This is a genomic window from Burkholderia sp. IMCC1007 (assembly GCF_027257875.1).
Taxonomy (GTDB): domain Bacteria; phylum Pseudomonadota; class Gammaproteobacteria; order Burkholderiales; family Burkholderiaceae; genus Burkholderia.
This window is the reverse complement of record NZ_JAPVQY010000014.1, coordinates 56,397-112,393: the sequence shown is the minus strand read 5'-3', so window position 1 is coordinate 112,393 and position 55,997 is coordinate 56,397. Positions and strand designations below refer to the sequence as shown.

Genomic DNA, 55,997 nt, shown 5'->3' with positions numbered 1-55,997 from the left:
GGCGCGCGCTTCGTGACGGGCCAGCTGCTGCCGGTGAACGGCGGCTTCGTAATGAATTGAACTGAATTGAAGTTTTCACTCGGAATGAAGGAGAGGACGATGGCGGACGCAGATCTCGAACGCAAGTCGTGGGACCAGCCGGAAGGCGCAAGCTTCGACGAATGGATGGAAGGGCGCGTCGCGCGCTACGCAACGCGGCGCTACGACTGGGACGCGCTGAAGTTCCAGGCCGACTACGACCCGAAGTACCGCCGTGCGCAGATGCGCTACGTCGGCACGGGCGGCACGGGCGTCGCGAAGGACGTCAACACGGTGCCGGCCGGCAACTTCACGTTCTCGACGATGGTCATCCCGGCCGGCAACATCGGCCCGAGCCACATCCACACCGACGTCGAGGAAATCTTCTTCGTGCTGCGCGGCAAGATGAAGGTGATCTGCGAGCGCGACGGCGAGACCTGGGAAGCGATCCTCGGCGAGCGCGACCTGATCTCGGTGCCGCCGGGCGTGTATCGCACGGAAATCAACATCGGCGAGGAAGATGCGCTGATGTGCGTGATGCTCGGTTCGCCGAAGCCCATCACGCCGACGTATCCGCCGGATTCGCCGCTCGCGAAGATCAAGCGCTGAGACGGAGCGGAGCCAGCAATGAGTGTCATCGACAAACGTGAACGCGACCGCACCGCGGCGTTCGCCGCGCTGCTCGGGCAGTTTCCCGAACAGCGCTGCGAAGCCGGCGCGGCGGGCACGATCGGCTACCGTGAGGCCGGCGCGCAGCATGCGGGCCACGCGTTGCCCGTCGTGCTGCTGCACGGGATCGGCTCGGGCGCCGCATCGTGGGTGCGTCAGCTCGACACGCTCGGCGCGTCGCGGCGCGTGCTTGCGTGGGATGCGCCGGGCTACGGCGTGTCGACGCCCGTGCACCGCGCATCGCCGGCGGCCGCCGATTACGCGGCGTCGCTGAACGCGTGGCTCGAGGCACTCGGCATCGAACGCTGCGTGCTGGTCGGGCATTCGCTCGGCGCGATCATCGCGGGCGGTCTCGCCCGCGTGATGCCCGCGCGGATCGCCGGCCTGCTGCTGATTTCGCCCGCGGGCGGCTACGGCAGTGCGCCTGCGGAAACGCGCGACACGCGCCGCGACGCGCGGCTCGCGATGCTCGACGAACTCGGCCCGGCCGGGCTCGCCGAGCAGCGCAGCGGCAACATGCTGTCGGGCAACGCGCCCGAGGAGGCACGCGCGTGGGTGCGCTGGAACATGGCGCGCATCGTGCCGGCCGGTTACGCACAGGCCACGCATCTGCTCGCGAACGCGGATCTCGCGTCCGATCTCGCCGGCTTTCGCGGCCGCACGGCGGTGGCGGTCGGCGCGAACGACGCGATCACGCCGCCGGCTGCATGCGAGCGGATCGCCGCGGCCGCGCACGTCGAGCTGCAGGTGATTCCGCAGGCCGGTCATGCCGGTTATGTGGAAGCACCGGCCGTGTACTCGGCCTTGATCGACGGCTTCTGCCGCCAATGCGATCGTCAACGGGGGCTGGAATGAGCGAACCGTTGCAACAACAACAGGATGCAGACAGCGCGAAGTCCGACGCCAACTACGTGGTGCCGGGCCTCGAACGCGGGCTGCGGATCCTCGCCGAATTCTCGCCGCGCGAGCCGGTGCTCGGTGCGCCGGAACTCTCGAAGCGCCTCGGCATTCCGCGCACGACGGTGTTCCGTCTGCTGCAGACGCTCGAATCGCTCGGCTTCCTCGAGCGCGCGGACAAGGATCGCAATTACAAGCTCGGCATCGCCGTGCTGCGGCTCGGCTTCGAATACCTGAGCTCGCTGGAGCTGACCGATCTCGGCCTGCCGGTGATCGAGAGCCTGCGCGATGCGACCGGCTTCACGACGCACATCGTGATCCGCGACGGCCGCGACGTGGTGTTCGTCGCGAAGGCGCAGAGCCAGTCGCCGGTGTTCAGCTCGATTCGCGTGAACGTCGGCACGCGGCTGCCCGCGCATGCGACGACGCACGGCCACGTGCTGATGGGCGACCTGTCGCTGAAGGAACTGCGTGCGCTGTATCCGGAAGGCATGCTGAACCGGATGACGAGCGCGACGCCGGAAACGGTCGACGCGCTGTACGAAGTGATCCGCGAGGATGCGCTGCGCGGCTACGGCGTCAGCAATTCGTCGTTCGAGCGCGGGATCTCGGTGGTCACGGCGCCCGTGCGCAACGACACGCAGAAGATCGTCGCGTGCATCACGGTGACGGTGCCGCGGCCGGAGATCGACGCGGCGCTGATCGCCGACGGGCTGATCGACAAGGTGCAGCGCGCGGCGGCGGAATTGTCGCGGCGGCTCAATTACCGCTCGGATGACGAGCACACGTTTCTAAAGGCTTTAGGACTCCGATGATTGAGATCGACTTGACCGGGCAGGTAGCGGTGGTGACGGGCGGTTCGTCCGGCATCGGCCTCGCGACAGCCGAACGGTTCCTGGAGGCCGGCGCGTCGGTCGCGATTTGCGGCCGTGACGACGAACGCCTCGCACGCGCCGAAGCGATGTTGCGCGGCAAGTACGCAGATGCACAACTGCTCGCCGTGCGCTGCAACGTGCTCGACGAAGCCGACGTGGCCGCGTTCGCGCAGGCCGTGTCCGACCGCTTCGGCCGCGCCGACATGCTGGTCAACAACGCCGGCCAGGGCCGCGTATCGACCTTCGCCGACACGACCGACGACGCATGGCGCGAAGAGCTCGAGCTGAAGTACTTCAGCATCATCCGCCCGACGCGTGCGTTCCTGCCGCTGCTGCGCGATGCGGCCGCGCCGTCGATCACCTGCGTGAACTCGCTGCTCGCGCTGCAGCCCGAGCCGCACATGGTCGCGACGTCGTCGGCGCGCGCCGGCGTGCTGAGCCTCGTGAAGTCGCTCGCGACCGAACTCGCGCCGCAGCGCATCCGCGTGAACTCGATCCTGATCGGCATCGTCGAGTCGGGCCAGTGGCGCCGTCGCTACGAAGCGCAGGCGCAGGCCGGCGAAAGCTGGGAAGACTGGACGCGCGCACTCGCCCGCAAGAAGAACATTCCGCTGAACCGCTTCGGCAAGCCCGACGAGGCTGCCTGGGCCCTTTTCTATCTCGCAACGCATCTGTCGTCCTATACGACGGGCAGCCATATCGACGTTTCTGGAGGTTTTGCACGCCATGTCTAAAAAAACCACGGTGGGCGAGCTGATTGCCGCCTTTCTCGAGCAGTGCGACGTCAAAACCGCATTCGGTGTCATCTCGATCCACAACATGCCGATCCTCGACGCGATCAACTCGCGCGGCAACATCCGGTATGTCGGCGCGCGCGGTGAAGCGGGCGCGGTGAACATGGCCGACGGCCTGGCCCGCGTGTCGGGCGGCCTCGGCGTCGCGTTCACGAGCACGGGCACGGCGGCGGGCAACGCGGCCGGTGCAATGGTCGAGGCGCTGACGGCCGGCACCGCGCTGCTGCACATCACCGGGCAGATCGAGACGCCGTACCTCGACCAGGACCTGGCCTACATCCACGAAGCGCCGGATCAGTTGTCGATGCTCGACGCGATCTCGAAGGCCGCGTTCCGCGTGCGCACGGTCGAAACCGTGCTGCCGACGATCCGCGAAGCCGTGCGCATCGCGCAGACCGCACCGACGGGCCCCGTGTCGGTGGAGATCCCGATCGACATCCAGGCTGCCGAAATCGAATGGCCGGACGACCTCGCACCGGCGCACGTCGCCGTGCGCGAGCACGACGACGCCCGCGTCGCGAAGCTCGCCGACGCGCTGGCGGCCAAGCGCCGCCCGCTGCTGTGGCTCGGCGGCGGCGCGCGTCATGCACGCGAGGAAGTCGAACGCCTGGTGAAGCTGGGCTTCGGCGTCGTGACGAGCGTGCAGGGCCGCGGCGTGCTGCCGGAAGATCACCCGGCGACGCTCGGCGCGTTCAACGTGCATGCGTCGGTCGAAGCGTTCTACAAGACCTGCGACGCACTCGTCGTGGTCGGCTCGCGCCTGCGCGGCAACGAGACGCTGAAGTACAAGCTCGCGCTGCCGCAGCCGCTGTTCCGCGTCGACGCCGATGCGCTCGCCGACAACCGCGGCTATCGCAACGCGCTGTTCGTGCACGGCGATTCGAAGCGCGTGCTGGCCGAGCTGGCCGACCGCCTCGAAGGCCGCCTGTCCGTCGACCCGGAATTCGCCGCCGATCTGGCCGCTGCGCGCGAGCAGGCCGTCGCGGACGTGTCGAAGGGTCTCGGGCCGTACAAGACGCTCGTCGACACGCTGCAGGCCGCAGTGGGCCGCGACTACAACTGGGTGCGCGACGTGACGATCTCGAACAGCACGTGGGGCAACCGCCTGCTGAAGATCTTCGAGCCGCGCGCGGGCGTGCATGCGCTCGGCGGCGGCATCGGCCAGGGTATCCAGATGGGCATCGGCGCGGCGCTCGCGGGGGCGGCCGCGAAGACGGTGTGCCTCGTCGGCGACGGCGGCCTGATGGTCAACGTCGGCGAACTGGTCACGGCCGTGCAGGAAAACGCGAACGTGATGATCGTGCTGATGAACGACCAGTGCTACGGCGTGATCCGCAACATCCAGGACGCGCACTACGGCGGCCGCCGCTGTTTCGTGCAGCTGCACCAGCCCGATTTCGCGCAGTTCTGCGCGAGCTTCGGCCTCACGCACTACCGGATCACGTCGCTCGACCAGGCGGAAGCGATCGTGCGCGAAGGGATCGCGAAGGAAGGGCCGGTGATGGTCGAGGTCGACATGCTGTCGGTCGGCTCGTTCGCATCGGCATTCGCGGGCCCGCCGGTCAAGAAGGAAGAAACGCCGTCGGAGCGGCAATATGCTTAACGGACGCCATCCAGGCCACGGACACGGGCACGCGCCCGTCGACGTCGCGATGATCGGCTTCGGCGCGATCGGCGCCGCGGTGTATCACGCGGTCGAGCACGATGCGTCGTTGCGCGTCGCGCACGTGATCGTGCCGGAGCATCAGCGCGACGCGGTGCAGCGCGAGCTCGGCAGTGCGGTGGAAGTCGTGTCGTCGGTCGACGCGCTGGCCCGCCGCCCCGAGTTCGCACTCGAATGCGCGGGTCACAGCGCGCTCGTCGATCACGTCGTGCCGCTGCTGAAGGCCGGCACCGATTGCGCGGTCGCATCGATCGGCGCGCTGTCCGATCTCGCGCTGCTCGACGTGCTGTCGCAGGCCGCCGACGAAGGCGATGCGACGCTCACGCTGTTGTCCGGTGCGATCGGCGGGATCGACGCGCTGGCGTCGGCGAAGCAGGGCGGCCTGGACGAGGTGCTGTACGTCGGCCGCAAGCCGCCGCTCGGCTGGCTCGGCACGCCGGCCGAGGAACTGTGCGACCTGCGCGCGATGACCGACGAGAAGGTGATCTTCGAAGGCACCGCGCGCGATGCCGCACGGCTGTATCCGAAGAACGCGAACGTCGCGGCGACGGTCGCGCTCGCGGGCCTCGGCCTCGACGCGACGCGCGTGCGCCTGATCGCCGATCCGGCCGTCGCGCGCAACGTGCACCGCATCACCGCGCGCGGCGCGTTCGGCGAGATGTCGCTCGAAATGAGCGGCAAGCCGTTGCCCGACAACCCGAAGACGTCCGCGTTGACCGCTTACAGCGCGATCCGCGCGCTGCGCAACCGCGCGGCCCGCTGCGTGATCTGAGCGGGGCGGCAGGCCAACCCGGCATCCGGGCCATTGAGCGCCCGCCTGCGCCACGGCGCGGGCGGCAGCGCACAGACAGATTTGTGGGACTTGTGACATGACTCCTTTCGATACGAGCCTCGTACCCAACGGCGACATCCTGATCGGCGGCGAGTGGCGGCGCGGCCGTGGCGCGCCTTACGCGAGCATCTATCCGGCCGACCAGTCGGTGAACATGGAAGTGTCGACGGCGAACGCGGAAGACGCGGCCGACGCCGTCGTGGCCGCCGACGCCGCGTGGCGCCGCGCCGACTGGGCCGGGCTCAAGCCGCATCAGCGCGCGCTGGTGCTGTACCGGATCGCCGACCTGATCATGCAGCGTCACGAGGCGCTCGCGAACCTGCAGCGTCGCGACAACGGCAAGCCGATCAGCGAGACGCGCGTGCTGGTCGCGAGCGCGGCCAACACGTTCCGCTATTTCGCGGCATGCCTTGAAACACTCGACGAAGAACTGACACCGTCGCGCGGCGACTACCTGACGATGAGCGTGCATGAGCCGATCGGCGTGATCGGGGCGATCACGCCGTGGAACTCGCCGATCGCATCCGACGCGCAGAAGCTCGCGCCGGCGCTCGCCGGCGGCAACGCGGTGGTGCTGAAGCCGGCCGAGGTCACGCCGCTCGTGTCGCTCGCGCTGGCTCGTATCTGCGAGGAAGCCGGCGTGCCGAAGGGCGTGCTGAGCGTGCTGCCGGGCAAGGGCTCGGTGATCGGCGACGTGCTGGTGCGTCATCCGCTCGTGAAGAAGGTGTCGTTCACCGGCGGCACCGAAGTGGGCCGCGGGATCGCGCGCATCGCGGCGGAGAAGCTGATGCCGGTGTCGCTGGAACTCGGCGGCAAGTCGCCGACGATCGTGTTCGACGACGCCGATCTCGACCACGCGGTCAACGGCGTGCTGTACGGGATCTTCAGCTCGTCGGGCGAGGCGTGCATCGCCGGTTCGCGGCTGTTCGTGCAACGTTCGGTGTACGACGCATTCATGCAGCGGCTGGTGGCCGGCGCACGCAAGCTGCGCGTGGGCGACCCGACGCGTCCCGACACGCAGATGGGCCCGCTGATCACCGCGAAGCATCGCGAATCGGTGGAGCGCTACGTCGCGCTCGGGCTGGAAGAGGGCGGCCGCCTGCTGTGCGGCGGCGAGCGGCCGTCGGGCGACGGGCGCGAGGACGGCTTCTTCTATCAGCCGACGATTCTCGAAGGCTTGCCGAACAGCGCGCGCATCTGCCAGGAGGAAATCTTCGGGCCGGTGCTGGTCGCGATGCCGTTCGACGACGAGGCATCGCTGATCGCGCAGGCAAACGACAGCGTGTTCGGTCTCGCCGCCGGCATCTGGACGCGCGACTACAAGCGCGCATGGCGCACCGCGCGCGCACTCGAGACGGGCACCGTCTGGATCAACACGTACAAGCTGTTTTCGATCTCCACGCCGTTCTCGGGCTGGAAGGAGAGCGGGATGGGCCGCGAGAAGGGGCGTCTCGGTATCCGCGAGTACATGCAGCAGAAGAGCCTCTACTGGGGCTTGAACGACGCGCCGCTGCCGTGGGCGAACTGAGCGAAGGGGAATGACGCAATGACCATCTTGGGTATCGAGCAGATCACGTACGGTGTCGACGACCTCGCGACGTGCCGGCGCTTTTTCGCCGACTGGGGCTTGAAGGAAGTCGCGCACGACGATACGCGCGCACGCTTCGAAACGATGAACGGCTGCACCGTGCTCGTCGTGAAGGCCGACGATCCGTCGCTGCCGCCCGCGTTCGAGGCAGGTCCGACGCTGCGTGAAGTCACGTGGGGCGTCGCGACGCAGCAGGAAGTCGATGCGCTGCGCACGAAGCTGGCCGGCCAGCCAGGCTATTGCGCGCAGGACGATGCGGTCGGCTGCATCGATCCGAACGGGATGGCGATCCGCATCGAGGTGACGCGCAAGCGCGCACTCGACATCACCGGCTCGCCGTCGAACGTGTGGGGCCAAACGCTGCGCGTCGACCAGCCGAGCCCGATCTATGCGCGCGCCGAGCCGGTCGAGGTCGGGCACGTGGTGTTCTTCACGAACTGCCTCGACGCGCAGGAGAAGTTCTATCACGAGCTGCTCGGCTTCGAGACGTCGGATCGCTACCCGGGCCGCGGCGCGTTCATGCGCTGCGCGCCGCACGGCGGCCACCACGACCTGTTCCTGCTCGCGCTGCCCAATGGCAAGCGCGGCCTGAACCACGTCGCGTTCACCGTGCGCGACATTCACGAAGTGTTCGGCGGCGGCATGCACATCGACCGCTGCGGCTGGGAGACGCAGCTCGGCCCGGGGCGTCACCCGGTGTCGTCCGCGTACTTCTGGTACTTCCAGAATCCGGCCGGCGCGCTGATCGAGTATTACGCGGACGAAGACGTGCTGACGCCCGAGTGGCAGCCGCGCGAATTCGAACCGGGCCCGACCGTGTTCGCCGAATGGGCCGTCGACGGCGGCCTCGACGGCAACACGCGCCGGCAGAAGAACGCGAAGGCGCCGGAAGGCAAGTTCATGACGGAGCGGAAATCGTGAACGAAGGGAACACACAGGAGCATGCCGCGCCGGGCACGGTCGTCGTGATCGGCGGCGGCCAGGCGGCCGGCTGGGTGCTGAAGACGCTGCGCGCGGAAGGCTTCGCGGGTCGCCTCGTGATGATCGCCGACGAGCCGCATCTGCCGTACGAGCGCCCGCCGCTGTCGAAGGCTGTGCTGGCCGGCGACGCCGATATCGAAACGGTTCGCGTCGTGCGTCCGGACGAATTCGCTGCGCTGAACGTCGAGGCCTGGCAGCCGGAACGCGCGGCGTCGATCGATCGCGCGCGCCGCGTGGTGAAGACCGAAGGCGGCCGCGAAGTCGAATACGACCGGCTCGTGATCGCGACCGGCGGCACGTCGCGCCGCCTGCCCGATGCAATCGTCAAGACTCCGAACCTGCATTACCTGCGCACGCTCGACGAAGCGGCCGCGCTCGGCGAGAAGCTGCGCGCGAGCCGGCGCGTGCTCGTGATCGGGGGCGGCTGGATCGGCCTCGAAGTCGCGGCGACCGCGCGCAAGCTCGGCGTCGACGCGGTCGTCGTCGAAGGCGCGCCGCGTCTGTGCGGCCGCTCGGTGCCGCACATCGTGTCGGACTTCCTGCTCGATCTGCATCGTTCGAACGGCGTCGACGTGCGGCTCGGCGCGGCGCTCGCGTCGCTCGATGCGCAGCCGGACGACGCGTCGAAGGTGCGCGCGACGCTCGCCGACGGCACGACGATCGACGCCGATTTCGCGGTGGCCGGCATCGGCCTCGCGCTGAACGCGACGCTCGCGAGCGATGCGGGACTGGCGATCGACGATGGCATCGTCGTCGACGAATTCGGTGCGACCAGCGACCCGGCGATCTTCGCGTGCGGCGACGTCGCGAACCATCACAATGGCTGGCTGAAGCGGCGCGTGCGCCTCGAATCGTGGGCGAACGCGCAGAACCAGGCGATCGCGGCCGCGAAAGCCGTGCTCGGCGTGCGTGCGCCGTACGCGGAGATTCCGTGGTTCTGGTCCGATCAGTACGACGTGAACCTGCAGATCCTCGGTGATCTGCCGGCCGACGCACAGCTCGTCGTGCGCGGCGATTTCGGCGCGCGCCGCGCGACGCTGTTTTTCGTGGGCGATGGACACGTGAGAGGAGTCATCGCCGTCAACAACGCACGCGAGCTGAAGCTCGCGCGCAAGTGGATGAACCAGGGCCGGGCAGTGGATACGGAAGCCCTGGCAGACACGACCAAAGCGCTTGCCTGATCGGCCAGCCCGGCAAAAGGATCCAGGAGACACCCCGCATGAGCACTTTCGACAACGTCGTGGCCGGCAGGGCCACGATGGAAGCTGCCGCCTCGACGCCCGGCGCGATCATCGCGCGGCTCGAGCGGCTTCCGGCAAACTCGATGCAGATCCGCGCACGCGTGCTGATCGGCACCGCGACGTTCTTCGACGGCTTCGACGTGATCACGATCGCGGCGACGCTGCCGCTCTTGATTCACAAGTGGGGGCTGTCGCCGACGCAGATCGGGATGCTGATCGCGTCCGGCGCGATCGGTCAGCTGATCGGCGCATTCCTGTTTCCCGCGCTCGCGGAGAAGCACGGCCGCGTGAAGGCGATTGCGTGGAGCTCGGCCGTGATCGGCATTACCAGCATCGCGTGTGGTTTCGCGCCGACGTTCGAGATCTTCGTGCTGCTGCGGATCCTGCAGGGCCTGGGCCTTGGCGGCGAGCTGCCGGTCGCGGCAACGTACATCAACGAAATCACGCGTGCGCACGGCCGCGGCCGGTTCGTGCTGCTGTACGAAATCGTGTTCCCGATCGGCTTGCTGGTATCGATGGCGCTCGGCGCCTGGCTCGTGCCGCGCTTCGGCTGGGAGATCATGTATTTCGTCGGCGGGCTGCCGCTGATCCTCGCGCTGCTGCTCACCCGTCTCGTGCCCGAATCGCCGCGTTGGCTCGCGTCGCGCGGCCGGCTCGCGGAAGCCGGGCGCGCGGTGAGCGTGTTCGAAGCGTCGGTGCGCGGCGAGCTGCCGCCGGTCACGCAAGCGGCTGCGTTCGACGAGATGGTGCGCCAGCATCCGAAGCGCCGGATGAGCGACCTGTTCAGCGCCGCATATCGCAAGCGCACGATCGCGGTGGCGACGCTGTGGGCGACCTGCGGGTTCATCCAGTACGGGTTGTCGACGTGGCTGCCGACCATCTACAAGAACTTCTATCACGCGCCGCTGCAACTCGCGCTGAACCTCGCGGTGATCGGCTCGGTGATGGGCGTGTTCGGTTCGCTCGCGTCCGCGCTGCTGGTCGACAAGCTCGGCCGCAAGCCGGTGATCGTGTGGTCGTTCGTGCTGTGCGCGTTGTCGCTGGCGCTGGCGGGCGTCTATCACGCGTCGTCGGTGTACGTCGTCGCGACCTTCTGCTCGCTGTCGCTCGGGTTGATGGCGTCGGGTTTCATCACCGCGTACGTCTATACGCCGGAACAGTATCCGACGAGCATCCGCGCGTCGGGCTGCGGGCTCGGCAGCGCATGGCTGAAGGTCGCGTCGTTCGCGGCACCGATGATCGTGCCGCATGCGATCATCGGCGGCAACCTCGCGCCGGCGTTCTACCTGATCGGCATCGTTCCGCTGATCGCGGCGGCGACCGTGCACTTCGTCGGGATCGAGACGAAGGGCAAGGTGCTCGAAGCGCTGGAGGCGTAAGCGCGGCTGGCAGCAGCGGCTGACAGCGATGCGCACGCATTCTTCGACATCTGGTCGGATGTGGAGGCCATGCGCTATTCGTCGTTCGCGCCGCTCACCGATCCGGCGCAGGCTGCCGAGCGTGTCGCGCGCAATCTGACGTGATCCTGCGATCGCGGATTTCACGATTCTGCGGCCACTGCGTCCGATCCTACGCTCGGCCGCAGCGCATGCGACACGCTCATGCCTGCATGAGCCAGCCCTCGACCATGTCTTTTCCACGCAGCATCGCGACCCATCGGTCCGGCAGCGCCTGCTCGCCATGCAATGCACCGGCGAGGCTGCCCGCGATCGCCGCGGTGGTATCCGTGTCGTTGCCAAGCGCGATCGCGCGCTTCACGCAGTCTTCGTAGCTGTCCGTCGACAACAGGCAATGGATGGCCGACCAGAAGCTGTCGACCACGTAGCCCGAGCCTTGCGGCGCATCGAAGCGGCCGTCGAGCACGACCGTCAGTTCGAGCGCGTCGTCCGTGCCTTCGTAGCGCGCCAGCAGCTCGTCTTCCGCCGTGCGCACCGCATCGGCCGCCGGCTGGCCGTCGACGATTCCGAGCGCCGTCAGCGCATACAGCGCGCAGCACAGCTGCGAGCGCGGATGCGCGTGCGTGACGACGCTCTGCTTGCGCGCAAGCCGGATCGCTTCGTCGCGCGACGCGGCGACCATGACGACGGGAAAGCAGCGCATCAGCGATCCGTTCCCGTTGTCGCGCTCGTCGGCGGGGCCGGCCGCGGCGGACGCGGTGCCGGCCGCCAGTGCGTGAAGGGCGCGCTGCGTTTGCAGACCGACGTCGAACACGCGGCCGTCCGGCGTGAACGCGCCGCGATGAAGCCAGTCGCGCAGGTTGCCGGCGAAGGTGTCGAGATTCAGGCCGCGGTCGTTCGACAGCGCGTCGAGCAGCGCGAGCGCCTGCGCGCCGTCGTCGCTCCAGGTGCCGGGCGGCACGCCGGCGTGCGTGCGCGCAAAGCCGGGCGGCGGCGTCATGTCGATCGCGGCGGCTGACGGGAGTGCCGACGCGGCGTGGAATTCGTACGGGACGCCCAGCGCGTCGCCGATCAGCAAGCCAAGCAGGCCGCCGCGCAGGCGGGATGGTCGGTTCGGAATGGCGGTCATCGGATCGTGTTCGAGGAGCCGGCGCGTGCCGCGCAATACCGTGCAGACTAGACGAATCGCGTCCGAATGCCTAGCCGATACGCGCGTGCGGTGCGAACGAAATGCGGCGAGCGGGGTTCCTTCCGGCCGATCCCTTGCCGGATCGCATGGCGAAACGTACTCTTTGTTGAAACCTGGAACTGCGAGTACGTTACGACCATGCAAGCCCATCCTCTGCGCCTGTCCCCCGGCGACGATCTGCGCGCGTCGATCGAGCATGCGTTGCGCGGGCTCGGCGCGCACGCGGCGTTCGTCATCCAGGGCATCGGCAGCCTGAACGTCGCGCAGCTGCGTTTTGCCGGCGTGGACGCGCCGACCGAACTGCGCGGCGACCTCGAGATCCTGACGCTCGCCGGTTCGGTATCGCCGGACGGCGCGCACCTGCATATGTCGGTGTCCGACGCGCACGGTCGCGTATCGGGCGGGCATGTCGCGAGCGGATGCGTGGTGCGCACGACGGCCGAGATACTGCTCTTGCTGTTGCCCGCGCATCGTTTTTCCCGCGAACCTGATGCGGGCACCGGCTTCAACGAACTGGTGATTCGCCCGGCGGCGGGCTGAACGGGCGCAGGGTTCGCGATGCGCGCCGCTTCAGCGGATCGTCTTGCCGAGTACGTGAAGCCGGCAATGTTCGAGATAGGCTTGCTCATGCATGGACATCAGTTCGATGATGCTTCGCCATAGCCATGACGGTGCGTCGACGGTCTTCGGGCGCTGCCGACGCAACTCGGCGCACCACGCACGTTGCGTCGCGCCGTCCATTTGTGCCGCATGCGCGCGCCCGACGATCAGGGCCAGGTAGCGCGAGGCCTCCACAGCGTCGTCCTCCGACAGTTGCTCCACGTCCAGTTTCAGGTCCTGCGGCATCAATTCACGGATGATGACGGAATGCCCGTCGAGCCGCGCCGCGCACATCCGGCTGCCGAGCATCGGCGACAGATGCCGCGCGCCCTCGAGCACGCGTTGCGCCGCATCGCGCGGCATCCGCACGCCGCGATGTTTCGGCGCCTTGGCGACCGCGGCCTCCTTGATGTCGATCAGATACGGCCGATGCCGATCGGTACAGCCGTCGTCGATGTCGAGCATGATCGCGAAGCGGAGCTGGCCCATCGAACTGCAGCCCTTCACCCAATAGGCCGCGTCGAGCACCGTCATTTTGGCGTCGCTGCGCGCCGCACGGCTGAGTGCCGCGCTGATCGGGGAAGCCGTTGCAGATTCGAACAAGGTGTGAATCGCGGTCCGCTCCTGTTCGGACAGCGGCCAGAACCGCTTGCCCAACGGAATGTGCGGTGTGACGTTCTTGATCGTCTGGCGGTCGAGCTTGCGCCACGATCGGTGCAACGCGGCTTTCATCGCGATCTTCACTGCCGTCGGGCGCTGCATGTTGCTGGTTTCGTCGCGGCGCCGGCTGTCGAATGCCTGCTCGTAGCCGTCGACGAGCGCTTCGATCATCCGCCACGTGATGATGCCGGGCAGATCGGAGCTGCGCGCCTCGGTCGCGAGCGAGAATCCGAGCCGCAGCAGGTCGTGAGCCGGATTGCCGATCACGCTCTGATCGAGATCGCGAATCTGCACGGCGACTTCGCCCGTCTTCGCCGCGACCGGCCCGAGATTGCCGAGATGGCAGTCGCCGCAGATCCACACCGCGGGGCCTTCGGGCAGCGTGCCCGGGCGACGGTTCGCGAGCCACGCATAAAAGCGGTCGGCGCTGCCGCGCGTGTACGCGTGGATCGAGCGCGCCATCTTGCGGCTGCGCAGCGTCGCGAGCACTGCCTCCCGCTGGTCGCTGGCTGGCGCCCGTGCCGATCCTGCGGATTTCTTTGTCACGATGCCTCCTTTCGTCGTCGCGCGGCATGCATGGTGTGGCGCATGCCGGTCCGGTTGATCAGGCATGCGAATGGTTCAGATCATCCCGGAACGAAGATGCCCAGCGCCGCGATCGCCATTGCCGCCGTCGCGGTCCAGCCGCCCCATGCAAGCGTGCCCTTGATCGCAAACTCTCCCATGATGCGCTTGCTGCCGGCCATCAGCATCATCACGACCATGATCGGGACGGCGGCCACCCCGTTGATGACCGCACTCCAGTACAGCGCGCGGATCGGATCGAAATGCATGAACGTGATCGCGACGCCGCCGATGATCGCCAGTGCAATGACTGCATAGAATTCGCGCGCGACACCGAGTTGCAGCGCGAGGCTGTTGCGCCAGCGGAAGGTGCCCGCGGCCGCATACGCGGCGGACCCGGCAAGCACCGGCAACGCGAGCAGGCCGGTGCCGATGATCCCGAGCGCGAACAGCACGTACGCGAAATGGCCGCCGAGCGGCTCGAGCGCGCGGGCGGCATCCGCCGACGTCTTCACGTCGATGTGATGCAGGTTCAGCGTCGCCGCTGCGGTCAGCGTGATGAAGAATGCGATGACGTTCGATACGCCCATGCCGACCCAGGTATCGAAGCTGATCCGGCGCAATTGAGCGGGCGCCTGGTGCGGCGCGTGGCGCAAAGAGTGTTCGTCGGGCTGGGCACGCAATTCCTCGACTTCCTGCGATGCTTGCCAGAAAAACAGATAAGGGCTGATCGTGGTGCCGAGCACGGCGACGACGGTCGTGAAGTAGGCCGCGCTCAGCTGCACGTGCGGCCGCACGATCGCCCGACCCACGTCGGACCACGACACCGGCACGATGAGCGCCACCGCGACGTACGAGAGCAGGATCAGCGCCGTCCATTTGAGCAGGCGTGCGTAGCGTTCGTACGGCACGAAGATCTGCAGCACGACCGATACGCCGCCGAGGCAGACGACGTAGAGCTGTTGCGGGCCGTGCAGCAGCAGGGCGGCGGCCGCGCCCATCGCCGACAGGTCGGCCGCGATGTTGATCACGTTCGCGACCACCAGCAGCGCGACGGTGGCGTACAGCAGCCATTGCGGGTAGTGCGCGCGCATGTTGGACGCGAGCCCCTTGCCGGTCACGCGGCCGATTCGCGCGCTCACGAGCTGGATGGCCGTCATCAGCGGATAGGTCAGCAACAGCGCCCACAGCAGCTCGAAGCCGAATTGCGCGCCGGCCTGCGAGTACGTGCCGATTCCGGATGGATCGTCGTCGGCGGCGCCGGTGATCAGGCCCGGCCCGAGGCGCCGCAACCATGTCACCGTGCGGGGACGCTGTTCCGCCGAATCGAGGGATTCGTTGTCGTCCATGATTGCGACCCGATGGGAAGAGGGCAATCGACTCGCAATCGTCATGCCCGGGCGGCGGCGTTGCGCGATCGTGGTCGGCACATGACCGGCGGGAGCGAACTGCTACGGAACGCAGATCTGTTCCGCGCGTGCGGAAGCGGAGGATGCAGGAGAGGGAGGACATGCGCGGCGCGGCCGCGCGCGTCGGCGGCCCGTGTCGGGCTGCAGCGGACGGCGTGCCGGATGACACGCCGCCGCCGTTATGGCGAACGCGCGCGTGACGTACTGCCGGGGCCGCTCATGTGCCGCGCGCGCCGTTTCGACGGCGTGCGGGCGTTACCCGCACGTCGACGGTTGCGGCAGTGCACAACGGGAAAACGACGACGCGTGCCGGCTACGACGCGCTTCGGGCGGTCGGTTCGATGCGCACGCAACCGACCGGGCGGTCGTTTTGCGTCAGCGGGACGCCATCGCAACGTCCGGCGCACCGCGCCCGGTCACCAGGCAACTCGACCTGAAGGCCTCGCTCTGGCTGCCGGCCGCCGCGTTGCCGAAGCCGCGGCTGAGTGCGTCGTATTTGACCTGTTCGGCAGCCTGCGAGCACGCCAGCGGGCTCGCATCGCGGCCTTGCGCGTGCAGCATTGCACGGTCGCCGATCAGGTAAACCAGCAGCGCGAAAAAAACGACGTGTACGGTTCGTCTCATGGTTCGTCTCCTAGTTGCCCTAGCGTAACGCGGACCGGTTCCAAGAAACACTTGGGGGTTCCCCCGGTAAACGTCTGCTGAAACGTTGCGCTGCAGCGGCGATCGAGTCCCATTTTCTTGTGTTCCGGGCGGGAAAAACAGGGGTGCAGGCGCGCGATTGACGCGCCTTTGACGAATATCAGAGGACGGGCGGGGCACGACGGTCGAGCGGCTGCTCAGAGCGATAGCATGAATGCATGTTTTAACGGAACGCGATGGGCGGCGAGCGATGAGCGCATCGGTTCCTGACGAAGCAGCTACGTATTGAACATCGCTATCGAAATGTTGAGGAATCCAAATGCTTAACGTGACTTCCGTGCTGATCAGTCTGGCGCCGTTGTGGGCAATCCTGCTGGTGGCGTCGTCCGCGGCGACCTATCTGTTGTTCTGGCGCAAGGCGATCAAGTAAGCACCGCGCGAAAGCGGTCGCTCTGCCGTTGCGCGCTTCGATTCCTGTGTTCGTTCGGGCCCGTGCATCGGCGCTTCAACGTCGCTTCGACGTCGCTTCAGCGGCGTTTCAGCCGCGCTTGAAGCGCGCTTGAGCCGCAATGCCGCGCAACACGTGTCGCGAAGGAACTCGCGAAGCAACCCGCGATACGAAGCGGGCGCACCGCTCATTGCACCGCCGTCACCGGAACATTCGAAATCCTCACGAGCCGCGCCAGCATGCTGCGCCGGAACATCGACAGCAGCGTGTGAAACGGATCGTGGCGCGGCGCGACGACGACGATTTCGTCGCATCCGGTTTCGGCCGCAACGGCCGCGATCGTATCGGCCACCGGCCCGACCTTCTTCACGACGCCGTAGCGCACGCCGGCTTCCCGCAGGATCCGCTCGGCCATCGCGAGATCGTCGCACGCGAGTTTCTCCTCGATCGAGCGCAGCCGCGACAGCGGATGGAACGCCTCGAGCCGCGTCGCCTCGAGCGGCGCCTGTACGTTGATCAGCACGATCTCCGACGCGCAGCGTTCGCGGTACAGGAACGTCGCGTGACGGACGGCCTGAAGCGAGCGGGGCGAATGACCGATCGGAACCAGCAGCTTGAGCATGGAGAGTGCCCCGTCATCGAGATGCTTCCAGCGTAGCGGGGCGCCGGATCACGGAATCTAAAGAGATCGGGCGGCCGCGTAAAAATGTCGTCAACGTCCCGCTGCGTTTGAGGGGCGCCTATTGGAAATATAAGAAATTTAAGTTTATGCGCATAAATGTTTTCATCGGCGGGCCGGCCGAACGGCGGCGCGACGGACGTTGTCCGGTCGAGCGGAGCGCCGCCTCGATTTAGTCGGATCCGCAATGAATCGCGACGGAAAATATCGGAGGTCGCCCATGCGGCGTCGCGTAGAGTAGAGCATCCTCGGCCGCGGCGCGGCCCGTTCCGGCCGAACCGGGGCGGTCTGCCGCCGTCACGCGGCCAGCCACCTTCCGATTTCAGGAGACTCCGCATGCCGCACGGCGCCCCGCAGCTTCTCGCACCCGCCTCCATCACCGTCGACCCGATCGTGCGCCTGTCGGCCGGCGAACTCGCGTCGGCGATCCGCAGCAAGGCGGTGTCCTGCGTCGAGACGATGCGCGCGTATCTCGATCACATCGAGCGCGTAAACGGGGCGGTGAATGCGCTGATTTCGCTGCGCGATCGCGACACGTTGCTCGCCGAAGCCGCCGAAAAGGACGCCGCACTCGCGCGCGGCGAGTATCACGGCTGGCTGCACGGGATGCCGCAGGCGCCGAAGGATCTCGCAATGACGAAGGGGCTGCGCACGACCTACGGCTCGCCGATCTTCCGCGATAACGTGCCGCAGGTGGACTCGGTCGGCGTCGCGCGGATGCGTGCGGCGGGGGCGATCTTCATCGGCAAGACCAATACGCCGGAATTCGGCCTCGGTTCGCATACGTTCAACGAAATCCACGGCGCGACGCGCAATCCGTACGACCTGACGAAGAGCGCCGGCGGCAGCAGCGGCGGCACGGCGGCGGCGCTGGCCGCGCGAATGCTGCCGGTCGCGGACGGCAGCGACTTCGGCGGCTCGCTGCGCAATCCGGCCGCGTTCTGCAACATCTACGGCTTCCGTCCGTCGCAGGGCCGCGTGCCGCGCTGGCCGGGCGTCGACGTGTTCATGCAGCAACTCGGCATCGAAGGGCCGATGGGCCGCACGGTCGGCGACGTCGCGCAGTTGCTGTCGATCCAGGCCGGCTTCGATCCGAACGATCCGCTGTCGCTCGCGGAGGATCCGGCCGTGTTCGCGACGCCGCTCGACAGGGATCTGCGCGGCGAGCGCATCGCATGGGTCGGCGACTGGAACGGCTATCTGGCGACCGAACCCGGCGTGCTCGCGCAGTGCGAAAAGGGCCTGGCGACACTGCGCGAGATCGGTTGCGACGTCGACGCCGCGCTGCCGGCGTTCGCGCCCGACCGGATCTGGCGCCTGTGGCTCGCGCATCGGCACTTGCTGTCAGGCGGCGGGCTGCTCGCGCACTATCGCGACCCGGCGCGGCGCGCGCTGTTGAAGCCCGAGGCGATCTACGAGGTCGAAGGGCTGCTCGCGATGCAGGGTGCGGCGGTGTTCGACGCGAGCATCGAGCGCACCGCGTGGCATCAGGCCGTGCTGAGTTTCTTCGATCGCTACGACTTCATCGCCGCGCCGACCACGCAGGTATTTCCGTTCGACGTCGAGCAGCGCTGGCCGAAGGAAATCGCGGGCCGCGCGATGGATACGTACCACCGCTGGATGGAAACGGTCGTGCCGTGGACGCTGGCCGGCTGCCCGGTGATCAGCGTGCCGGTCGGCTTCAACGACGCGGGGCTGCCGATGGGGATGCAGCTGATCGGGCGGCCGCGCGCCGATCTTGCCGTGCTGCAGCTCGCGCGCGGCTACGAGCGGGCGGCCGACTGGGTCGGCCAGCGCGTGCCGGGCTGGATGGCCGCGTGACTGGATGGCCGCCTGACGCGCGGCGCGACCGGCCGATCGGCAACGGTCGGCGGCGGCGCATGCCGATGCGCGCCCGCCGTCTTGCGCGTCAGAACGCGATGTGGAAACCCGCAACAAGCAATATTGATGCGGAAAAGGAACGAATCCCCGATGCGCGCTTGATATCGCGCAGCCGGTTCGAATGAATGCGGGCCGTGACGTAACGCGGCAGCGGAATTGCAAGCGGCACCGGCGAGCGATTTCGTTTCGATGTGTTTCAGTCGTTGCGGCGGTGCGCGACGCGCTTCGAAAATGTCGGCCTCAATCATTCCGGCACGAGGCAAACACATGAAGCACATTCGCGCGACGGGCAAGCAGCTCGCAACGGCGGGCATCGCATTCGGCATCCTGCTTGGCGTGAACGGCAGCGCGCATGCGCAACTCGACCTGCAGTCGATCGGATCGGCGCTGCTCGGCGGCGGGCAGCAGCAGGCCGCGCCCGCGCAGGGCGGCGTCGCGCAGCTGATGCAGGCGTACGTTGGCGCGAACCAGCAGGTACTAGTCGGCCAGTCGTCGCTCGCGTCGGCGATGGGGCTGACCGGTGCGGCCGGGCAGGCGCAGCAGGCTGCCGGCCTGCTGGCCGGCGGCAACGCATTGACGCCGGCCGCGCTGTCGCAGATGGGCGGTGCGCAGCAGTCGGTGTCGCAGGCGCTCGGCCAGGCCTTCGCGAGCGGCGGCGCGACGCAGGGCCCGGTCGACAAGCAGGCGTTCAGCAAGGGCCTCGCGTCGCTCGGCCAGGGCCTCACGCAGTATTCGCAGCTGCAGTCGGGGCTCGGCAATCTCGGCTCGACGAGCGCCGCGTCGCTGCTGCAGTCGGGCCTGAGCCCGCAGAACATGCAGGCCGCGTCATATATCGCGCAAAGCGCGCCGGGGCAACTGCAGTCGCTCGCGGCGACGCTCAGCCAGGCCGTGCAGTTCGCGACGAGCCAGGGCATTTCGGTGCCGTCGGTCGCATCGTCCGCGCTGAAGCTGCTGCCGTAACGGCACCGCCTGCCGTGCGCGACGCGGTGCCGGCGTCGCGTGCGGCTCGCCGGGATGGCCCCGCATAACATGGGGATTTCGCTCGATGCTATCGTGGCGAGTCTCCCGTTATCGGTGCCGGTTCATGACTGACTCGTTCGACCTCCCGCGCTACTTCGCCCGCATCGGCTACGATGGCCCGGCCGAGCCGACGCTCGACGTGCTGCGCCGGCTGCATCTGCTGCACCCGCAGGCGATCCCGTTCGAAAACCTCAATCCGCTGACCGGTGCGCGCGTCGCGCTGGATCTGCCGGCGATCGTCGACAAGGTGGTCGGGCACCGCCGCGGCGGCTACTGCTTCGAACTCAACAAGCTGTTCTACACCGCGCTCACGACGATCGGCTTTCGCGTGACGCCGCTGATCGCGCGCGTGCGCTGGATGCGGCCGCCGGAGGCCGTCACCGCGCAGACGCACATGCTGCTGCGCATCGATCTCGACGGCGCGACCTGGCTCGCGGACATCGGCTTCGGCAGCGCGACACTGACCGCGCCGCTGCGCTTCGTGCCGGGCGAGCGACAGTCGACGCCGCACGGCGCGTTTCGCGTTGTCGACGCGCCGGTCGACGGCGAGTTCGACATGCAGTTCCAGATTCCCGACGGCTGGCAGACCACCTACCGCTTTTCGCTGAAGCCGGCCGAGTGGATCGATTACGAAGCCGCGAACTGGTTCACGTCGACGTATCCCGAATCGATCTTCGTGAACGACCTGATTGCGTGCCGCGTGCTGCCGGAGGGCCGCGCGGCGCTGTTCAACACCGCGCTGACGATGCGCGACGCGACGGGCGCGGGGCGCACGACGACCTTCGACGATGCGGCCCGATGGGGGGCGTGCCTGCGCGACACGATCGGCATCGATACGACCGGCTTCGATCTCGACGCGCTGTTCGCGCGGGTGGCGGCGCGCGCGAACAGCATGTGAGCGCCGGGCGGCGCGACGTCGGCGCCGGGTGCCGGGCCGTCCGCCGCGCCGCCGCGCCGCTGCGGTGGCTGGTTCTGGATTCCGTGTTTGATATTTGCCAGATTGCCAGCGTACTCGCTCTCATGACCGACGAAGAAGTGAAGCAATTCAACGTGCACCGTGCAACGTGCACCGTGCGCGATCCCGACGGCCGCGTCTGGCGCCTGCAGGCGCGGCGCAAGCCGAACGCATGAGGAGACGACGATGACCGACCCGCACCACGATGCCCCCGACGCCCCCGACAGCACCGCCGCGCGCGTCGCGCTGTGGCGTGCGCTGCACGTCGAACTCGATGCGCCGCCGCACGTGCTCGCCGACGAAGTCGGCCTGCGCCTGCTCGCGCCGGCGCCGGGCTGGCAGCAGCGCGGCGACATGGACCCGCAGTTCACGCGGCCGTTTCGCGCGTCGATCGTCGCGCGGGCGCGCTTCATCGAGGATCTCGTCGTCGCGCAGGCCGCGCGGGGCGTGCGCCAGTACGTGATCCTCGGCGCGGGCCTCGACAGTTTCGTGCAGCGCCGGCCGGACATGGCGGCGCGCGTGACGGTGTTCGAAGTCGACCAGCCGGCGCCGCAGCGCTGGAAGCAGCGCCGCCTGGTCGAACTCGGCTTCGGCGTGCCCGACTGGCTGCGATTCGTGCCGGTCGATTTCGAAGCGAAGCAGGCGTGGCGCGACGCGCTCGTTGGTGCCGGCTTCGATGCGGGCAAGCCGGCGGTCGTCGTGTCCACCGGCGTCAGCATGTACCTGACGCGCGCAGCCAACGCGGCGGCGCTGCGCGAAGTCGCATCGCTCGCGCCGGGCTCGATGTTCGCGATGACGTTCCTGCTGCCGCTCGAGCATGCCGATCCGGACGTGCGTCCGGGCCTGGAGAGGGCCGCGAAGGGCGCGCGTGCGAGCGGCACGCCGTTCGTCAGCTTCTTCATGCCGGACGAGATCCAGGCGCTCGCGCGGGAAGCCGGCTTTGCGAAGGCGGAACACGTTTCGGCGGCCGAGCTGACGCGCCGCTACTTCGCCGATCGCACCGACGGCCTGCGCCCGCCGAACAACGCGGAAGAACTGCTCGTCGCGACGGTGTAGCGCCGCGACCGCGGCTCACGCACGCTCGAGCACGGCCATCTCGCGCACGACCACGAGCAGCACCGCGAGGCTCGCGCCGCCCGACGCGCGCAGGTCGGCGAGCAGGTGCTCGTAACGCTGCAGCGCGGCCTCGCGGCGTTCGCGCCACGTGTGGACGATCGTTTCGGGCGCGGTCGAATCCGACGATTCCGACAGGGCGCTGCTCGCCAGCGCGCGCTTGAGCCGCGCGACTTCCGCGAGCGCGGCCGCGCGCGCCAGCATGTCCCAGTGCGTCGGGGTCGGGAGTGCCGCTGCGCGCTCGCCGATCCAGCCGTAATTGAGTAGCGTGCCGAGCGCGAAGTAGACGCCCGCGACGAGTTCGAGGCTGCGGTTGCAGGTGGTCGCCACTTCGGCGATGTCGAGCAGCGCGGCCGAGGTGTCGCCGCTCGCGACGCGCACCGCCAGCGCGCTGTCGACGCCGGCGTCGACCAGCACGCGCTGCCGCTCGGACAGCGCGTCGAGCACGTCGGCCGGCAGCAGCGACGGCAACTGCGGCGCGATGCGCTGTACCGCATCGCGGCAGCGCGCGATCAGCCCGGCGACGCCGCCGTTGGCCACCGCGCCCGACTGCAGATGCCGCAGGAACCACAGCGCCGCGCGCTCCAGCAGCCGCGCGACGTCGACGAACATGCGCGCCTGCACGTCATCGGCGACCCGGTTGTCGAGCGCGTCGATGTCGCGCCACACCGCATCGAGATCGAACACGTCGCGCGCCATGATGCACGCGCGCACGATGTCGCCCGGCTTCGCGTCGGTTTCCTCCATCAGCCGATGCACGAACGTGCAGCCGACCCGGTTGACGAGCGCGTTGGTCAGGTGCGTGGCCAAAATCTCGCGGCGCAGCGGATGGCGGTGCATCGGTTCGCTGAAGCGCTGTTGCAGCGGCTTCGGGAAGTAGTCGACGAGCATCGCGGCGACGAGCGGATCCTCGGGCACGTCGGATTCGAGCAGCGCGTCGTAGAGCCACATCTTGCTGTACGCGAGCAGCACCGCGCGCTCCGGCGACGTGAGGCCCTGTTTCGCGGCCTGCCGTTCGGCGATCTCGTCGTCGGTCGGCAGGAACTCGATCACGCGGTTCAGTCGGCCCGCGCGTTCGAGCCAGCGCATCAGGCGCGCCTCGGCGTCGAGCAGTTCGACGCTGTAACGGCCCGCGATCGACAGCGCCTGCGTCTGGTAGTAGTTGTCGCGCAGCACCAGCAGCCCGACTTCGTCGGTCATTTCGGCGAGCAGCGCATTGCGCTGCTTCTCGGTCATCTCGCCGTCGCTGACGACGAGCCCGAGCAGGATCTTGATGTTGACTTCGTGATCCGAACAATCGACGCCGGCCGAGTTGTCGATCGCGTCGGTGTTGATGCGCCCGCCGCGCTGCGCGAACTCGATGCGGCCGAATTGCGTGCAGCCGAGATTGCCGCCTTCGCCGACCACTTTGCAGCGCAGGTCCGCGCCGTTCACGCGCACCGCGTCGTTCGCGCGATCGCCGACCTGCTGATGGGTTTCGTGCGCGGCCTTCACGTAGGTGCCGATGCCGCCGTTGTACAGCAGGTCGACCGGCGCCTGCAGGATCGCGCGGATCAACTCGGTCGGCGGCAGCGCGTGCGCGTCGATGCCGAGCGCGGCCTGCACGGCCGGCGACAGCGGGATCGTTTTCGCGGTGCGCGGATAGACGCCGCCGCCCGCCGAGATCGTGGCCGTATCGTAGTCGGCCCAGCTCGAACGTTCGAGCGCGAACATCCGCTGGCGCTCCGCGAAGCTCGTCGCCGGATCGGGGTTCGGGTCGAGGAACACGTGCCGGTGATCGAACGCCGCGACGAGCCGGATATGCGGCGACAGCAGCATCCCGTTGCCGAACACGTCGCCCGACATGTCGCCGACGCCGACCACGGTGAAGTCGGTCGTTTGCGTATCGACGCCCATCTCGCGGAAGTGCCGCTTCACCGATTCCCATGCGCCGCGCGCGGTGATCGCCATCTTCTTGTGGTCGTAGCCGACCGAGCCGCCGGACGCGAAGGCGTCGTCGAGCCAGAAGCCGTATTCGTGCGAGATCGCGTTCGCGTAGTCGGAGAAGGTGGCCGTGCCCTTGTCGGCCGCGACGACGAGGTAAGGGTCGTCGGGGTCGTGCCGCACCACGTCGCGCGGCGGCACGATCGCGTTGCCGGCGAGGTTGTCGGTCAAATCGAGCAGCCCGCGCAGGAAGGTCTGGTAGCACGCGATGCCTTCGCGCATCCACGCTTCGCGATCGCTCGGCGGCGGCGGGTTCTTCACGACGAAGCCGCCTTTCGAGCCGACCGGCACGATCACGACGTTCTTCACCATCTGCGCCTTCATCAGCCCGAGCACTTCGGTGCGGAAATCCTCGCGGCGATCGGACCAGCGCAGGCCGCCGCGCGCGACGCGGCCGCCGCGCAGGTGCACGCCCTCGACGCGCGGCGAGTACACCCAGATCTCGAACATCGGCTTCGGTTCGGGCAGGCCCGGCACCTTCGCCGGGTTGAACTTGAACGACAGGTAAGGCTTCGGTTCGCCGTGCGCGTCGCGCAGGAAGTAGTTGGTGCGCTGGGTCGCGTTGATCACGCCGAGAAACTGGCGCAGGATCCGGTCTTCGTCGAGGTTCGGCACCTGGTCGAGCGCCGTCTCGATCGCCTTCAGCAAGCGTTCGGCCTGCACGTCGCGGGTGCCGCCCGAGCCGCCGGTGGCCGGATCGAAGCGCAGCAGGAACAGCTCGACGAGCTGTCGCGCGATCGCCGGATTGCCGGTCAGCGCGCGCTCGATGTACGCGTCGCTGAACGTCGAGCCGACCTGCCGCAGGTATTTCGCATACGCGCGAAGAATCGTGACCTCACGCGCGCTCAGGTGTGCGCGCAGCACGAGCCGATTGAAATCGTCGTTCTCGATCCGGCCGCTCCAGATGCGGTCGAACGCGTCCTCGAACAGGCCCTTCACGCGCTCGATGTCGAATTCGGTATCGTCCGCGAGTTCGAGCCCGAAGTCGTGCACCCACGCATGCGCGCCATCCTGCGTCTGGATCCGGTACGGCCGCTCCTCGTCGACGCGCACGCCGAGATGCTCGAGCATCGGCAGGCTGCGCGACAGCGCGATCGGGTCGCCCGCGCGATACACCTTGAAGCGGAACGCGCGCGGCTCGGCCTCGATCGGGCGGTACAGGTTCATCGCGAGCTGGCCGGATTCCTTTACGCGTTCGATCAGCTCGATGTCGCGCACGGCCGTGCGCGCCGGATAGTCGTCGCGATAGCCGGCCGGGAACGAATCCGCATAGCGCTGCAGCAGGCGGTTGCCTTGCTCCTCGCCGAATGCGTCGAGCAGCGCGTCGGCCAGATCGTCCTGCCAGCGGCGCGCGACCTGCACGAGCCGCGCTTCGAGCTCGCGCGTGTCGACGTCGGGCATCGTGCCCGGTTCCGCATGCACAACGAAATGAATGCGCGCGATCGCCGATTCCGACAGCAGCGGCGTGAATTCGACGTTCACGCCGTTGTACGCGTCGACCAGCAGCTTCGCGATGCGCCGGCGCAGGTCGGTGTTGTATTTGTCGCGCGGCACGAATGCGAGGCACGACACGAAGCGGTCGAAGCGGTCGCGCCGCACGAACAGGCGCGTGCGCTGATGTTCCTGCAGTCGCAGGATGCCGAGCGCGATGTCGTAGAGCTGGTCTTCGTCGGCCTGGAACAGTTCGTCGCGCGGATAGGTTTCGAGCACCGTGACGAGCGACTTGCCCAGATGCCCCTTCGGCAGGAAGCCCGCGCGCCGCACGATGTTCGCGCATTTGCGGCGCACGATCGGGATCTCGGTGCTCGACACCATGTATGCAGTCGACGTGTAGAGCCCGATGAAGCGGCGTTCGCCGAGCACCTTGCCGTCGGCGCCGACGAGCTTCACGCCGACGTAGTCGAGATAGCCGGGGCGGTGCACGGTCGCGCGCGAGTTCGCCTTGGTCAGGAAGATCGGCCACGGGCCAGTGATGATCTCCGCGGCGGCCGGCGGCAGCGGCGTCACGTCCGGCGCGCCGGGCGGGCGCAGCGCTTCGCGCAGCAGGCCGGAGCCCGAGCCTTCCATGCCGCGCAGGCCGAAGCCCGTCCCGTCGGACACCAGCGCGTAGTCGCGCTGGCCGAGGAACGTGAAATGATCGGCCACCATCCATTCGAGGAACGCGCGCGCTTCGATGTCTTCCGCGGTCGATTCGCGGGCCTTCATGTCCTTGATGGTCGCGCGCGCGATGTCGACGATCTTCGGCCAGTCCTCGACCGACGCGCGCACGTCGCCGAGCACGCGCGCGATGTCGTCGCGCAGCGTGTCGAGCAAGGTGGTGTCGCCACAGCGGTCGACTTCGAAGTGGATGAACGACGCGAGTTGCGACCGGCCGTCGTCGGACGTTGCGCCGCCGGCGTCGACGCGCTCGATGCCGCCGTTGGTGCCGCGCCAGATGCGGAACACCGGATGCAGCGCGGAGTGCAGCGCGAGCCCGAGGCGGTTGACGGCCATCGTCACCGAATCGACGAGAAACGGCATGTCGTCGTTGACGATCTCGATCACCGTGTGATCCGAGTGCCAGCCGTGCTGTTCGAGGATCGGGTTGTACACGCGCAGGCGTTCGCTGCCGGGCACGAATTTCTGGGCGGTCTGCCAGTGCGCCATGGCGGCGCCATAGAGGTCGGCGATGCTGCGATTCTGCAGATCGTCGGCGTCGACGAAATCGTAGTAGTGACGCAAGAACGGTTCGACGATCCGGAACGTCGCTTCGGGCAGCCGCCCGCGCGCGAACTCGACGACGTCGGAGAGCAGGTGTTCGACGACTTCCTCGTTCTTCGCTTCCATGGCGGTCTCCTGTCGGGTGGCCATTGGCTGCTGCGTTTGTCCGGCATTATGCGCCGATTGATGCGCCGATTGCGTGACGGCGCGATGTGCGGGCGCACAACGGCGTGGCGGGAAGCGGGCGCGTGCAACGGGGGCGTGCAACGGGGGCGTGCAACGGGCGCGCGCGACGGGTTTTCCCGGCGTTGCGCGCGCGGGTCAAGCGAGGTCGGGCGGCTTCAGGTCGGGATGCCGCGCGTAGAGCGGATTCATGAAGTCGAGCAGCATCGTGGTCAGCAGCTGCGACACGAAGTCACGATACGCGAGGAATTCCGAATCGGGACACGATGCTTTGACTGTCAGCAGCGAGCGATCCAATTCGGCTCCCATTTGCAAGACCATGTCGTTCAGCATACTCGCGATTTGTTTGTCAGAAATCATTGGGTTCACCTTTTAACATCCCGCCAACGCGTTACAACTGTTGACGCAGTTCCAGAACTTGAATCCGAAATTGCCGGTTGGCAAAGTCATTGCAGAGCATTTCGCCCGGCACATTGCTCGCCATTGGGCACACGCGGAGGAGTGACGGGGTTCTGGCCTCGTATTAAGTGCGCTAGATCTGGCTTCGGAGCCGATAAAAATGAAGTTCGTCGGCCCTGGCTCCGTCGTATAGACGACCGCCAAATCCTCCGTAAATCGCAACGTTGCGTCGAATCGCTGCCCGACAGCTATGGAGCAGGCCGCCGTTGCCGGAGATGCCGTCACCCTATACGCGTTTTCCTGATCGGAGGATTCTATTTTGTCAACGGCAATATATCGAGATAGCTGCTCGCATTAGCGTATTCGAATTGCCGGTGCCGATTTTCGAGAGAAAAAGCTGATATCCGGCAGCGTGCGTCCACCGGCTGAACGCACGTAGAACCAGGGGCGCTCGTCAGCGTTCGTCGCTCCACAGCTTCCCTGCCGTGGCCCAATTCTCCTTCTTCACGTCGGCAAGAATGATATCGACCGAGCCCGGGTCGCAGCCGAGCGTCTCGCACGTGACGCGCGTGATTGCTTCGACGAATGCGCGCTTTTGCTCGACCGTGCGGCCTTCGAACAACTGGATATTGAAAGTCGGCATGACTGGATGCTCCGATGGTTGGTGTGGGAAAGGTTCGTCGGGATAGCAGCGGCGATGGCTTGTCAGTCGCGATACGACCGGTCGATCCGGTCGAGGCGGCGCAGCAGCGCCGGCCATTCCAGCTCGCCCTCGATCGCGCCGCCGTCGCGCAACTGCTCGGCCGTGCGGTCGGCGACGGCGGGTGCGGGCAGCACCAGCGGCCCGCCGCATGCCTGCGCGCGCACCTGAATGTCGCACGCCTTGATCAGCGTATCCATCAGCACATAGGCTTCGGCGACCGTCCGGCCGACCGTCAGCGTGCCGTGGTTGCGCAGCAGCATCGCGGATTTCGCGCCGAGGTTCGCGGTCAGCCGCGCGCCTTCGGCCGGCGAGAACGCGAGCGCCTCGTAGTCGTGGTACGCGAGGTCGCCGTGAAACCTCAGCGCGTGCTGCGATGCGGGCAGCAATCCGTCGCGCTGGATCGACACCGCGATGCCGGCGGTATTGTGCAGATGCATCACGCAGACGGCGTCCGGCCGCGCGGCGTGTACGGCCGCGTGCAGCGCGAAGCCGGTCACGTTGACCGCGTGTTCGCTATCGCCGATCCGGTTACCCGCGAGGTCGATCTTCACGAGGTTCGACGCGCAGACTTCGTCGAACGTGAGACCGAACGGGTTGATCAGGAAATGGCCGGGTTCGCCCGGCACCGTCGCGGACAGGTGCGTGTAGATCAGGTCGTCCCAGCCGTTCAGCGCGACGAGGCGATAGGCGGCGGCAAGATCGACGCGCAGCCGGCGCTCGGCGTCCGAGATCGGACCGCCGGGCTTCACGGCATCAGGACGGTGTGCGAATGACGACATCGGCTTCTCCGAGGGTAAAGCGGCGCGCGACGGCCACCGTGATCCACGACGCGAGCGCGAACGGCGCGGTGAGCGCGACGATGCCGGCTTGCATCGCGAGCCACTGGATCAGCGCGGCCAGCGCGGCCGCCGCCAGTGCCGCGCGGGTGCCGCGCGACATCAAGGCGAGCGCGGCGAGCGCGCCGTTGAAGCCTAGCAGGCCGTCGGCGAACGTGCCTCCGCTCGCGCCGAGCGCGACCAGCAGCGCGGTCGACGCGAGCGCGCCGGCCAGCGCGAGCGCGGCCGCGCGTCGCGATGCGACCGCGATGCCCGCGACGATCAGTGCGCCGGACCACGCGCCTTGCGCGAACGTGGTTTGTGCGATGCCCGACAGCAGCGCGGGCGCGAGCGATTCGAGCGTCGGAGCGGGAGCGGTAGACACCGCGCCGGCATGCTGCGCCGCGACAAACGGCAGCCATAGCGTGGTGACGACGAGGCACGGGCTCGAATACGGGCATTGCCGCCATTTCGCGAGCGGCGTGCGGATCGCGCGCTGCACGAGCCCGGCGCCGATCGCGGCGAGCGGCACCAGCGGCAGTGTCGCAAGCGCGCTCGGGGCGAACAGCACGACCACCAGCGCCGCCAGCGCACCGTTGAAGCCGTGCAGCCCTTGTTCGACGTCCGCGCGCGGTGCGCCGGTCAGTACGGCGGTCAGGGTCGCGGCAGCCGCGCCGACGAGCGCCGCGCACGCGAGCCGCAGGTCGGTCAGCGCGAGGGCGGCGACCAGCATCGCGCCGGTGAGCGCGTTCGCCTGCAGCACGATTTGGCCGATGCCGCGCAGCAGGATGCGCAGGTCGATGGTCGGCGAAGCTGGGCGGGCGGTAGGCATGGCGGCGGCGGAACAGGACGAGCCGCGAGCATAGGACACAATCCGATGCACCGGAATAGGGAATTCTGGATAGTCAGGATTTGTGGCCGATGCCCTGAAATGGGGCAGGGAGACGCGGTCGGCGCGGATGCGGGACGCGTGTGTTAGCGTTTTCGCGAGATTTGCGCGATTTGTTAGCGAATTTGGGTTGTTGTTATTGTTTTCGTGGCCACGCTGACGCGTGAGCGTGGCGCGACGAAACAAGGAGAAGGAACGATGCGCGAAGTACGCTGGGCGTCGGTCGAAGGCGACGGGATCGAACACCTGACGTTCGAGCGGAGCGACGGCGGCATCGTCGTCGAAAGCGCGGTGGTCGGCCAGCGGTACGGCCGCGCGTACGGGCTGGCGTACCGGGTCGAGTGCGATCCGCGCTGGCGGGTGACGTATGCGGTGCTCAGGGTGATGGGCGGCGGCACGCTCGAACTACGCGGCGACGGGGCGGGGCACTGGCGCGATGGAGCAGGCCGTGCGCTGCCGGAACTGGACGGCTGCGTCGACATCGACATCGCGGCCACGCCGTTCACGAATTCGCTGCCGATCGGCCGCCTCGGCCTCGCGCGCGGCGAACGGCGGCCGCTCGACGTCGCCTACATCTCGACGCCCGACCTGACCGTGAAGCCGGTCAAGCAGGCCTATGCGTGCATCGAGCCCGGCCGGCGCTACCGCTACGAAGGGATCTTCCGCGATTTCACCGCGGAAATGGACATCGACGCCGACGGGCTCGTGATCGACTACGAAACGCTGTTCAAGCGTTTGCCGCCGGTGCGCTGACCTGCCGCGGCCGCGGCCTTCGGCCCAGCCAACGCCGTCGCGACTACCGGCTTTTCCTGCGCCGCCGCAAACCGATCGATCCGCGACGCGATCAGATCGGGATTGCGCAGCACGACCCAGTGCGAACCTTCGATTTCCTCGCGCACGTGCTCGCCGAGCCAGCGATCGAGATCGCTCGACATCTCGGGCGTCACATAGCGATCGCGCACCGGCACGAGAATCTGCACGGGCGCCTGCGCATGCCGTTCGCGCGGCTTTCTTGCCCGCGCCAAAAAATTCGCGCGGTAAAGCTGCAACCCGTTGAGCGCATTCTTCAACTGTGCGGGATCGCGCTCCGGCCGCACGCGCTCGGTGAGCTGCAGCCAGCGCGGCCACAGCGCGGCGGCGCCGAGCCGCCAGACGAGCGACGGCACGACCGGCAGATGGAAGAACGCGATGTACCACGACTTCAGGCTCTGCTTGAGCCGCATCTTCGCGCGGAACACGTGGTCGAGGCACGGGCCGGAGATCGACGTGTACGACGCGATCCGGCCGCGAAACGCCGGGTCGGTCACGGCCTCCCAGCACTGGATCGACCCCCAGTCGTGGCCGACGAGATGGAACGGCCGGCCGCCGCAGGTTGCGTCGGCGACGGCCTTCAGGTCGTCCGCGAGCCGCGCGAGCGTGTAGTCCGCGCGGCGGCGCGGCGCATCGGACGCGCCGGCGCCGCGCACGTCGTATGCGATCACGCGATAGCGCTTCGCGAGCCGTGCGCGGATCGGCGCCCACACGGCCGCCGAATCGGGGTAGCCGTGCACCAGGATCAACGGCGGCGCGCGCCGCGGGCCGCTGACATGGACGGCGAGCTTCACGTCGCCGGAATGGACGGTCAGCATCTCGTGTGCGAGCGCCATGACGTCATGCCTGCGCAACCGGATGCAGCGGCACGCGGCGCGGCGCGGCCTGCGCCGCATAGCGCGCGTTGGTCGCATCGATGTTCGCGAGCAGCGTGTCGAGGCCCTGCAGGTACTGGTGGTTGTCGTGGTCCCACGGATGGAAGCCCGGCCGGAAATAGTCGAGCCATTCGCGCGCGATGCTCGGGAACACGCCGGTCTTCGGGCTGTACAGATACTTCACGAGACGCCACATGCCGCCGAACCGGCCGTGCCGGCGACGATGCGACAGCATCAGCCGCACGTGGAAGTCGAACACGATCGTCCAGAACATCGCGGTGGTCAGCAGCATCGTGCTGGTGCGCAGCAGGTAGCTGCCGATGCCCGGCTTCATCACGGCGTTCCATACGTCGTACGACACGGCCTTGTGCTCGGTTTCCTCCATCGCGTGCCACATCCACATCTGCTGATAGCCTTCGACCGACCCGTCGATCCGGTGCTCGTGGCCCGATAGCAGCTGGTTCGCGAGGATCGCGGTGTAGTGCTCGAGCGCGATCGTGATCGCGAGCTGCATCGAGTGCGGCAGCACCTTCTTGAAGAAGCCGAGGATCGTCCACAGCCGCTTGTCGAGCTTGTGCGCGGGCAGGCCGGACGATTGCAGCAGGTCGTTGTACTCGATGTGCTCGCGCGTGTGCATCGCTTCCTGGCCGATGAAGCCGAGCACCTGCTTCTTCAGTTCCGGATCGTCGATGCGGTCGCGATAGTTGCGCACCGAGTCCATGAAGAAGCGCTCGCCGGCCGGGAACAGCAGCGACAGCGCGTTCATGAAGTGCGTGACCGGCACGCCCTGCACATGCCAGTCCTTCGCGCGTTCGGGCGGCAGCGCGAACCGGATGTCGCGTCGCACCGGCATCATGTTCGGCGTCGTCATGATTGTTCTCCTCCCTGATTGCCTGCGTTGCGGTAGGTGGCGTGAAGCGGGGCGGCCGTCGGCACGCCGTAGCGGGCGGCCGCGCGGCGGGCCTTGGCGGCCTCGCGGCGCGACTTCAGCACGACGAGCGCCTGATACGCGGCCGGCAGCACGCGCACCATCCAGTCGGCGGCCTTCGCGTCGCGGCCGATCAGCACGCGGCGCTTGTTCCTGCGCACGCCGGCGAGGATCGTGCGCGCCGCGTCGTCCGGCGTCGTGATGAAGAACTTCTCGAAGTCGTCCTTGCCTTGCTGCTCGCTCTCGATCATGAAGCCGATCATGTTCTTCGAGATGCGGCTCGACTGCGCGATGTTGGTGCGGATGCCGCCCGGGTGCACGCAGGTGGCCGACACGCCGCAGCGCTGCATGTCGAGCTCCTGACGCAGCGACTCGGTGAAGCCGCGCACCGCGTACTTGGTCGCGTTGTAGCCGCTCATCCCCGGCTGCGCGAAGATCCCGAAGATGCTCGACGTGTTGATCACGTGGCCGTCGCCGGTCGCCTTCAGGTGCGGCAGGAATGCCTTCGTGCCGTGCACGACGCCCCACAAGTTGATGTTCACGATCCATTCGAGATCGCTGTATTCCATCCCGTCGATCGTGCTCGACAGCGCGACGCCCGCGTTGTTGAAGATCAGGTTGACCTTGCCGTGTTCCTTCGCGGTGTCGTCGGCCCACGCGAACATCGCGTCGCGGTCGCCGACGTCGAGCACGCGCGTCGACACGCGCACCTTCGGCGCGATCGCGCGCACGATCCGCTCGGTTTCGGCGAGGCCGACGCCGTTCTTGTCGGCGAGCGACACGTGGCAGCCGGCCTGCGCGAGCTGGACCGCGAGCGAGCGGCCCATGCCCGAGCCTGCGCCCGTGATCGCGGCGACCTTGTTGGCGAAATCTCTCATGTCGGTGGCTCCTTGTCTGGTTCAGGCCGCTTCGGCGGAAGTGGAAGCGGAAGCGGCCGGCGCGGCGACGGGCCGTGCGGTCGTGTCGTGGTGCGGCGCGCGATACGCGTGGTAGTCGGCGATCGAGAAGTGCGCGGTCGCCTGGCGGAAGCGCCAGGTGAAGCCCGGCCACAGCGTCGTGTTCTTGCCGGTGCGCGGATCGAGGTACCAGCTCTTGCAGCCGCCGGTCGACCAGATCGCCTTCTTCAGCTTGTGCTGCAGGTCGTTGTTGAACTGCGCCTCGACGAGCGGGCGCACCTCGATCGCCTCCGCGCGTTCGCGGCGCATCGCCTGCAGCGCGCCGAGGATGTATTCGATCTGCGACTCGATCATGAACACCATCGAGTTGTGGCCGAGGCCCGTGTTCGGGCCGACGATCATGAAGAAGTTCGGGTAGCCCGGCAGCGTCGTGCCGAGATACGCATGCGCGCCGTCGCGCCACGCATCGACGATGTCGAGGCCGCCGCGGCCGATGATCGCGCCGCGCGGATACGGATCCGCGACCTGGAAGCCCGTGCCGTAGATCAGGCAGTCGACTTCATGACGCTTGCCGTCGGTCGTCACGACCGCGTCGGCCTCGATGTGATCGATGCCGGTCGTGATCACGTCGACGTTCTTGCGCGACAGCGCCGGGTAGTAGTCGTTCGAGATCAGCACGCGCTTGCAGCCGAGCGTGTAGTTCGGCGTGACGGCCTGCCGCAGCTCCGGATCGGGGATCTGCTTGCGGATGTGGCGCAGCGCGAGCTTCTGCACGTTCTTCATCAGCGACGGATGGATCGCGAAGCCGAGCACGCGCGATTCGAGCATCCAGTAGATACCGCTGCGCACCGCCTTCTGCGTGAACGGCAGCGCGCGGAACAGCCATTTCTCGAAGCGCGTCAGGTTGCGGTCGGGCTTCGGCATGATCCACGGCGGCGTGCGCTGGAACAGCGCGAGCGTCTTCACACGCGGTGCGATCTGCGGCACGAACTGGATCGCGCTCGCGCCGGTGCCGATCACCGCGACGCGCTTGCCTTCGAGCGCGTAGTCGTGATCCCACTGCTGCGAATGGAATGCGCGGCCCTTGAAGGTCTCGACGCCGGGAATCGCCGGCAGCGCGGCGCGCGACAGGCCGCCCATTCCCGACACCAGCACGCGCGCCGCCAGCCGCTTGCCGTTCGCGAACGTGAGGCGCCAGCGTTGCGCGGCTTCGTCGTATTCGGCGCGCTGCAACTCGTGGTTCAGGCGCAGATGCGGGCCGACGCCGAAGCGCTGCACGCAGTCTTCCAGATACGCGCGGATTTCCGGCTGCGGCGCGAACATGCGGGTCCAGCGCGGGTTCGGCGCGAACGAGAACGAATAGACGTGCGATTGCACGTCGCATGCACACCCGGGGTAATGATTGTCGCGCCATGTGCCGCCGACCGATGCCGCCTTTTCGAGCACGACGAAGTCGGTCACGCCTGTCTGCCGCAGGCGAATGGCCATCCCGAGGCCGGCGAAGCCGGTGCCGATGATGGCGATGTCGGTGGTTTCGTCCGGGCCGTCGTGGCCGGGCGGGCCGAAAGGCAACGTGCGAGCATTCATCCGGGTGTCTCCGATTTGGCTCATTTTAGAATGTTACATTGGTTGATGTAACGATAGTGGCTGAGCCCGGAAACCGCAAGGGACTAGAAGCGCCGCTCTAAGGGCGCGAAGCCGCGCCAGAAAAGGCGGAGCGGGGTTTGGAACGGTTCGGTTTCCGCATTGCGGGATGCGCGGAAAGGGCCGTCGCCAGGGCGTGGGAGGAAGCCGGCGGGGCCGCCGGCACGCGGCGGCCTGTTTGAAACACGATCATGGGCGGCTCGAACGGGCGGCCGTCTCATGGAAAACCCCGGCGACGATCGTGACCTGCGCGAGCGGGCCCGCGGATACACGCCATCGCCTACGTTTCCATTGCGACGTCGCGCGCTGCCGGGCGACGCGTGCGCGACGAAGGTGCGCTCAGTCGTGCTGCGGGGCGGCGTTCGGATCCATCCACATCACTTCCCAGATGTGTCCGTCCGGATCCTCGAAGCTGCGGCCGTACATGAAGCCGAAGTCCTGTACGGGCGTGGGGTCCGCGTGGCCGCCGGCACCGCTCGCGCTGTCGACCAGGCTCGATACCTCGTCGCGGCTCTCGGCCGACAGGCACAACAGTACCTGCGCGTCCGCGTGTGCATCGACGATCCGCTTGCTGGTGAACTGGCGCCACTTGTCGTGCGTGAGAAGCATCGCGAAGATCGTATCGGAGAACACCATGCACGCGGCGGTGTCGTCACTGAACGCGGGATTGTTGACGGCTCCGACCGCCTCGTAGAACGCCTTCGAACGCTTCAGGTCGGTCACCGGCAGGTTGACGAAGATCTTCTTGCTCATCGTTTTGTCCTTTGCATGTCGCGGCGGCACGATTGCCGCCACTATCGACAACGACGGCCGGGAACCGATGGAATCGACAAGCGCCGCGAAATTTTTTTCAGCGAGCCGCTCGCAGGGGAAAACCGGCGGCGCGCTTCGCATGATCTCGTCGAAGCGGGCGACAGCGAACCCGCCTTCTGGCCAAACGCCGACCGTATGTTTCGCGTTTCCCGCCATCCCGGCAAGCACGAAAAAGGCCGACGGGCAGCGCGCCCGTCGGCCTTTTCGAACGCGTGCGGCCGCGCGTTACTTCGCCGCCAGCGCGCCCGCCACACGCTTGTCGATCCACGCGTTGTCCGCCACGCTCAGCTTCCGCGGAATCAGGTTCGCGGCATAAAACGCATCGGCCACCCCTTGCTGAACCGCGACGATCTTGTCGTCGACCGGCACTGCGCCGAACGGCACGCGCTTGATCCACGTTTCCACGAGCGGCAGGGGCAGGCCGACCTTCGGTGCAATCAGCGCGGCCGTTTCGGCCGGATGCCCGTTGACCCACAGCCCCGTCTCGCGCAACTGCTTCAGAATCGCGCCGACCACGTCGGCATGCTGCTCCGCGAACGCCCGGGTCGCTTCGTAGAAGTTGTTGGCCGGCGTAAGGCCCGTGTAGTCGGACAACGTGCGGATCTTCAGCGAATTCTGGGCGGCCGCGTAATACGGATCCCAGACGGCCCACGCGTCGACGTTGCCGCTTTCGAACGCGGCGCGCGCGTCCGCGGGCGGCAGGTAGACCGGGCGGATCTCGTCGTAACGCACGCCCGCTTTCTTCAGCGCTTCGAGCAGCAGGTAGTTCGCGCTTGACCCCTTCTGCAGCGCAACCTTCTTGCCGCGCAGATCCGAGAGCGAGCGGATCGGCGCATCAGCCTTCACGAAGATGGCTTCGTTGTGCGGCGACGGCGGTTCCGCGGCGACGTACACGAAGCTCACGCCCGCCGCCTGCGCGAACACCGGCGGCGGCGCGCCCGTGTAGCCGAAGTCGATGCTGTTCGCGTTCAGCGCCTCGAGCAGCTGCGGGCCCGCCGGGAATTCGAACCACTGGACGTCGTAGCCGAGCGGCTTGAGCCGTGCCTCCAGCGCACCTTGCGTCTTGACGACCGCGAGCAGGCCGGCCTTCTGGTAGCCGATGCGCACGAGCTTGTCCGCGCTGCCCTGCGCGAAGGCCGATGTGGCGGCGGCGACAAGCGCGGTCGCGGCAATGCGGGTGATCCAGCGGGGAAAACGAATCATCGAACGGACTCCATGCGAAATGTCTTCGGAGAGCGGCCGGTGCCGCTCGGTTGGAAGAATCGTCGCATGGGCGCTCAGGCCCGCAAACGAAGCATTGCCGATATGAATATGACGGCCGCGATCCTATGGTTTGTCGCCGTTGCGCTCTGGATCGGGCGTACCAGCGTGCCGCGCCGCTTCGTCGCTGAGCTTCTTGTCGAGAATCGTCGCGACGCGGCCGCCGAGATAGGCGCTCGCCGCATTCTCGAGCGCACGGTTCGTTTCGCCTTCGACGAACACGGCCGCGAGCGGGCGCAGCCGCCAGATCGCATCGACGAGCGCGGGCACGTCGTTGACTGGCGGCAGCGTGCCTTCGTCATAGCGGTCGAGCCGCTTCACGACGAGATCGACGAGCAGCCGCGCGATCGCGTCGAAGTGCGGCCGCGCGAGGCTGATCACGTCGAGCAGTTCGCGCGGCGGGATGCCTTCCTTCGTCATCGCGGCCGCCGCTTCGAGCAGCGCGGGGCTCTTCGCGACGAACGACAGGCCGCGGCGTTCAAGCAGCCCGAGCTCGGTCACGCGCGACAGTTGCGACGCCGTCTGCGGGCCGAACATCTGCGCGAGCGCGGCGAGCGAATAGGTTTTCGGCAACTCGTGCGACCAGCGGCCGCCGATCGCGTTTTCCAGGCCGAGGATCGAGCGCAGGTCGTGACCTTCGTCGATCGCCATGATCAGATCCTGGATGTTCGACAGCGTGTAGCCGCGCGCGAGCAGATGGTTGATCAGCTTCAGCCGCGCGACGTGCGTGTCGTCGTAGATGCCGACGCGCCCGCGCTTCTCCGGTGGCGCGAGCAGCCCGCGATCCTGGTATGCGCGGACGTTGCGCACGGTCGTGTCGGACACGCGCGCAAGCTCGTCGACCGTGTACTCGTTGCGGGAATCCGCAGCGGCCTCGTCGGTATTGGTTGGCGTCTGTTTTGGCATGCGGCCATTCTAGCGCGACGCGACAGGCTCGGGCGACGCGGGGAGCGACCGCGTGCCGTCGCCGAGCGTGCGCTGCATCAGCGCGGAATCGATCCAGCGGCCGTGCTTGAAACCGACTGCCTTCAGCACGCCTGCCGGCTCGAAACCGAACGCGCGGTGCAGCGACGTCGAGCCGCCGGTGCCGCCGTCGGCGATCACCGCGATCATCTGCCGCCACGGGCCGGCCTCGCATCGTTCGATCAGCGCCGCGAGCAGCGCGCGGCCGACGCCGCGCCCGCGCATCGTGTCGTCGATGTAGATCGAATCCTCGATCGTGTAACGGTACGCGCTGCGCGTGCGATACGGCGTCGCATACGCATAGCCGGCCACGCGGCCGTCGCATTCGGCGACGAGATACGGCAGCCCGTGACGCAGCACCGCGACGCGGCGTGCGCGCAATTCCTCGACGCCGGGCGGGATCTCCTCGAACGACGCGACGCTGTGGCGCACGTGGTGCGCGTAGATCGCTTGAATGGCGTCGAGATCGGCATCGGTCGCGTCGCGGACGACGCAGGCGGGAGCAGGGGCGGCGGACATGGTGGCGAAGCGAGCGGACGAAACCGCTACTATGCCGCCCGCCGGGCCGTGCGGTAAAGATGGCAGCCCGCCTACAGGTGGCCGTCCGCCGCGCGAACCGCGCCCGCGATCGCGTCGGCGACACGTTGCACGCGCGGCGACCGGCGCACGTCCGGATGGACGACCAGCCAGATCTCGCGCTCGACGTCGCAGCGCGGCGCGTCGGTCAGCTCGACGAGCGCCGCGGGCGCCGACGACGATGCAGCGACCGCGGCGGGTGCGCCCGCATTCGCGTTCTCGTCCGCGTCCAGCACTGGATCGTCGACGAGAAAGCGCGGCAGCAGCGCGATGCCCGCGCCGGCCACGCACGCGCGATGCAACGCGGCCAGATCGTTCGCGATGAACGCGAAGCGGCGGCCGGCGGCGAAGCGTTCGAGCCACTGCTGCTGCGGCATTTGCGCGAGCGCATCGTCGTAGCCGAGAAACGCCCAGGTGTCGGGCGGTGCGGCGGCCCAGTCGGGTGAAGCGCACAGCGCGAAGCGCATCGTGCCGAGCCGGCGCGCGGCCAGCCCGGGCTCGCTCGGCCGCGACAGGCGCACCGCGAGGTCGGCCTCGCGCGCGTACAGGTTCGCCGCGTGCATCTCGCCCATCAGGTCGATCCGCAGCGCCGGCCATGCGCGCTGTGCACGGGCGAGCTGCGGCGCGAGGAAGTGACTCGCGAACACCGGCGACGCCGACACGCGCACGACGCCGTCGAGCGTCGCCGCACCCTGGGCGGCGCGCGCAAACGCATGCACGTCGGCTTCGACCCGCGCCGCATGCTCGGCGAGCTGCAGCCCTTCGTCGGTCGGCGGCCAGCCGCGCGGCAAGCGGTCGAACAGCCGGATGCCGAGCGCGGACTCCAGCGCGTCGATGCGCCGCGCGACCGTCGAATGCTGGACCTGCAGCGCCCGCGCGGCGGCCGACAGGCTGCCGCCGCGCATCACCGCGAGGAAATAGCGGAGGTCGTCCCAGCTCATCGGCTGGCCGGATACTGGCGTCACATCGGTCGAATTTTGCACAGTAAATGGGCGCGTAGCGGGAATTCCGATCGATTGTGCCCGATGGGATGATCGTGACACTTCATTCGATTGCGAGGAACGTCATGACCCAGACTGTCACTGCCATCCGGATCCGGATCGACCGCCATGGCGACGCCGGCGTGCTGCGTCGCGTCGATGCGCCCGTGGCGCCGCCCGGCGCCGGCGAGGTCCGGATTCGCCAGACCGCCGTCGGCGTCAATTTCGTCGATATCTATTTCCGGACCGGCGCGCATCCGCTGCCGGCGCTGCCGGATGCGCTCGGCGTCGAGGCGGCCGGCGTGGTTGAAGCGGTCGGGCCTGGCGTGATGGATCTCGTCGCCGGGCAGCGGGTCGCGTATGCGGGATTGCCGACCGGCAGCTACGCGAGCCTGCGCACGCTGGCTGCCGAACGCGTGGTGCCCGTGCCCGACGGTGTGAGCGACGACGCGGCCGCCGCCGCGCTGCTGAAAGGAATCACCGTCTACATGCTGCTGCACCGTGTGCGGCGGGTCGGCGCCGGCGATACCGTGCTCGTGCATGCGGCGGCCGGCGGCGTCGGGCTGCTGGCGACGCAGTGGGCGCGCGCGCTCGGCACACGAGTGATCGGCACGGTCGGGTCGGCCGCGAAGGCGGCACTGGTGCGCGCACATGGCGCCGATGCGGTGATCGACTATCGCGAAGCGGATTTCGTCGCGGCGGCGCGCGCGTTCGGCGGCGGTGCGGGCGTCGACTATGCGATCGACGGGATCGGCGGCGACGTGCTGACGCGCACGCTCGGCGCGGTGCGGCCGTTCGGCATGGTCGCGAGCATCGGGCAGGTCGCCGCGATCGGCGCGCGGCAGACGATCGATCTCGACGAACTCGGGCCGGCCCGCTCGATCGCGCTCGCGCGGCCGAGCGTGCTCGGCTTCATCGCGCGCGACGTCGCCGGGTATCGGGAAGCGGCGCGCGCGACGCTCGAACGGCTCGCGGGCGGGATGCACGTGGAGATCGGCGCGCGGCTGCCGCTGGAGCAAGCGGCCGATGCGCACCGGCTGCTGGAGTCGCGCAAGACGACGGGGGCGGTGGTGCTGGTGCCGTGACGGCGGGCGGCGCGGGGGCGCAGCGCGTCACGGCTTCGACGGAAACCGCGGCGATGCGGCCTCCGCGCCACTCAAGCGCGGCTTCCACGCCGGTCAGCGCGGCTTCCACGCTGGTCAAACGCGACTTCCACGCGGGCAGGCGCGGCCTCCGCGTGGCTCAAACGCGGTCTCCACGCCGCTCAATGATGCTTGCGCAGCGGCGCGCTTTCGACGAACCACGCGAGCACGAACGCGATCGCGATCACGGCCGCCGCCGCGAGATACACCACGTGCAGCGATCCGGCGAACGCATGCAGATACGCATCGCGCACGGCATCCGGCAACTGGTGCACGGCGGCCGGGCCGAGCGCGGGCGGCAGCTCCGTGCCGGCCGGCAGCGCCTGCATCACCCGCGATTCGAGCCCGTGCGAGAACAGCGCGCCGAACGCGGCGACGCCGATCGAGCCGCCGATCGAGCGGAACAGCGTGACGCCCGACGTCGCGACGCCCATGTGGCGGAATTCGACCGTGTTCTGCACGGCGAGCGTCAGCACCGGCATCACCATGCCGAGCCCGATTCCGAGTAGCGCCATGTACGCGTACATCGTGTGCAGCGGCGTGTCGAGCGACAGCGTCGACAGCAGCGCCATCGCGACGCCGCCGATCAGCGTCCCCGCGATCGGAAACGGGCGATAGGTGCCGAGCCGCGAGATCAGCCGGCCGCTGATCACCGACATCGCGAGCATCCCGCCCATCATCGGCAGCAACTGCATCCCCGCCTGCGACGGCGTCGAGCCCTTCACGACCTGCAGATACAGCGGAATGAACGTGACCGAGCCGAACAGCGCGATGCCGACGACGAAGCCGATCAGGCCCATCAGCACGAACGTGCGCTCGCGAAACAGCTCGAGCGGCATGATCGGCTCGGCCGCGAGGCGTTCTTCGTAGATGAAGCCGCCGACGGCGACCACGCCGAGCACCAGCGTCATCCACAGCTGCGGCGACGACCACGGCAGCAGCGACCCGCCTTCGCTCGTGAACAGGATCACGCAGGTGAGCGCGGTCGCGAGGAACGCGGCGCCCATATAGTCGATCCGGTGTTTCACGTGCGCCGTGTGCGGCCGGAATGCGATGCCGATCACCGCGAGCGCGACAAAGCCGAGCGGCAGGTTGATCGTGAAGATCCAGCGCCACGACAGGTGTTCGACCAGGAAGCCGCCGAGCAGCGGCCCGATGATCGTCGCGAGGCCGTATACGCCGCCGAACATCCCCTGATAGCGCGCGCGGCGATCGGGCGGCACCAGGTCGCCGATTGCGGCCATCGTGACCACCATCAGGCCGCCGCCGCCGAGCCCTTGCAGCGCGCGCAGCACGATCAGCTGCGTCATGTCCTGCGCGACGCCGCACAGCGCGGAGCCGGCGAGAAACAGCACGATGGCGGCCTGCAGCACGATCTTGCGGCCGTACAGGTCGCCGAGCTTGCCGTACAGCGGCAGCACGATCGTCGACGCAAGCAGGTAGGCGGTGACGACCCACGACAGCTGATCGAGGCCGCCGAGCTCGCCGACGATCGTCGGCAGCGCGGTCGACACGATCGTCTGGTCGAGCGCGGACAGCAGCATCACGAGCAGCAGCGCGGCGATGATCAGCCCGGTGGGCGCGTCGCGGCGGGCCGCTTCGGCGACCGGCGGAGCAACAAGGGTATCGGTTCTCATCGAGATATCTGCCATGGCAGGGAATTGACCGAAATATAGAGGTGATTTGTTGACTGGTCAATTTCTGCCGGGGCTTGATTTGTTGCATTGGTAACAGGAGGTTGCCGGCCGGAAATTTGATCGAGATCACGATGAAAGGCGGCCGGACTCAAGTTTTTTGCAGGCAAACCGTCATCCAGAGTGCCGCGGACCGATCGCCGCCAGATTTTTATCGCTCACGTGCCGTCATGAACCTGAACGCCCTGTTTTCCCGTTTCTCGATCCGTACGCGGATTTTCTCCACGCTCGGTCTCGTCGCCGTGCTGCTCGTCGTATCGGGGGTGATCGGCCTCGTCGGCATGCACAGTTCCAACCGCGCGCTCGATCAGGCTTATACGCAGCAACTGGCCGCGAAGACCGCGCTGTCGGCCGCGAGCCTGAACCTGACGATCGTGCGCACGACGCTCGACCGTGTGCTGCTGCATCCGGATGCGCCGGAAGTACCCGATCTCGTGAAGAAGGCCGACAACTATCTCGCGAAGGCCGACGCAGCATGGCGCACCTACGCGGCGCTGCCGCACGACGGCGACGAGGGCGCGCTGGCTGGCCGGCTCGATACCGCGCGCCAGGCGCTGATCGGGCAGGCGTTGAAGCCGCTGATCGACGCGATCCGCGACGGGCGCCGTGACGACGCGGACCGGTTGCTGATGACGGTCGCGCCGCCGCTGTCGGTCGCGCTCACGCAGGCGACCGACGCGCTCGATACGTACCAGGCCGAACGCGGCAAGGCGGTCTACGACACCGCGCAGATGTACTACGGGTGGATGCGTGCGGGTGCGATCGCCGGCATCGCGTTCGGCCTCGCCGCGTGCCTGGGTTGCGCGGTCGGGCTGCATTTCGCGATCACGCAACCGGTGAACCGGCTGCTGTCGCATTTCCGTCGACTGTCCGAAGGCGATCTGACGTCGGAAGTGCGTTGGTCGTCACGCGACGAAATGGCCGAACTGGTCAGGGGCGTGACCGGCATGCAGCGCAGTCTTGCCGATACGGTGCGGCAGGTGACGCAGGGCTCCGAGGCCATTTCGACCGCGACGCACCAGATCGCGGCCGGCAACACCGACCTGTCGCAGCGCACCGAGGAACAGGCTGCGGCATTGCAGGAAACGGCCGCGAGCATGGAGCAGCTGACGGCGACCGTGAAGCAGAACGCCGATCATGCGGTCGAGGCGCAGGCCTGCGCGGACGACGCGAGCGAGATCGCGACGCGCGGCGCGACGGTCGTCGGCGAAGTGATCGGCACGATGAACGAGATCGACCGGAGTTCGCAGAAGGTTGCCGACATCATCGGCACGATCGAGGGCATCGCATTCCAGACCAACATCCTCGCGCTGAACGCGGCGGTCGAAGCCGCGCGCGCCGGCGAGCAGGGCCGCGGCTTCGCGGTGGTCGCGGGCGAGGTGCGCACGCTCGCGCAGCGTTCGGCATCGGCCGCGAAGGAGATCCGCGCGCTGATCGGCGAATCGGTGGAACGCGTTGCGATGGGCTCGCGGCTCGTCGGCGTGGCCGGCGACACGATGCAGGACATCCAGCGGGCGATCGGCCGCGTGACGGGCATCATGACCGAGATCGCCGCCGCGTCGAACGAGCAGCGCGACGGGATCGAACAGGTGAACCGCGCGGTGTCGCAGATGGATCGGGTGTCGCAGCAGAACGCGGCGCTGGTCGAGCAGGCGGCCGCGGCCGCGGCGTCGCTCGAGGAACAGGCGGACGGGCTGCGTCGGGCGGTGGGGGCGTTTCAGGTGGCGTGAGTGATGGCGGGGACGGGCGGCGGGGTGGTTGTTCGGGGAGCCGGCCTGCGATGTACTTTAGCGGGGGCTTCAGTCTGTGTTGTCCCGGATGATCCGAGCGAGAAGGTTTGTGCCTTCCGTCGGGCTTTCCTAGCGGGTCAATGTACATACACCGACCAGCGAGTCCCGGAGTACGTTTGCTTCGATACGCTCAAAACAAAGGCAACCTGGCACGAAGCCAATCCCACTTGCTTGGTGGGATTGGCAGGGACTTTTCGTAGTTCGACTCATCGGTGAAGTCGACGTAGCGAACCATGTTGCCCTCATAACTCAACGGCTGATGAAAGCGCTTTCCGTGATACCAGTTCACGGAGAAGTATCGTCTGGCCAGGAGGTCCCCTTTGTCACTGAAGACTCTCAATTCTATTTTGTCATTCGTCCCATCCTGATCGTTTCCGGCGGTGCCGCACATCGTGAATCGGTATGGAACGCCATTCATGTTTTTTATGCCGCCGTCCAGTGTTTCAGGACGATTATAAAAATCGCAACGCCCATAGGCGGGGCGATTGAGGTGAATGATCAAGCCGATGCCGATGTAGACAATAAGGGCTAAGCCAATGTATCTGATGGTTCTAATCTGCGCGGGTTTTCGCACACTTCCGATTCCGGTTGCTTTGGTGGATCTTTGGGCGCTGCCTTATCGGCTTTCGGCTGAGGTCGAGGAGCAGCACTCTGCTTCGGAACCTTCACAGCGGGAGATGTCGCATCGGGAGGAGCGGGTGGCGGCTTCGCCCCCGGAGCCGGCCGGTCGAACGACACGCTTTTGTGAGTATCAAGGGGAATGCATCCTTGGGCTCCCTTGTACTCCTTCAACTCGGATCCGAACCACCCCTTCTGGGGCTGGTAGTAAGGCACCTTCTTGACGTCGGCCATCGCATATTCCGCTCACAACGAATGACCTGGCATCGTAATCGCAGGCTGCAAGCGGGTGAATGGTCGAGTGCTGCCGGAAGTGGCCGAAAGGCCAGTGGACAAGACGTGTGGGCAGAAGGAAATGTGCCCGATTGTTTCAACGAGCGTCATGCGGAAGCTCGCGCCCGTGGCGCGCGAACCGTCCGCCCCCTCACCCCCCCGCGAGCTGCCCGGCCGCCCGCGACGACGCGACGAGCAGCAGCTTCATCGTCGCGCGCGTCGCGCCGACGAACAGCTTGCGAGCCGCGCGCGCATCGAGCGTGTCGAAGTCGATCTCGGTGAGGATCACGCACGGCGCGGATTGCCCCTTGAAGCGGTAGATCGAATCGAGCAGCACGTCGCCTTCGCGATATTCAGGGTTGCCGAACAGATCATACTTACCCGTGAAGTGCTTGACCCGGTGCGGGCCGAGCTGGTCGAGCGACGCGAGCGCCGAGTTTTCACGGCCGCGATACGACAGCACGGCGATGTCCTGCTTGCGAAAACCGAGCGACAGCGCATGCGTGATCGCGCGCTTGGTCGCGTCGATGCAGGCTTCGGCGAGCGCGTCGCCCGATGCGCCATCTTCCCCGTATGACGACACCGACGGATCGGAACCGTCGAACGGGCTGCCCGAACGCAGTTCGGCCGCCAGCGGCTCGACGCGTCCGACGACGTCGCGCACGAACTCGAGCAGATCGCGCGGGCTGCGATAGTTCGTCAGCGCCTTCAGCGTGACCCAGCCCGGCAGCGCGACGGGCTCGCGCAGGTAGAGGTTCTGCAGCGGATCTTCGAGCCACCACCATGCACCGTGCGGCGCGAGCAGGCGCTCCAGTGCCGTTGCCCACGGCGCGTGGAAATCCTGCCCTTCGTCGACGATCAGGACATCGAAGCGCCAGTGTTCCGGAATCGGTGCTTCAGCGAAGCGCGCCTCGAGCCGCTCGAACGCGCCGGGCACGGTGAAGTCGGGCGTATAGCCGCCGTCGCGCACGACCCAGTCGCACAGCTGATGGTAGTTCGCGATCTTCGCGCCGGCCGGCGCGATGCGTGCGATGTAGTCGGCCAGCGGCCGGTTGAAACACACGTAGAGCACGCGCTTGCCGGCCGCGACCGCGTCGCGCATCGCCTGCACCGCAAGCTGGGTCTTGCCCGAACCCGCGGTGCCCGTCACGCGCAGCCGGAACGGCGTGAATTCGAGCTGGCGCGCCCACGCGGCAAGCCCGCCGGACAGCCGCGTGACGAGCGTGCCGGCCTGCCCGACGAGTGCGCTCGTGTCGGGCGTGAGCGCCAGCTCGTCCGCGAGGAAATGATGCAGCTTCGCTGCGTTCGGCAACGGTTCGTCGTGTTCCGGCAGGATCCGCAGGATCACCTGCGCGAGCTGCGCCTTGCGCGACGCGTCGACGATGCGGTCGGCCGCGACGCCGGCGATCGCCGTGTCGCGGATCGAGTAGTCGGGGCAGTACAGCAGCGCCTCGACGCCGTAGACGCCCGCGCCGAGCACGGCGGTCAGGCGCCGGTGCAGCGTCTCCTGCGTACGCGCGAGCTGGATCGGCACGTTGCGCTCCTTCTGCAGGTAGACCTTCACGAGCCCCTTCGGCGTTTCGCGCAGGAAACCGGCTTTCTGCTCGATCAGCAGCACGCGGCCGGCCGGACTGACGACGACGAACGCCGCTTCGCCGAACACCGAGAAGCCCTGGTCGGCGCGCGTCCAGTGCACGCCGTGATAGACGGTGTAGCTGTCCGGCAGCGCGTGCTCGAGGGCCGCGAGCGTCTCGCGCTCGCGTTCGGCCGCGCCGGTGGCGGCGAGGCTTTTCCAGTCGTCGGGAATGAGGCGGGCCATGAGCTCGGGCGGCGGATGCCGATAAGGGCGTGAACAGGTCCGGCTATTGTACTGATGAACCTGTTCACGACCGCCGTGCAGCACGGACGCGAGCCGTTCGGGCGGGAAGCGAGTGCGGCCGACGGCCGCGACTTACCCGCGCGCGAGCCGTTTCGCGAGATCGGCGCTGAGGATCGCCATGCGGGCGGGTTTTTCGTAGCAGACGACGTCGAACGCGCGAATCACTTCGCTGATGTCGGCTTCGCTCGCGCGGCCGGTCAGCAGGTCGCCCGTCAGTACGAAGATGGGCGCGCCCGGATTGTCGGACGTGCGCACGGCCTTGATCGCGGTTGCGGCGGTGCTGTCGTCGAGCAGCCATTCGGTGACGACGGCGTCGAACGCCTGCCCCTGCAGTGCGTCGACGAACGGCGCGAGGCCGTCGAACGCGGCGGTCGCGAAACCCTGCCGTTCGAGATAGCGGCACAGCTCGGTCGCGCTGACGCGATCGGGATCGATCACCGCGACGACGAGCTTGTCGCTCTCGGCGCGGCGCGGATAGATCTCGATCTTGTGCACGTCGTACGCGTTCTGGTACAGCACGCCGCTATGGCGCAGCACGCGCCAGCGGCCGTTCTGTTCGTACGCGACGAACTCGGGGCGTGCGCCGGCTTCGAGCGGCGCACCGATCCATGCGGTGCACGGAATTTCGGCGACGCCGGCATACAGGACGGCCTCCTGCGAATAGGCGCCGACCATGCCTGGGTCGAGCGCCTGCGCGCCGAACAGCTGCGCGGCCGGCTCGCCGTAGGCTTCGGCGACTTTCTTGATCTGCGCGAGGGTCCAGGGGCTGCTGCCACGCAGTTTGCGGTGGCCCTGCGAAAAACTCAGGTCGAGGATGCGGCACAGCTCGGTGGTTTGCTGGCGTTTGCCGATGCCGTTGCGGCTCATCAGCTCGCGCACGCGCTCGGCTACCGCGAGGGAATCCGTGGTGATTGCTTCAGTGGTCATGCTACGGGAACGGATCGTGACGTTCAGAACGACGCCTTTCGGCAGTCTCGGCGGACAGTCTTGACGATGTCCAGTGGCGAGCCGACCGGCCACGCGCGGAAAAGATAACTTTACCGCAAAACCGCCGTCATTCCATGCGTTCAAGCGTGCGTTTGTGTGAAAGGTGTGTCTTGACGTTACGCTGCGGCGCGCCAGTTGCGCGAGCGCGAACGATGCGTTGAAAACCCTCAGGCGCGGATCGCTGCTTGCCACGCGCATATTCCACGTGGATCGGCACGTAATGCACCGCAGCAGGGACGGAATGCACCAGGCATGGGCGCGTCGCGGCGCGCACGACGTCGGCATTGCGGAACTGGCGGTCGACAATTCTGCACAAGCCATCCGACGCGTGTGGACGGTTTCCTCTAGTGGAGCCCCACGCAGATACATTGATCGGCGAGCCCGAACGCGCGGCGCCGACATGCTACGATTCCGCGTCTCAAAAAAGATGCGTTGAACCCATGCAGAAGAAATTTGTGATGCGCGGTTACGAGATGAACTGCGAACCGTGCGTGACGGCGGACGGCAAGTACGCCGCCCAGGTCGAGGTCACGAAGTTGGGTTTCAGCCGCGAGGCGGCGTTCCGCAATCTGGGCGAATTCGACACCGAAGCCGAAGCCGTTTCCTACGCGCAAAAATTCTCCGAAGAGTGGCTGAGCCGCTACGCGTAGCGCGTCGCATCCCCGCGCGATGCGCGCGCCGGCGAGACGGCATGCGTTGATCCGCCGGCGGGGCGAGCAGGCAATCCGATTCATCCGAAGCGAACACGACCGACGCGCCGATGCGTGGCGCGTCGGTCGCGTGCGTTCGCGCGTGCATGGCGTAGCCGGACCGGTGTGCCGGCCGGCGGCTTGCGGCGTGCCTGACCGGGCGCTCCGGCCGGTCAGGGCAGCCGATCGATCCTGATTAATTCGAGATAGTTGCGAATGGCGGCAGAACTTTGTAGATTAATGCCTCGCGTCGCGAAGTACCGATCGGTTCAAGGCAACGCAACTGGAGACTGCGAATGTCCACCTTGTGCATGCAGACCGTCGTTCACGGTAAAACTGTCCAGGTCGTGTTGTCGCCGGACAGTCGTTCAGCGAGGATTTACATCATCGACGACGGATCGGGCAGCTATCCGCCCCGCACGATGAGCATCCAGCAGTACATCAACGCAGGCATGGCGGACGAGGAGATCATCCGGCATGTCCTCGAAGTCGTTGCCATCTCGGTCGAGCAACTTGCCCGATTGCAACCGTTCCATCGCGCGAACGGTAGCCACCCGCGTTATTCCCACTGATTTCGGTCGCGGCGGGATGGCTTGGTCCGCCCCCCGCCCGATTGCCTGCTGCCGTATCGGACTGCCGTTCGACAGTCCGTCGCGCGCGGCCTCGACACGTCACATCGTCTGCATTCTCCGCCGTCAGGTTTGCGGTTGCACGCTCGGGTTTGCATCGATGGCGGTCGTGGCCAACCGTTGATGGGGGTCCGGATGGCGCGCGTCGCGGTGGCGTCGGTACGTGTCCCGGCGCGCGCGGCCGGCGCCGCCCGATCCGAACGCGTCGAGCAACGCATGTCCCCTCGACGTCAGGTGCACGCGGCGATACCCGCCGCCGGCGTGTTCCAGCATGATCAATTGTCGCTCGAGCAGCGTGTCGATCTCGGCACGGCTCGTGTCCAGCTGATCCGGCGCATGACGGATCAGCATCAGGGTCGCGAATTCGTGTGGACTGAGCATGTTCGTCTCTCTTGGTGAATGCATCGGGCAGGCAGCCGCACGACGCGCGACGAACCGGTGCGCTACCGTGCCGCCGCCAGCCTGGCCGATAACCCATCGAAACACGCAGCGCGTGAACCGCGACTGCGTTGAGCGACACCTAAAATAGGACAGCCGTTGCGAATTTCAAGGGGCCGTTCGACACAGCACGAAGGGAGGTTTCATGGACCTTTTCGACATCGTGAACGAGCAGATGGAGGCCGTTCGACTGCCGCTCTATGCCGTGACCGTGACTGCCGCCGCACGCGTCAATACGCCATTGATCGCGATCCTGCACTGGCATGGTTTTCTGCGCGAAACACCGCTTGCGCTGCCGCGCGTCGACCTGCGGCGGCGCCCGGTGCCCGGCAGTGCGATTCAGCTCGATCACCGGTGGCATGCGATCGAGGCCGTCGACGCGATGCTGCTCGATGCCGCATGGCGGCTCGGCGCATGGGAACTCGAGCGCGTCGAGCGGCGCGGCTGCAATACGATCGGCGCGCCGCCCGGCGAAGCGCTTGCGTGCCGCCAGGCATTCGGCGATTACGGTAGCGGGCCGTCCGCCGAATGCCATTTGATCGACGGCGCACCGGACCGTGACGAACTCATGCGGCTTGCCGCGCGCACCGGATACGCGAGGTGGCTGTTCCGCCCGGTCAAGGGCGGGCTCTGGCGCGTGCTCGACGAGCCCGACGACACGCTCGATGCCGACGGCGGCCGGCAGCCGCCGTGTCCGGTGTTGCCGCGACCGCCGCAGCCGCGTGCGCGTCGCGCGCTCTATCGGCTGGGCAGGATCGACCGCATCCTGATGCGCTGAAACATTTTGTTACAAACAGGCGTTTGATCGGCCCCTTGAAGCGCGCGCGGCGCGCCACTATTTCGCATTTCGCCAGTCGACGGCACGGCTGCGCACCCATGTTTCACCGGTGCGTGCGCCGCCGGATTCCCTTTTTTTCAGGTGATCTCTCATCGCTCAGGAGATGAAAATGCAGATTCGTCCCCTCTACGACCGGGTTATCGTCAAGCGAATCGAACAGCAGCGGACGACAGCCTCGGGCATCGTGATTCCCGACTCCGCCGCCGAAAAGCCCGAGCAGGGCGAAGTCATTGCAGTCGGCAGCGGCCGGCTGCTCCAGGACGGCTCGCAGCGCCCGCTGCAGCTCGAGGTCGGCGACCGGGTTCTGTTCGGCAAATATGCAGGCCAGACCGTCAAGGTGGACGGCGAGGAACTGCTCGTCATGCGCGAAGAGGACGTCATGGGCGTACTCGAACCCGACGCGCAAGCCGCCAAAAAAGCGGCCTGATACCCGATTGGTCCGCGCCGCACCGGTGTTGGCCCGGTGTGCGCGGCGTTCCGTACAACGAACCAACTCATCCGGAGCAACGAAATGACTGCAAAAGACGTGAAATTCCGCGACGGTGCGCGTAGCCAGATCGTCAAGGGCGTGAATGTCCTGGCGGACGCGGTGAAGGTGACGCTCGGTCCGAAGGGCCGCAACGTGGTAATCGAGCGCAGCTTCGGCGCGCCTGTCATCACGAAGGACGGCGTGTCGGTCGCGAAGGAAATCGAGCTGAAGGACCGCTTCGAGAACATGGGCGCGCAGATCGTCAAGCAGGTCGCGTCGAAGACCGCCGACGTGGCCGGCGACGGCACGACGACCGCCACCGTGCTGGCGCAGGCGATCGTGCAGGAAGGGATGAAGCACGTCGCGGCCGGCATGAATCCGATGGATCTGAAGCGCGGCATCGACAAGGCCGTGGGCGCCGTGCTCGACGAACTGCGCAAGCTGTCGCGGCCGATTTCCACCCACAAGGAAATTGCCCAGGTGGGCGCCATCTCCGCGAATTCGGACGACGCGATCGGCAAGATCATCGCCGACGCGATGGAGAAGGTCGGCAAGGAAGGCGTGATCACGGTGGAGGACGGCAAGTCGCTCGAGAACGAACTCGACGTGGTCGAGGGCATGCAGTTCGACCGCGGCTACGTCAGCCCGTACTTCATCAACGATCCCGACAAGCAGGCGGCCTATCTCGACGACGCGCTGATCCTGCTGCACGACAAGAAAATCTCGAGCATTCGCGATCTGCTGCCGATTCTCGAGGCGGCGTCGAAGGCCGGCAAGCCGCTGCTGATCGTCGCGGAAGACGTCGAGGCCGAAGCACTCGCGACGCTCGTCGTGAACGCGATGCGCGGCATCCTGAAGGTGGCCGCCGTGAAGGCCCCGGGCTTCGGCGACCGGCGCAAGGCCATGCTCGAGGACATCGCGATCCTGACCGGCGCGACGGTGATCTCCGAGGAAACCGGCAAGCAGCTCGACAAGGCCACGCTCGAGGACCTCGGCCGCGCGAAGCGCGTCGAGGTACGCAAGGACGACACGATCATCATCGACGGCGCGGGCGATGCCGCGCGCATCGATGCACGCGTGAAGTCGATCCGCGTGCAGATCGACGAGGCGACGAGCGACTACGATCGCGAGAAGCTGCAGGAGCGTGTCGCGAAGCTGGCGGGCGGCGTGGCCGTGATCAAGGTGGGTGCGGTCACCGAAGTCGAAATGAAGGAGAAGAAGGACCGGGTCGACGATGCGCTGCACGCGACGCGCGCGGCGGTCGAAGAGGGCATCGTGCCGGGCGGCGGCGTCGCGCTGCTGCGTGCGCGCGCGGCCTTGTCGGACATCAAGGGGGCGAACGCCGACCAGGATGCCGGCATCCGGATCGTGCTGCGCGCGCTCGAGGCGCCGCTGCGCGTGATCGCGTCGAACGCGGGCGACGAGCCGTCGGTCGTGATCGCGAGGGTGCTCGAAGGCAGCGGCAACTTCGGCTACAACGCGGCGACCGGCGAGTACGGCGATCTGGTCGAGGCGGGCGTCGTCGATCCGACCAAGGTCACGCGCACCGCGCTGCAGAACGCCGCGTCGATCGCAGGCCTCGTGCTGACGACCGATGCCACCGTCGCGGAAGCGCCGAAGGAGGAAAGCGCGCAGCCGGCAGCGGCGCCTGAACTCGGATACTGACCCGCCTCGCAGGCAACGCCTGCGAGTATCGACGTGCCGCCGGCCGGAGCGGCACTGTTCGGCGCGCGCGGAAGCGGGGCGCGCGCGCCGGCTTTTTCGTTGATGCAATACCGATCATGAAGCTCGAACTGTTGATCGATTCCCATGCGTTGCACATCGAGATCGACGACGTCGTCGCGGGCCTGCTCGCCGCGCGGCTCGGCCTCGCGCCGGACGGCGATCACAGCGACGCGATCGCCCGTTATCTCGGCGAGGCCGCCGCGCCGTGGACGCTCGACGACAACCACATGCGCAAGCGCGTGATGCGCCGGCTGATTCTCGATGTCGCCGACCCGACGCTCGTCATCCAGTACCTGATGGCCGATCAACCGGATCCGGGCGGCGCGGGCCTCTGACCCGCGCCCGCGTCGCCGGATGCATTTCTATCGCGTGGCCGGCCCGTCGGTCTGGCCTCGCGTTGCACACGCGCGCACCGCGTGCGCGATGTCGTGCGGCCATCGCCTGTTCTTCCATCGCCTGCGCGTCATGCAGTCCGCAGCCGGTCCATCAACCTTCATCGCCTGCAGTCGTGTCTGTTGCCGCATCGTTCTCCGTTCGGGGGCGAAGCGGCGTCCTGCGCGTGACGCGGACGCCTGTCTGGCCGAGGTCATGCGCCGTCCGGCTTGCGGGCGGCACGCTGCTGCGGAACCGGTGCGCTGGAACCGAGCTCGGCGCCCGTCATCGGGTCGCTGTCCGGATCCGATGCGAGCCGCTGCGCCATCGCGTCGATCGCTTCTGCCTGCTGCGGCTCGAGCATGCCCTCCGCAATGCCCGTGCCGCCATCGACTGCCGGCTCGGCGGGGCGAATCTCGAGACCGTCGCCGTGGTTCCACGGCCCGACCAGCGGCGCCGCATCCGGCTGCATCCGGAAGTACACGCGGTCGTGAGGCTCGACCGGCGGCAGCTTGCCCGGCGGGAAGTTCGCGGTGATCGCATACAGCGCCTTCTCGAACGACTTCTGGTGCGACACCTCGCGGGTCATCAGGAAGCCCAGCGCGTCGCGGATGCCCGGGTCGTCCGTCACGTTGATCAGCCGCTCGTAGATGATCTTCGCGCGCGCTTCGGCCGCGATGTTCGAGCGCAGGTCGGCCGTCGGTTCGCCGATCGTGTCGATGTAGGCGGCCGACCACGGCACGCCGCCCGAATTGGTCAACGGTGCGCCGGCGCCGTACAGCAGCTGCGTCACGTGGCTGTCGTTGCCCGCGCCGTGCAGCTTGCGGTACAGCTCGGCCTGCTCGTCGACCGCTTCGGCGAGCTCGCCCTTCGCGCCGCGATTGAGCATCGCCACCAGCGAGCCGATCACCTCCAGGTGGCTCAGCTCCTCGGTCGCGATGTCGAACAGCATGTCCTTGCGGCCCGGGTCTTCTTCGGTGATGGCCTGCGTGAAATAGCGCATCGCGGCGGCGAGTTCGCCCTGCGGTCCGCCGAACTGCTCGAGCAGCAGGTTCGCAAGCCCCGGATTCGGCGCATCGACGCGCACCGTGTACTGAAGCCGTGTGTTGTGGATGAACATGGAATCTCCGTGGAATGGGTTGCACGACATGCGCCGCGTCGAAACGGCAGCACGACGCGCACAGCACGAAGCGGTCCCGCGCGGCGAGGGCGTCGCGGGAGTCGCGCGCGAACGTGCGGCGTGGGTCGGGCATGCATGCTGCTCGGGGCTCCCGGCCGCGCGAGCGTGCGGCCTGCGCGCCGGTCTTTCACGACTCGAAAGCGTGGCCACGCGCGGTCCATACCGGCATGACGATCATCATGTTCCTGATGGTGTTCGTGCCGCAGCGGAGCCGGCACCGCGACGGCGTCGCGCTGCACGTCAGGCACGACGAACGCGTCGCGGCGACGCGCTCGGCGAGCGATCAGTCGATCGGATGATCGGCTGATCGGCATCGAGGATGCATCGGAGACGGAGCTGCCCGGTCTTGCGAACGGGTACCGCGCGCCGGCGAAACGGGCGGCCGTTGACGGCCGGACGGCGGCATGCGACAAAAGGGATGCGGCGGGTGCTGCGGATACGCCAAGCGACGCGTCGCAACCGGCGGCGTCTGCTGCCGCACTTACAAGCGGTTGTCATTCGGGTTGCGTCGGCCGTGCCGCGTGCGACGCCGATTTCTCGAAGGAGGGCGGATGGCGACGCTCGACAGGAATGCGCTGACGGAGCGAACCGAGACCGGCATGCGCGACGTCTTCGCGGGCACGAGGCGCGGGCCCGGCGCCGTGCTTCTGTTCGCGGGGCCGGCGATCATCGCGTCGGTCGCGTACATGGATCCCGGCAATTTCGCGACGAACATCCGCGCCGGTGCGCAGTTCGGCTACGCGTTGCTCTGGGTCGTGCTGCTGGCGAACGTGATCGCGATGCTGTTCCAGGCGCTGTCGGCGAAACTCGGGATCGCGACCGGCCGGAATCTCGCGGAGCTCTGTCGTGCCCATTTCCCGCAGCCGGTAGTCGTCGGCATGTGGATCGTGAGCGAGCTTGCCGCGATGGCGACCGAGCTCGCGGAATTTCTGGGAGGCGCGATTGCGCTGTCGTTGCTGTTCAACCTGCCGACGCTCGCGGGGATGGCCGTGATGGCCGTCGTGACCTACGGCATCCTGCTGGCCGACCGGAACGGCTTCCGCCCGATGGAGATCGTGGTGGGCATGCTCGTGGGCGTCATCGGTCTGTGCTATCTGGCCGAGCTGTGCATCGCGCCGGTCGCGTGGAGCGAAGTCGGGCTGCACGCGGTCGTGCCCGAGTGGCCGCGCGGCGAGGCGCTCACGATCGCGGTCGGCATCGTCGGCGCGACGATCATGCCGCATGCGCTGTATCTGCATTCCGGGCTCACGCAGCGGCGCGTGTCGGGGCTCGACGTGGCGCAGCGCCGGATCATGGTGCGTTTTTCCAATCGGGAAGTGATTGTTGCATTGTCCGTCGCCGGCGCCGTGAACATGGCGATGGTCGTGATGGCGAGCGCGGCGTTTCATGCCGGCTATCGCGATGTCGCGGAAATCGGCACCGCGTACCGGACGCTGACGCCGCTGCTCGGTGCGGCCGCGGCGGTGGTCTTTCTCGTGTCGTTGATGAGCTCCGGCATCTCGAGTTCCGTCGTCGGCACGATGGCCGGGCAGATGATCATGCAGGGCTTCGTCGGATTCCGGATTCCCGTCTGGCTGCGCCGGCTCGTCACGATGGTGCCGGCGTTCGTCGTCGTCGGGCTCGGCGTCGAGTCCACGCACGCGCTCGTGATCAGCCAGGTCGTGTTGTCGTTCGTATTGCCCGTGCCGATGCTGGCGCTGGTCTACTTCACCGGACGTCGCGACATCATGGGCGCGTTCGCG

The 55,997-nt window shown here is 67.5% G+C and carries 53 protein-coding genes (2 of these 53 cut by a window edge); 28 read left to right on the top strand and 25 right to left on the bottom strand.

The window, feature by feature from the left end:
- From O1Q03_RS15585 to O1Q03_RS15535, 11 genes are all read left to right on the top strand, one after another.
- A protein-coding gene (locus tag O1Q03_RS15585) for an SDR family oxidoreductase (protein WP_269504546.1) crosses the window boundary here: on the top strand, positions 1-60 show its 3' portion. The gene continues 711 nt to the left of window position 1, outside the view; only the last 60 of its 771 coding nucleotides appear in the window; its start codon lies beyond the left edge, outside the window; the stop codon is at positions 58-60.
- Between the two features lie 39 nt (positions 61-99).
- Positions 100-627 carry a cupin domain-containing protein gene (locus O1Q03_RS15580; protein WP_269504544.1) on the top strand — a complete coding sequence of 176 codons (528 nt, stop codon included), beginning with the start codon at positions 100-102 and terminating at the stop codon, positions 625-627.
- A gap of 18 nt (positions 628-645) precedes the next feature.
- Positions 646-1,542, top strand: a complete 897-nt coding sequence (locus O1Q03_RS15575) for an alpha/beta fold hydrolase (protein WP_269504542.1) — start codon at positions 646-648, stop codon at positions 1,540-1,542.
- Positions 1,539-2,399, top strand: coding sequence for an IclR family transcriptional regulator (locus O1Q03_RS15570; protein WP_269504541.1), 861 nt, complete (start codon positions 1,539-1,541; stop codon positions 2,397-2,399). Before O1Q03_RS15575 ends, O1Q03_RS15570 begins: the two co-directional genes overlap by 4 nt.
- A complete protein-coding gene (locus O1Q03_RS15565; RefSeq protein ID WP_269504540.1) occupies positions 2,396-3,193 on the top strand; it encodes an SDR family oxidoreductase in 798 nt (265 codons plus the stop codon). The genes O1Q03_RS15570 and O1Q03_RS15565 overlap by 4 nt, the downstream gene beginning before the upstream one ends.
- A complete protein-coding gene (locus O1Q03_RS15560) occupies positions 3,186-4,856 on the top strand; it encodes a thiamine pyrophosphate-binding protein (RefSeq protein WP_269504539.1) in 1,671 nt (556 codons plus the stop codon). The genes O1Q03_RS15565 and O1Q03_RS15560 overlap by 8 nt, the downstream gene beginning before the upstream one ends.
- A complete protein-coding gene (locus O1Q03_RS15555) occupies positions 4,849-5,688 on the top strand; it encodes an aspartate dehydrogenase (protein WP_269504538.1) in 840 nt (279 codons plus the stop codon). Before O1Q03_RS15560 ends, O1Q03_RS15555 begins: the two co-directional genes overlap by 8 nt.
- Positions 5,689-5,785: 97 nt before the next feature.
- On the top strand, positions 5,786-7,276 hold the full coding sequence (locus tag O1Q03_RS15550) for an aldehyde dehydrogenase (protein WP_269504537.1): 1,491 nt from the start codon (positions 5,786-5,788) through the stop codon (positions 7,274-7,276).
- Positions 7,277-7,294: 18 nt separating this feature from the next.
- Complete coding sequence (locus O1Q03_RS15545) at positions 7,295-8,257, top strand: VOC family protein (protein WP_269504535.1); 963 nt, start codon at positions 7,295-7,297, stop codon at positions 8,255-8,257.
- Positions 8,254-9,498 carry an NAD(P)/FAD-dependent oxidoreductase gene (locus O1Q03_RS15540; protein WP_269504534.1) on the top strand — a complete coding sequence of 415 codons (1,245 nt, stop codon included), beginning with the start codon at positions 8,254-8,256 and terminating at the stop codon, positions 9,496-9,498. The genes O1Q03_RS15545 and O1Q03_RS15540 overlap by 4 nt, the downstream gene beginning before the upstream one ends.
- A 38-nt stretch (positions 9,499-9,536) precedes the next feature.
- Entirely contained in the window at positions 9,537-10,937 is a 1,401-nt protein-coding gene (locus O1Q03_RS15535) for an MFS transporter (RefSeq protein ID WP_269504533.1), read from the top strand.
- Positions 10,938-11,157: 220 nt separating this feature from the next.
- On the opposite strand, the gene O1Q03_RS15530 is transcribed toward O1Q03_RS15535, so the two are convergent.
- Positions 11,158-12,084, bottom strand: a complete 927-nt coding sequence (locus tag O1Q03_RS15530; RefSeq protein WP_269504532.1) for an ADP-ribosylglycohydrolase family protein — start codon at positions 12,082-12,084, stop codon at positions 11,158-11,160.
- A 198-nt stretch (positions 12,085-12,282) separates the two neighbouring features.
- On the opposite strand from O1Q03_RS15530, the gene O1Q03_RS15525 reads away from it, so the two are divergent.
- The gene (locus O1Q03_RS15525) at positions 12,283-12,684 is read left to right on the top strand and encodes a PPC domain-containing DNA-binding protein (protein ID WP_269504530.1); all 402 of its coding nucleotides are present in this window, start codon (positions 12,283-12,285) and stop codon (positions 12,682-12,684) included.
- A 30-nt stretch (positions 12,685-12,714) separates the two neighbouring features.
- Here O1Q03_RS15525 and O1Q03_RS15520 read toward each other — a convergent pair whose 3' ends face one another.
- From O1Q03_RS15520 to O1Q03_RS15505, 4 genes are all read right to left on the bottom strand, one after another.
- Positions 12,715-13,950, bottom strand: a complete 1,236-nt coding sequence (locus O1Q03_RS15520; protein WP_269504529.1) for a DUF2252 family protein — start codon at positions 13,948-13,950, stop codon at positions 12,715-12,717.
- 80 nt (positions 13,951-14,030) lie between these two features.
- On the bottom strand, positions 14,031-15,317 hold the full coding sequence (locus tag O1Q03_RS15515; RefSeq protein WP_269504528.1) for an NRAMP family divalent metal transporter: 1,287 nt from the start codon (positions 15,315-15,317) through the stop codon (positions 14,031-14,033).
- Between the two features lie 435 nt (positions 15,318-15,752).
- Positions 15,753-16,001 carry an adhesin gene (locus O1Q03_RS15510; protein ID WP_269504527.1) on the bottom strand — a complete coding sequence of 83 codons (249 nt, stop codon included), beginning with the start codon at positions 15,999-16,001 and terminating at the stop codon, positions 15,753-15,755.
- Between the two features lie 653 nt (positions 16,002-16,654).
- The gene (locus O1Q03_RS15505) at positions 16,655-17,089 is read right to left on the bottom strand and encodes a universal stress protein (protein ID WP_269504525.1); all 435 of its coding nucleotides are present in this window, start codon (positions 17,087-17,089) and stop codon (positions 16,655-16,657) included.
- A 393-nt stretch (positions 17,090-17,482) separates the two neighbouring features.
- On the opposite strand from O1Q03_RS15505, the gene O1Q03_RS15500 reads away from it, so the two are divergent.
- The 5 genes from O1Q03_RS15500 to O1Q03_RS15480 all read left to right on the top strand — a co-directional run bounded on the left by O1Q03_RS15500 (position 17,483) and on the right by O1Q03_RS15480 (position 22,058).
- Entirely contained in the window at positions 17,483-18,967 is a 1,485-nt protein-coding gene (locus tag O1Q03_RS15500; RefSeq protein ID WP_269504524.1) for an amidase, read from the top strand.
- 327 nt (positions 18,968-19,294) lie between these two features.
- Complete coding sequence (locus O1Q03_RS15495; protein WP_269504523.1) at positions 19,295-19,987, top strand: hypothetical protein; 693 nt, start codon at positions 19,295-19,297, stop codon at positions 19,985-19,987.
- Positions 19,988-20,111: 124 nt separating this feature from the next.
- Positions 20,112-20,945 carry an arylamine N-acetyltransferase family protein gene (locus tag O1Q03_RS15490; RefSeq protein WP_269504522.1) on the top strand — a complete coding sequence of 278 codons (834 nt, stop codon included), beginning with the start codon at positions 20,112-20,114 and terminating at the stop codon, positions 20,943-20,945.
- Positions 20,942-21,178 (top strand): hypothetical protein, encoded by a 237-nt coding sequence (locus O1Q03_RS15485; RefSeq protein ID WP_269504520.1) that lies wholly within the window; start codon positions 20,942-20,944, stop codon positions 21,176-21,178. The genes O1Q03_RS15490 and O1Q03_RS15485 overlap by 4 nt, the downstream gene beginning before the upstream one ends.
- 10 nt (positions 21,179-21,188) lie before the next feature.
- Positions 21,189-22,058, top strand: coding sequence for a class I SAM-dependent methyltransferase (locus O1Q03_RS15480; protein ID WP_269504519.1), 870 nt, complete (start codon positions 21,189-21,191; stop codon positions 22,056-22,058).
- A gap of 15 nt (positions 22,059-22,073) precedes the next feature.
- On the opposite strand, the gene O1Q03_RS15475 is transcribed toward O1Q03_RS15480, so the two are convergent.
- From O1Q03_RS15475 to O1Q03_RS15455, 5 genes are all read right to left on the bottom strand, one after another.
- The gene (locus O1Q03_RS15475) at positions 22,074-26,924 is read right to left on the bottom strand and encodes an NAD-glutamate dehydrogenase (protein ID WP_269504518.1); all 4,851 of its coding nucleotides are present in this window, start codon (positions 26,922-26,924) and stop codon (positions 22,074-22,076) included.
- Between the two features lie 195 nt (positions 26,925-27,119).
- Positions 27,120-27,341, bottom strand: a complete 222-nt coding sequence (locus O1Q03_RS15470; RefSeq protein WP_332112535.1) for a hypothetical protein — start codon at positions 27,339-27,341, stop codon at positions 27,120-27,122.
- 493 nt (positions 27,342-27,834) lie between these two features.
- Positions 27,835-28,023, bottom strand: coding sequence for a 4-oxalocrotonate tautomerase (locus O1Q03_RS15465; RefSeq protein ID WP_014898956.1), 189 nt, complete (start codon positions 28,021-28,023; stop codon positions 27,835-27,837).
- 62 nt (positions 28,024-28,085) lie between these two features.
- The gene (locus O1Q03_RS15460; protein WP_269504513.1) at positions 28,086-28,862 is read right to left on the bottom strand and encodes a class II aldolase/adducin family protein; all 777 of its coding nucleotides are present in this window, start codon (positions 28,860-28,862) and stop codon (positions 28,086-28,088) included.
- Positions 28,837-29,730 carry an urea transporter gene (locus O1Q03_RS15455; RefSeq protein ID WP_269504512.1) on the bottom strand — a complete coding sequence of 298 codons (894 nt, stop codon included), beginning with the start codon at positions 29,728-29,730 and terminating at the stop codon, positions 28,837-28,839. Before O1Q03_RS15455 ends, O1Q03_RS15460 begins: the two co-directional genes overlap by 26 nt.
- Positions 29,731-29,985: 255 nt before the next feature.
- Between O1Q03_RS15455 and O1Q03_RS15450 the strand changes: the two genes are divergently transcribed.
- Entirely contained in the window at positions 29,986-30,540 is a 555-nt protein-coding gene (locus O1Q03_RS15450) for a putative glycolipid-binding domain-containing protein (RefSeq protein WP_269504510.1), read from the top strand.
- Here the strand turns inward: O1Q03_RS15450 and O1Q03_RS15445 are convergent.
- From O1Q03_RS15445 to O1Q03_RS15405, 9 genes are all read right to left on the bottom strand, one after another.
- Positions 30,501-31,433, bottom strand: a complete 933-nt coding sequence (locus tag O1Q03_RS15445) for an alpha/beta fold hydrolase (protein WP_269504509.1) — start codon at positions 31,431-31,433, stop codon at positions 30,501-30,503. The genes O1Q03_RS15450 and O1Q03_RS15445 overlap by 40 nt on opposite strands.
- 4 nt (positions 31,434-31,437) lie before the next feature.
- Entirely contained in the window at positions 31,438-32,343 is a 906-nt protein-coding gene (locus O1Q03_RS15440) for a metal-dependent hydrolase (protein ID WP_269504507.1), read from the bottom strand.
- Positions 32,340-33,278, bottom strand: coding sequence for an SDR family NAD(P)-dependent oxidoreductase (locus O1Q03_RS15435; protein ID WP_269504505.1), 939 nt, complete (start codon positions 33,276-33,278; stop codon positions 32,340-32,342). Before O1Q03_RS15435 ends, O1Q03_RS15440 begins: the two co-directional genes overlap by 4 nt.
- A gap of 21 nt (positions 33,279-33,299) precedes the next feature.
- Positions 33,300-34,883, bottom strand: a complete 1,584-nt coding sequence (locus O1Q03_RS15430; protein WP_269504503.1) for a flavin-containing monooxygenase — start codon at positions 34,881-34,883, stop codon at positions 33,300-33,302.
- A gap of 396 nt (positions 34,884-35,279) precedes the next feature.
- Positions 35,280-35,693 (bottom strand): VOC family protein, encoded by a 414-nt coding sequence (locus O1Q03_RS15425; protein ID WP_269504502.1) that lies wholly within the window; start codon positions 35,691-35,693, stop codon positions 35,280-35,282.
- A gap of 285 nt (positions 35,694-35,978) precedes the next feature.
- On the bottom strand, positions 35,979-36,956 hold the full coding sequence (locus O1Q03_RS15420) for a sulfonate ABC transporter substrate-binding protein (RefSeq protein ID WP_269504500.1): 978 nt from the start codon (positions 36,954-36,956) through the stop codon (positions 35,979-35,981).
- 123 nt (positions 36,957-37,079) lie between these two features.
- Positions 37,080-37,919: a MerR family transcriptional regulator gene (locus O1Q03_RS15415; RefSeq protein WP_269504498.1), complete on the bottom strand. Its 840-nt coding sequence runs from the start codon at positions 37,917-37,919 to the stop codon at positions 37,080-37,082.
- 9 nt (positions 37,920-37,928) lie between these two features.
- Positions 37,929-38,495 carry a GNAT family N-acetyltransferase gene (locus O1Q03_RS15410; protein WP_269504497.1) on the bottom strand — a complete coding sequence of 189 codons (567 nt, stop codon included), beginning with the start codon at positions 38,493-38,495 and terminating at the stop codon, positions 37,929-37,931.
- A gap of 71 nt (positions 38,496-38,566) precedes the next feature.
- Positions 38,567-39,493: a LysR family transcriptional regulator gene (locus tag O1Q03_RS15405; protein WP_269504496.1), complete on the bottom strand. Its 927-nt coding sequence runs from the start codon at positions 39,491-39,493 to the stop codon at positions 38,567-38,569.
- Between the two features lie 125 nt (positions 39,494-39,618).
- Here O1Q03_RS15405 and O1Q03_RS15400 point away from each other — a divergent pair, with 125 nt between their 5' ends.
- Positions 39,619-40,617, top strand: coding sequence for a quinone oxidoreductase family protein (locus O1Q03_RS15400; protein ID WP_269504495.1), 999 nt, complete (start codon positions 39,619-39,621; stop codon positions 40,615-40,617).
- A gap of 179 nt (positions 40,618-40,796) precedes the next feature.
- Here the strand turns inward: O1Q03_RS15400 and O1Q03_RS15395 are convergent, their stop codons facing one another.
- The gene (locus tag O1Q03_RS15395) at positions 40,797-42,311 is read right to left on the bottom strand and encodes an MDR family MFS transporter (protein WP_269504494.1); all 1,515 of its coding nucleotides are present in this window, start codon (positions 42,309-42,311) and stop codon (positions 40,797-40,799) included.
- A gap of 227 nt (positions 42,312-42,538) precedes the next feature.
- Between O1Q03_RS15395 and O1Q03_RS15390 the strand changes: the two genes are divergently transcribed.
- A complete protein-coding gene (locus tag O1Q03_RS15390; RefSeq protein WP_269504492.1) occupies positions 42,539-44,098 on the top strand; it encodes a methyl-accepting chemotaxis protein in 1,560 nt (519 codons plus the stop codon).
- Between the two features lie 190 nt (positions 44,099-44,288).
- Here O1Q03_RS15390 and O1Q03_RS15385 read toward each other — a convergent pair whose 3' ends face one another.
- From O1Q03_RS15385 to O1Q03_RS15375, 3 genes are all read right to left on the bottom strand, one after another.
- Positions 44,289-44,732, bottom strand: coding sequence for a hypothetical protein (locus O1Q03_RS15385; protein WP_269504491.1), 444 nt, complete (start codon positions 44,730-44,732; stop codon positions 44,289-44,291).
- Positions 44,733-45,200: 468 nt separating this feature from the next.
- Complete coding sequence (locus tag O1Q03_RS15380; protein ID WP_269504490.1) at positions 45,201-46,868, bottom strand: ATP-dependent helicase; 1,668 nt, start codon at positions 46,866-46,868, stop codon at positions 45,201-45,203.
- 132 nt (positions 46,869-47,000) lie between these two features.
- Positions 47,001-47,855 (bottom strand): helix-turn-helix domain-containing protein, encoded by an 855-nt coding sequence (locus tag O1Q03_RS15375; protein WP_269504489.1) that lies wholly within the window; start codon positions 47,853-47,855, stop codon positions 47,001-47,003.
- Between the two features lie 500 nt (positions 47,856-48,355).
- On the opposite strand from O1Q03_RS15375, the gene O1Q03_RS15370 reads away from it, so the two are divergent.
- Entirely contained in the window at positions 48,356-48,565 is a 210-nt protein-coding gene (locus tag O1Q03_RS15370) for a hypothetical protein (protein ID WP_269504487.1), read from the top strand.
- A 335-nt stretch (positions 48,566-48,900) separates the two neighbouring features.
- Positions 48,901-49,176: a hypothetical protein gene (locus O1Q03_RS15365; RefSeq protein ID WP_269504486.1), complete on the top strand. Its 276-nt coding sequence runs from the start codon at positions 48,901-48,903 to the stop codon at positions 49,174-49,176.
- A 123-nt stretch (positions 49,177-49,299) separates the two neighbouring features.
- On the opposite strand, the gene O1Q03_RS15360 is transcribed toward O1Q03_RS15365, so the two are convergent.
- Positions 49,300-49,614, bottom strand: a complete 315-nt coding sequence (locus O1Q03_RS15360) for a hypothetical protein (RefSeq protein ID WP_269504485.1) — start codon at positions 49,612-49,614, stop codon at positions 49,300-49,302.
- 202 nt (positions 49,615-49,816) lie between these two features.
- Between O1Q03_RS15360 and O1Q03_RS15355 the strand changes: the two genes are divergently transcribed.
- The 4 genes from O1Q03_RS15355 to O1Q03_RS15340 all read left to right on the top strand — a co-directional run bounded on the left by O1Q03_RS15355 (position 49,817) and on the right by O1Q03_RS15340 (position 53,038).
- Complete coding sequence (locus O1Q03_RS15355) at positions 49,817-50,449, top strand: diguanylate cyclase (RefSeq protein WP_269504484.1); 633 nt, start codon at positions 49,817-49,819, stop codon at positions 50,447-50,449.
- A 169-nt stretch (positions 50,450-50,618) separates the two neighbouring features.
- Complete coding sequence (locus O1Q03_RS15350; protein ID WP_269504482.1) at positions 50,619-50,936, top strand: co-chaperone GroES; 318 nt, start codon at positions 50,619-50,621, stop codon at positions 50,934-50,936.
- Positions 50,937-51,020: 84 nt separating this feature from the next.
- Positions 51,021-52,643 carry a chaperonin GroEL gene (gene groL, locus O1Q03_RS15345; RefSeq protein WP_269504480.1) on the top strand — a complete coding sequence of 541 codons (1,623 nt, stop codon included), beginning with the start codon at positions 51,021-51,023 and terminating at the stop codon, positions 52,641-52,643.
- A gap of 116 nt (positions 52,644-52,759) precedes the next feature.
- The gene (locus O1Q03_RS15340) at positions 52,760-53,038 is read left to right on the top strand and encodes a hypothetical protein (RefSeq protein WP_269504479.1); all 279 of its coding nucleotides are present in this window, start codon (positions 52,760-52,762) and stop codon (positions 53,036-53,038) included.
- A 251-nt stretch (positions 53,039-53,289) separates the two neighbouring features.
- On the opposite strand, the gene O1Q03_RS15335 is transcribed toward O1Q03_RS15340, so the two are convergent.
- The gene (locus tag O1Q03_RS15335) at positions 53,290-54,195 is read right to left on the bottom strand and encodes a manganese catalase family protein (RefSeq protein WP_269504477.1); all 906 of its coding nucleotides are present in this window, start codon (positions 54,193-54,195) and stop codon (positions 53,290-53,292) included.
- Between the two features lie 227 nt (positions 54,196-54,422).
- On the opposite strand from O1Q03_RS15335, the gene O1Q03_RS40180 reads away from it, so the two are divergent.
- Together O1Q03_RS40180 and O1Q03_RS15325 are read left to right on the top strand one after the other, a co-directional pair.
- Complete coding sequence (locus O1Q03_RS40180) at positions 54,423-54,554, top strand: low affinity iron permease family protein (protein ID WP_269504476.1); 132 nt, start codon at positions 54,423-54,425, stop codon at positions 54,552-54,554.
- A gap of 252 nt (positions 54,555-54,806) precedes the next feature.
- On the top strand, positions 54,807-55,997 hold the 5' portion of the coding sequence (locus O1Q03_RS15325) for an Nramp family divalent metal transporter (RefSeq protein ID WP_269504475.1). It continues 90 nt past the right edge of the window; 1,191 of the gene's 1,281 nt are visible here — the first part of the coding sequence; the start codon lies at positions 54,807-54,809; the stop codon falls past the right edge of the window.

What these genes read in the sequence shown, in the direction of transcription:
- O1Q03_RS15495 (WP_269504523.1), top strand. Translation starts at nt 19,295, where the DNA reads ATGAAGCACATTCGCGCGACGGGCAAGCAGCTCGCAACGGCGGGCATC.
- O1Q03_RS15525 (WP_269504530.1), top strand. Translation starts at nt 12,283, where the DNA reads ATGCAAGCCCATCCTCTGCGCCTGTCCCCCGGCGACGATCTGCGCGCG.
- O1Q03_RS15460 (WP_269504513.1), bottom strand. Translation starts at nt 28,862, where the DNA reads ATGTCGTCATTCGCACACCGTCCTGATGCCGTGAAGCCCGGCGGTCCG.
- O1Q03_RS15535 (WP_269504533.1), top strand. Translation starts at nt 9,537, where the DNA reads ATGAGCACTTTCGACAACGTCGTGGCCGGCAGGGCCACGATGGAAGCT.
- O1Q03_RS15465 (WP_014898956.1), bottom strand. Translation starts at nt 28,023, where the DNA reads ATGCCGACTTTCAATATCCAGTTGTTCGAAGGCCGCACGGTCGAGCAA.
- O1Q03_RS15375 (WP_269504489.1), bottom strand. Translation starts at nt 47,855, where the DNA reads ATGACCACTGAAGCAATCACCACGGATTCCCTCGCGGTAGCCGAGCGC.
- O1Q03_RS15505 (WP_269504525.1), bottom strand. Translation starts at nt 17,089, where the DNA reads ATGCTCAAGCTGCTGGTTCCGATCGGTCATTCGCCCCGCTCGCTTCAG.
- O1Q03_RS15395 (WP_269504494.1), bottom strand. Translation starts at nt 42,311, where the DNA reads ATGAGAACCGATACCCTTGTTGCTCCGCCGGTCGCCGAAGCGGCCCGC.
- O1Q03_RS15365 (WP_269504486.1), top strand. Translation starts at nt 48,901, where the DNA reads ATGTCCACCTTGTGCATGCAGACCGTCGTTCACGGTAAAACTGTCCAG.
- O1Q03_RS15335 (WP_269504477.1), bottom strand. Translation starts at nt 54,195, where the DNA reads ATGTTCATCCACAACACACGGCTTCAGTACACGGTGCGCGTCGATGCG.
- O1Q03_RS15390 (WP_269504492.1), top strand. Translation starts at nt 42,539, where the DNA reads ATGAACCTGAACGCCCTGTTTTCCCGTTTCTCGATCCGTACGCGGATT.
- O1Q03_RS15415 (WP_269504498.1), bottom strand. Translation starts at nt 37,919, where the DNA reads ATGCCAAAACAGACGCCAACCAATACCGACGAGGCCGCTGCGGATTCC.
- O1Q03_RS15445 (WP_269504509.1), bottom strand. Translation starts at nt 31,433, where the DNA reads ATGGCGCTCGCACACGAGATGCTGACCGTCCATTCCGGCGACGTGAAG.
- O1Q03_RS15490 (WP_269504522.1), top strand. Translation starts at nt 20,112, where the DNA reads ATGACTGACTCGTTCGACCTCCCGCGCTACTTCGCCCGCATCGGCTAC.
- O1Q03_RS15405 (WP_269504496.1), bottom strand. Translation starts at nt 39,493, where the DNA reads ATGAGCTGGGACGACCTCCGCTATTTCCTCGCGGTGATGCGCGGCGGC.
- groL (WP_269504480.1), top strand. Translation starts at nt 51,021, where the DNA reads ATGACTGCAAAAGACGTGAAATTCCGCGACGGTGCGCGTAGCCAGATC.
- O1Q03_RS15435 (WP_269504505.1), bottom strand. Translation starts at nt 33,278, where the DNA reads ATGAGAGATTTCGCCAACAAGGTCGCCGCGATCACGGGCGCAGGCTCG.
- O1Q03_RS15425 (WP_269504502.1), bottom strand. Translation starts at nt 35,693, where the DNA reads ATGAGCAAGAAGATCTTCGTCAACCTGCCGGTGACCGACCTGAAGCGT.
- O1Q03_RS15400 (WP_269504495.1), top strand. Translation starts at nt 39,619, where the DNA reads ATGACCCAGACTGTCACTGCCATCCGGATCCGGATCGACCGCCATGGC.
- O1Q03_RS15340 (WP_269504479.1), top strand. Translation starts at nt 52,760, where the DNA reads ATGAAGCTCGAACTGTTGATCGATTCCCATGCGTTGCACATCGAGATC.
- O1Q03_RS15350 (WP_269504482.1), top strand. Translation starts at nt 50,619, where the DNA reads ATGCAGATTCGTCCCCTCTACGACCGGGTTATCGTCAAGCGAATCGAA.
- O1Q03_RS15555 (WP_269504538.1), top strand. Translation starts at nt 4,849, where the DNA reads ATGCTTAACGGACGCCATCCAGGCCACGGACACGGGCACGCGCCCGTC.
- O1Q03_RS15550 (WP_269504537.1), top strand. Translation starts at nt 5,786, where the DNA reads ATGACTCCTTTCGATACGAGCCTCGTACCCAACGGCGACATCCTGATC.
- O1Q03_RS15370 (WP_269504487.1), top strand. Translation starts at nt 48,356, where the DNA reads ATGCAGAAGAAATTTGTGATGCGCGGTTACGAGATGAACTGCGAACCG.
- O1Q03_RS15510 (WP_269504527.1), bottom strand. Translation starts at nt 16,001, where the DNA reads ATGAGACGAACCGTACACGTCGTTTTTTTCGCGCTGCTGGTTTACCTG.
- O1Q03_RS15440 (WP_269504507.1), bottom strand. Translation starts at nt 32,343, where the DNA reads ATGACGACGCCGAACATGATGCCGGTGCGACGCGACATCCGGTTCGCG.
- O1Q03_RS15580 (WP_269504544.1), top strand. Translation starts at nt 100, where the DNA reads ATGGCGGACGCAGATCTCGAACGCAAGTCGTGGGACCAGCCGGAAGGC.
- O1Q03_RS15420 (WP_269504500.1), bottom strand. Translation starts at nt 36,956, where the DNA reads ATGATTCGTTTTCCCCGCTGGATCACCCGCATTGCCGCGACCGCGCTT.
- O1Q03_RS15560 (WP_269504539.1), top strand. Translation starts at nt 3,186, where the DNA reads ATGTCTAAAAAAACCACGGTGGGCGAGCTGATTGCCGCCTTTCTCGAG.
- O1Q03_RS15430 (WP_269504503.1), bottom strand. Translation starts at nt 34,883, where the DNA reads ATGAATGCTCGCACGTTGCCTTTCGGCCCGCCCGGCCACGACGGCCCG.
- O1Q03_RS15530 (WP_269504532.1), bottom strand. Translation starts at nt 12,084, where the DNA reads ATGACCGCCATTCCGAACCGACCATCCCGCCTGCGCGGCGGCCTGCTT.
- O1Q03_RS15480 (WP_269504519.1), top strand. Translation starts at nt 21,189, where the DNA reads ATGACCGACCCGCACCACGATGCCCCCGACGCCCCCGACAGCACCGCC.
- O1Q03_RS15380 (WP_269504490.1), bottom strand. Translation starts at nt 46,868, where the DNA reads ATGGCCCGCCTCATTCCCGACGACTGGAAAAGCCTCGCCGCCACCGGC.
- O1Q03_RS15565 (WP_269504540.1), top strand. Translation starts at nt 2,396, where the DNA reads ATGATTGAGATCGACTTGACCGGGCAGGTAGCGGTGGTGACGGGCGGT.
- O1Q03_RS15570 (WP_269504541.1), top strand. Translation starts at nt 1,539, where the DNA reads ATGAGCGAACCGTTGCAACAACAACAGGATGCAGACAGCGCGAAGTCC.
- O1Q03_RS15470 (WP_332112535.1), bottom strand. Translation starts at nt 27,341, where the DNA reads ATGATTTCTGACAAACAAATCGCGAGTATGCTGAACGACATGGTCTTG.
- O1Q03_RS15355 (WP_269504484.1), top strand. Translation starts at nt 49,817, where the DNA reads ATGGACCTTTTCGACATCGTGAACGAGCAGATGGAGGCCGTTCGACTG.
- O1Q03_RS15575 (WP_269504542.1), top strand. Translation starts at nt 646, where the DNA reads ATGAGTGTCATCGACAAACGTGAACGCGACCGCACCGCGGCGTTCGCC.
- O1Q03_RS15360 (WP_269504485.1), bottom strand. Translation starts at nt 49,614, where the DNA reads ATGCTCAGTCCACACGAATTCGCGACCCTGATGCTGATCCGTCATGCG.
- O1Q03_RS15455 (WP_269504512.1), bottom strand. Translation starts at nt 29,730, where the DNA reads ATGCCTACCGCCCGCCCAGCTTCGCCGACCATCGACCTGCGCATCCTG.
- O1Q03_RS40180 (WP_269504476.1), top strand. Translation starts at nt 54,423, where the DNA reads ATGACGATCATCATGTTCCTGATGGTGTTCGTGCCGCAGCGGAGCCGG.
- O1Q03_RS15500 (WP_269504524.1), top strand. Translation starts at nt 17,483, where the DNA reads ATGCCGCACGGCGCCCCGCAGCTTCTCGCACCCGCCTCCATCACCGTC.
- O1Q03_RS15410 (WP_269504497.1), bottom strand. Translation starts at nt 38,495, where the DNA reads ATGTCCGCCGCCCCTGCTCCCGCCTGCGTCGTCCGCGACGCGACCGAT.
- O1Q03_RS15545 (WP_269504535.1), top strand. Translation starts at nt 7,295, where the DNA reads ATGACCATCTTGGGTATCGAGCAGATCACGTACGGTGTCGACGACCTC.
- O1Q03_RS15475 (WP_269504518.1), bottom strand. Translation starts at nt 26,924, where the DNA reads ATGGAAGCGAAGAACGAGGAAGTCGTCGAACACCTGCTCTCCGACGTC.
- O1Q03_RS15515 (WP_269504528.1), bottom strand. Translation starts at nt 15,317, where the DNA reads ATGGACGACAACGAATCCCTCGATTCGGCGGAACAGCGTCCCCGCACG.
- O1Q03_RS15450 (WP_269504510.1), top strand. Translation starts at nt 29,986, where the DNA reads ATGCGCGAAGTACGCTGGGCGTCGGTCGAAGGCGACGGGATCGAACAC.